The organism is Desulfuromonas sp. TF (genome assembly GCF_000472285.1).
Classification (GTDB): domain Bacteria; phylum Desulfobacterota; class Desulfuromonadia; order Desulfuromonadales; family ATBO01; genus ATBO01.
Genome location: NZ_KI421412.1, coordinates 324,048 through 381,718, shown reverse-complemented (window position 1 = coordinate 381,718; position 57,671 = coordinate 324,048). Strand labels below are relative to the sequence as shown.

The window sequence follows — 57,671 nt, the reverse complement described above, 5'->3', positions numbered from 1 at the left end:
TAGAATGGATCATCCCGCAGTTCGGTGCGCAGCAGTACCGGAATCAGACTGGTCTGCCAGTCGTTGAGATGCAGAACATCCGGACGGAAATCGATCCGCGGCAGAAATTCCAGAACGCTCCGACAGAAAAAGCCGAATCGCAGGGCATTGTCGGAGAAATCTCCATCGCCGTTGCCGTAAAGCCCCTCCCGGTCGAAGAAATGGGGGTTCTCGACATAATAGACCGGCACGTCATTCAGGACTCCCTGGTGCAGGAGTCCGCCCCGGGGTTCACCGCCGATATCGACTTCCACGCTGGCGATGCGCCGCTCCAGGGATTCGCCCCTTTCGTCCACACTCCGGTAAAAGGGCATGATGATCCGCACATCATGGCCGAGGTCCTTCAACGCCTGGGGGAGTGCCCCGGCGACATCGGCCAGCCCGCCGCTCTTGGCAAAAGGCGCAACTTCCGGAGAAACCAGGAGGATTTTCAGCGGTTCGGTCTTCCTCTCGCGGAGAGGATACAGAGTCCGCTGGTCGGCGAGAATCCGGTTCCGGAACCGCTCCATCCGGTAGCCGGCTTCTTCGGCATGCCGAAGAAGCTTCTCCTGTTCCCCGTGGATCTGTGCCAGGTGAGCGAGGAGTCCTTCCGTGTCCCGGCCGAAATGGGCCGCGGAGGCGATTGCCGCAACAAAGAAAAGACCGTAAGAGAGCTCTTCCAGGCATTCCTTGTTGAACCATTCGGTTCCATCCGCCCAGTTCGCACAGAGGCATTGCCGCACCGAAGTCTCTTTAAGCAGGGCGGCGAAATCATGCCGACGGACGGCGGGAACCCAGAACTCCTGGTGGCGGACCAGGGTCTTGGCCAGCAGCGCGGCGCGGATGCCCTTTCCGCCTCCCAGCACCTCCTCGAGGACATGCTCCAGCAGATATTCCTCCATCCAGCGGGCACTTCGCCGCCCGGCGGACACTCCCGCCGAGGGCTGGGCCAGGCGGTGCAGAGTCAGGAAAGGGAGCAGCACTCCTTCGAGCATCCGCCTGAGTTCCCCTGCCGACTTTTCCTCTGTGCTCCAGGGCGCGGCCATGGCCTTCAGGCTCCGGCGCTCCTTCACTCTGCGGCTTTTCATCTTCAGCAGCGAACGGATCTCACTCAGCTCCGCCATGATCGTCCGGTGCAGTTCCTGCGGCTGACCGGGAAGGCGCACGACCTCTTCCGCGGTCCGAAGAAACACTTCCAGGGTGCGGGAAAAGCTCTCCTGCGCCGGACTCTTCCGCCATTTTTCTTCAGACAGCCCAAGAGCCGCGGCCAACTCGTGCAGCATCTGCGGATCGATAGTGCGCCTGAAGGCCTGCAGCAGCGGCGCCAAACGAACCCGGCGCAGTTCCCAGTCGAGGCTGACCACCGGCCGGTCGCCGATCTCGCCGTACAGCTGTCCCCAGATCCCTTCGGCATCGTGGATCTGGCGGAAATCGACGAAGACGTAATACTCGTAGGCGTCCAGTCGCAGATGCAGCCCCTGCATCGCGTCGCAGGGACGCAGGTATTCGAGGCCGCTGCGGGTGTCGCGAAAGCGAAGGAAACGGTCGGGGCCCATGGCGAGTTTGAAAGCGTCGGCCAGGGTGGTGGTCACCAAGTTGCTTTCGCCGGGGTGGCGGGGGACGTTTTTGGCCACGGAACGGCCGATCCGCCCCTCGGTCTCACCGAAGCGGTTGTTGTAGACCACCAGCGTTTTGTCCTCTGCGCTGCCGTTGGAGTAGGCGAAGACGTTCTCGTCGACTCCTCCTTCCGTATCGAAGTCGTAGAGTTCGAACTGCTCGGCGCCGCTGAACTGCCGCCTCCGGCGCATCAGGGGGAAGATCTGCGCCTCATGGTGCCGGATGAAGGCTTCGTCGGGAGCCTCGTCACGATAAGCCCGCCGGTACTCCATCCCGTACTTCTCCGAGAGCCCCTCCACCTGCCCGTGGCCGAACATGGGGAGTCCCGGCATGGTCACCAGCATGACCGCCACGCCGAAGTACTTGTCCCCCCGGCCGAACTGCTCGACGGCTGTGGCTTCATCGGGGTTGTTCATGAAATTGACGAAACGCTGCAGAATGGCGGGGTTGAATTCGAGGATGTTTTTGATGACGCTGCGGTATTTGGCATTCTCCTCCATCTTCAGCATGTTCATGAAGGCGCTGTTGTAGACCCGGTGCATACCGAGAGTGCGGACGAAGTACCCTTCCATGAGCCAGAAGGCTTCGGCGATCAGGAGGGTATCGGGAACCTCGGCGGCGACCCGGTCGACGACCTCGCGCCAGAACTCCACCGGAAAGGCGTGGTCGAAGTCGTCCCGGCTCATGGCGTGCTCGGCCCTTGAAGGGACCCCGGAACCGCCTCCGGGCTGGGGGTACCACAGGCGCTGGAAATGCTTCTTGGCCAAAGTCATTGCGGCGTCGAAGCGGATTACCCGGAAGCGGCGCGCCACGGCGACGATGGTGCGGATCATCGCCTCCCGCACCTCCGGCAGCAGGTAGTTGAGCTGGGCCGTATCGTTCCAGGGCATGTGGGTGCCGTCGTTGCCGTGATAGATGTAGCGCTCTTTTCCGCTGCGTCTGTCCACATGCTTGAAGACGACGGCCGCATCGGAATGATTCCAGTAGCCGTCCTCGATGAAGAGGGCCACATCGTCGGACCAGGAAAGGTCCGGGCCGGTGAATCGGTAGCCGATATAGGGGGGCTGGTCGACCTGGATGTACCAGTCGGGGTGCTCCCGGGTCCACCGGGAGTAGATTCCGGTGTGATTGGGGACCACGTCGCTCGCCAGGCAGATTCCCCGGGCCAGGCACCGGGCCTCCAGGGCGGCCAGGGCGTCTTCTCCTCCGAGGTCGCCGGCCACCGTGTAATCGTATAGAGAATAGGCCGAGGAGACCGCCTCGGGGTTCCCCATGATCTGCTTGATCTTCTGGGAGGCCGGGGATCGCTCCCAGAGCCCGATCAGCCAAAGAGAAGTGAACCCCCATCGGGCCAGGAGGTCGAGCTCCTCGTCCGGAATCTGGTCGAGCCGGATAATGTTGCGGAGGTATTTTTTCGACAGCTGGTCGAGCCAGACATAGATCGTCTTGGCGATCAGCACCACGTTGGGCATCCAGTCGGTATCGGGAGAGAAGGCCTCGGGTTCTTCGTAATGGAGGCCGGCCCGAAAATCGGGGACCAGGGCCGGGCCGCCGCCGAAGCCGCGCATTGTCTCCTCCTCGGCCACGACATCGAGGGCGATCACCAGGCTGCGCAGCAGATCTTCCGGAATCAGGTCCCCCCAGTGATCGCGAATGAAGGCCACCTGCCCGGTCAGCGAATGGGGAGAAGCCTCGATGGGCGCATGCAGTAGCGACAGCAGGGAGCGGCCGAGCAACCCCGGAACAGCGACCTTCTGCAATTTCCGGTCGAGTTCGGCCAGAGCCTGACGATAAGGGATGGTGCGCTGCAGGTCGGCATCGTCGTAAAGGGGGCTGAATCGTTCGGCGGCGGGATTGGCGCACTGGGTGGCCAGGATAAAGAGCTCGACCAGGGTGTCGCGCCGATTGGCCTGAGCCTCTTCCCCTTTGAAAAAAAGTTCCCGGGGTTTCCCGCGCAGGACGGCGGCGGGCGGGTAAAGTCGAACGAAGCTTTCCAGGGCCGCATCCAGTTCGGCAATGACCGCCGGCTCACCGTCGATGCGGACGGTATGGTCTTCGAAGGTGCAGTTGTGAAGCTCCAGAAACCGGTCCGAGATCAGGCGGAAGATCCGGTTCAGAAGTGCCAGAAGGTTGAGCTGGGCGGCACTGGCGGGACGTTCGGGCTGCCTGCGGTTCAGGCTTAGGGCCACCTGCTGCAGCGGGCGCAAGAGGGACGGGGAGGGCTGATGCAGTAATTCGACGGGAAGATCGAAATGTGTCCGTGCGCGCTCGGAGACCTGGATGGCCAGGGGGAAATATTTCTGGTCTGATTGTCCCATATCTGTTTTGCTTTCCATCTCGTTTTTCAGAAGTATCGTCTCTTTACCCTGTGGAACAGGTTATCAAAGGCTCATGGAGAGGTCCACGGCCCTCATGAAGCGGGCCGCCTCCTCCGGAGGGGTGGAATTCATGAAGAATCCCGTGCCCCATTCGAATCCGGCATTATTGGTCAGACGGGGGACCAGGTCGATATGCCAGTGGAAATCATAGGGGATCGATCCCCAGTACCCCGGCTTTCCCAGTCTCAGATGCATGAGGGGGGAGGTGTGCAGGAGGAAGTTGTACGGCGGGTCCCGCAGAACGCTGCGCATCCGCAGCAGGGCATCCTTCAGAGCTTCCGCCAGCGCGGACAGCTCGTGGTCGGCCATCAGGGCAAAATCATGACTGTGGCGAGCGGGTGCAATCCGAACCTCAAAGGGAAAACGGGAGGCATAGGGGGCAAAAACCACAAAATTTCCGTCGTCGCGGATGATGCGCCGTCGGTCCTCCCGCTCCTGTGCCAGAAGATCGCAGAAGAGACAGCGTTCCTTCTTTTTATAGTATTCCTGGCAGACGGAAAGCTCGGTCGCCGTCAGGTTCGGAGTAATCGGAACGGCGATGATCTGGGTATGGGAGTGGGGAATGGCGGCTCCCGCTTCGACGCCGTGGTTCTTGAACAGAAGGATATAGCGAAACCGGGGGTCCTTGCGCAGATCGAGAAGTCGAGCCCGGTAGGCCTTGAGCACATCGGTTATTTCGGCCGGGGCGAGTTCGGCCAGGCTTCTGTCGTGATCGGGAGTTTCTATGACCACTTCATGGGCGCCGATGCCGTTCATGGCATCATAGATTCCCACTCCCCTCTTTTCGAGCTCCCCCTCAATACGCAGCACCGGATATTTGTTGGGGATGACCCGCACTTTCCAGCCGGGCGTATTGGGCCTGCTACCGTCCGTGCGGATGGCAAAGATCTCCCTTGGGGTCTTGTCTTCACGTCCGTAACAGAAAGGGCAGACGGTCATGTTGACCTGCTTGCGGTCATTCATGAAGTCTCTCGGGCGGCGCCCTCTCTCCAGAGTGATGATCACCCAGGTCTTTTTTAGAGGATCCCAGCGCAGTTCGGACAAAACGGAACCTTTCCCCCCGGCAAGGGCTCAAGTCATGCTTTCTTACAGGCCGAGCTTGTGTTCATCCGGAAACTCCGGATGGACACTAACGAGTTTCCGGTTCAGCTTGCCAGCAGTTCCTGTTTCCACCCTTCTACTTTGTCCCGATAGGTTTCGAGCAATTTGTCCACCCTGTTACTGTCCCCGGATTCTGCGACGATATGAGCGATGGGACGGTGCTGGTCGGGAAGAAGAAGCACCCAGTCGCCATCGATCTGAACCTTGACGCCGTCGATGAAGGAGGCCTCCAGGTCGACGGAATCTTCGCTCATCTTTCTCATGATTCCTCCCTTGAGCTCCCAGGAGCAGGGAATCTGCAGGTGCCGATAGGCCCGGCGGGGGATGGTCCGGCGGATGCTTCCCAGGGTCTCCCCGGTCCGGGCCAGCAGCTCCAGGGTTTTGGCCACGGTGAAGAGGGCGTCGAAATTGGATTGAAAGGATGGGAAGGCGAAGCGGCCGTCCATGGTGCCGGCAAGCTGCACCTGGCGGTTCTGTGCGGCCTCCACCAGAGAGCGTCCGTCCGTCTTGGTGCGCTGTACGGTCAATCCGAACTCCTGGGCCAGTTCCTCCACGGCCAGAGGGGCCGGAACCGGCAGGACCAGACTGCCGCGGCGTTCCCCCCGGCACACGAGGGCGGTCAGGACCACGAGAGCCTCGGTGTTGGAAAGGACCTCTCCGGTTTCGTCGATGAGTTTAATCCGTTCCCCCGAAGGCCCGAGCCAGAATCCCGCGGTGGCTCCCAGGGTTTCGACGATGCGCGAGAGCTGTTCCATCGAGCGGCTGTCCTGCTCGGGGGTGCTGCCGCCGCCGTTTTCATGTACATGGGAGTTGAGCTCGATCACCTCGCAGCCGAGTTCCGTCAGAAGATCAGGGAGGAGATGTCCCGCCGGTGAGTGGTTGAGGTCGATCACTACCTTCGGTTTTGCCGCCCGCAGGACTTCGCTGTTGACGGCCCGCAGGAACCCCTCCCGGTAGTAGTCGTAAATGCGGGGTATCTCGGAGATGCCGCCGGGCTCGGTGTAATGCACGCGGCGGAAGTTCTCTTTGTAATAAACCCGCTCGATCCCCTTGGCCATGGCGGAGGAGATCTCCACCCCGTCGGCATCGAAGAAAACGATTTCCGTGGACGCGGGATCCTCGGGGGACTGACGGAAATGTACACCGCCGACCTCGCCGAAGGTGGTGAGCTTGTAGCGCAGCACCGGCAGGGAAACCATCTTGATGTCCCGGACGTTGACTCCCGCCGAAAGGAGACCGCCCACAAAGGAGCGCTTGAGCATGCGCGAGGCGCGGACCGCATCCCGGCCGGCCAGCACGAAGGCGTCCTTCGGCAGGGTGGAGGCATAGGCGGCGCCCAGCTTGGCGGTAAATTCGGGGGTCAGCTCGACATTGGTCAGCCCGCGCACCTGCGCCCCCTCGAAAAGGCTCTTGCGCCACTTCTCTCCCCAGATCAGATTGGTGGTGACGATGGAACCTCCTTCGATCGCCTTGCGCGGCCACACCTTGATGTCTTTTTTTATGAAGGCATCATCGCCGATGGTCGTCTCATCGCCGATGATGGCTCCTTCCTCGATGGTCACCCCCTGGCCCGCCCGGACATTATTGCCCAGAACCGCACCCTTGATGCGGCAGCCTTTCCTGAGATAGACGTTGTCCCAGAGGACGGCGTCTTCGAGTTCGGCGCCGTCCTCGATGACGCAGTTGCGGCCCACGGTGCAGTTCTTCAGGCGGGCATCGCCGAGTACATGGGTGTTGTCGCCAAGGACCACCATCCCCTCCAACTGCGAATAATCGCCGCTGGCGATCAGCGTCTCTTCACCCATAAAAACCTCTCCACCTTCGGTTTTTATGGGCTTTTCCCTGGTCAGGATCTGTACTCGATTCTGCGTTATGTCATGGCAGGCTTCCAGGTAGGCGTCTGTGTTGCCGATGTCCGCCCAATAACCGCTGAGGCTGCAGCCGAACAGGGGGGCGTTCTCCTCCAGCATGGCCGGGAAAATGTCCTTGGACCAGTCCCGGTTTTCCCCTTCGGGGATCATATCCAACACCTCCGGCTCCAGAACATAGATGCCGGTGTTGATGGTGTCCGAGAAGACCTCTCCCCATCCCGGTTTTTCAAGGAACTTGGTGATCCGGCCTTCCTTGTCGGTGATGACCACGCCGAACTGGAGAGGGTCCTTCACCGAAGTCAGGGTGATGGTCGCCTTGGCCTTTTTTTCCTCGTGAAATTTGATGACCTCGGAAAGGTCGAAATCGGTAAGGAGATCGCCGCTGATGATGAGAAATCGCTCGTCCAGGTATTTGGCTGCCGCCTTGACCGCCCCGGCGGTGCCGAAGTCCTCGAGGGGGGTGACATAGGTGATGCGTACCCCGAATTCACTGCCGTCGCCGAAGAAGTTCTTGATGATTTCGGGCTGATGATAGAGAAGCAGAACCAGCTCGTCGATCCCGTGCTTCTTCAGCAGTTCGATGATGTGGAGCATAATGGGCTGGTTGACGAGCGGGATCATCGGCTTGGGCATGTTGATGGTCAGGGGCTGGATGCGGGTGCCGAACCCCCCCGCCATGAGAACCGCTTTCATAAATACATTCTCCTCCGATAATGCGTGATTGATCGATCGTTGGTTTGCTGTGTCGGCAGTTTGCCAACCGGGGTGAGGAGTGAGGAGTAGAGGCGCTGTTACCCCTCACCCCTCACGATTTTTTCAGGTCTTCTTCTTCAGGACCCGCCGGATCTCTTCTTTCAGCTCCGTGAGATCGGAGCTTTTGACCACATAGGCATCGGCTAGCCAGGAGGAAAAGTCATCCTTGTAGCAGCTGAATGCCGTGCAGAGGATGACCGGCAGGTCCGATCGCTCCTTGACGATGTTCTGCAGAAGCTGCAGTCCGCTTTCCCCCTTCATCTGTATATCCAGGACGATCAGATCGAATTCCTGGTTTTTAAGCAGCTCGGCGGCTTCGGCTCCGGTCCCGACGGACTCCACCTGGTACCCTTCGTCCTCCAGTTCAGCCGCATAGAGATGCCGGATATCTCTTTCATCGTCAACCACCAACAGACGGGCCATAGCTTTCCTCCTTTGCGATGTGCAGGCGTATGACAAAGGACGTTCCAGCTCCTTCACGTCCCCTGATTTCCAGATCCGAGCCATGATCCTCAAGGATACGGGCGCACAGGGCGAGACCGAGTCCGCCGCCCTGTCTCGCCTCCGAAAATGATTCCGAGGTGACTGCCCTGATCGTTTCCGGGTGCAAGGCCTTCCCGCCATGGGAGAGGATGATGCTCAGTTCGTTCTCCTTGCGTGCGGTGCAAATTTCCATCTCACCCCCGCGGGGAATATCCGTCAGCGCCAGACGGATGATGCTGCGCAGGCAATAGACGATCTTCTTGAAATCGACCATCACCAGAGGAAGGTCGGGGGCAAGCACGAGCCGGCAGTTGACGTCGTTTGTCTCCAGATCCTCCCGCAGACCGGAGTAAACTTCAGTAACCAGGTGGTTGATGTCCCATCGGTCGTAGGTGGGATGGAGCGATTCCGAGTAGCTCAGCACCTCCTCCAGAACACCATCCAGCCGTCTGGCCTCCCGCATGATCGATTCGACGTACGGCCGATTGGGGTCATCGACGGGGATGTTGCGATTCAGGGTTCGGGCGAAACCGCCGATGATGGTCATCGGATTGCGGATCGAGTGGGAAATGCTGGCGGTAAGTTTCCCCACCAGTGCCATCTTTTCCATGCGCAGGATCAGTTCCTGCTGTTCGCCGAGCCGGCGGTTGGCTTCCGTCAGGTTTTTCAGCTCGCTCTGCAGGCGTTCATAGAGAGAGGCCCGCTCGATGGCGAAGGAAACCGGCATGGCAAAGGTTTCCAGCGAATGAAGATCATCGGCGGCGATGGGCTGGCCGGTAACGATATTGTCCGCCAGAAGCAGTCCGACCCGCCGGTCCTTGCTTTTGAGGGGAACCAGGATAAGTTCTCTGACCCCGAGGGCCTCCGCCCGGGAAGAATCGAGGTGAGGCTCGCATCTGATATCAGGGATATGCCGCGACTGCTGATCGTTCAGGGCCTGCACGAAAAGGTGATCGTGATCATCGAGAGGGACCGAAAGTTTGTCGAGGAGATCCTGGAACTTTTCTCTTTCCGCCGCCAGTTTCTCACGGAAAAAGAGCTGCGCCATCTCTCTCAGGGGATAGTCGCGTTCGGCGATCTCTCTCCAGATGCGACCGGCATCTTCCCGGCTGCGCGGTCCGACGGCCAGGTATCCCCTGAGGAGCTTGCGTTTTGAGTCCACCAGCATCAGGATCGCCCGGTTCAGGCCGAAGCCCTTTCCGGCCGTGACGGCGGTCAGAGCCATGGCGATGACTTCGTCCATCTCCGTCGAGCTCTGCAGTACCAGTCCTACTTCGTAAAGGAACCTGGTCTCCCGGTTGCGGACCTCGATCTGCCTGTTGAGTTCGTGATTCTGCCGGCGCTGTGCCGCCAGTTCGTCCAAGGCTTCAGGAAGGAGATCGGCCAGGGTGCCCCGGTGGTCATCGCTCAGCGTCCGCAAGTCATTCCGGAAGCGGGGGCATTCTAGACAGCGCCGCAGAAATCTCTGGCGGCGATCCTGGAGGAGGTGCTCCTCTCCCATACCCAGAAAAGGGCACTCATCGGCAACAATGTTCTCTTTGTACCAGCAGCAATCAGGTTTCACAACAAATGCACCACATCTAAGGGGAGGCCGGAGCGATCAGAGCGGGAAAAACAGGGCAAGTATAACAGGCCTCAAGACTAATGCAATCGGGGGAAAGCACTCCTGGCGCAGACACCGCAGATGGCCTTTTCCCTTGCTCAAAAACCCTCCGGGGTGGCATAGTTGATGGCGTCGCAAAAAGTCCGCCCTACTGCGTTATGGCGACCGAAATTTTTGCTTAACCATCCTCTGAGTTTTTGCGAGTGAATCATAGTTCAGCTATGTCCGAGAAGCGTTACCAACTATTTTCCGAACATCTCAAATGCCACTTTGGCGGCCGGGTTCACAAGATCTCCGTGGACGCCGGTTTCTCCTGCCCCAACCGGGGCGGCACCCGTGACCTGCCCGGCTGTCTCTTCTGCGATCCCGGCGGTTCAGGGGCGGTGGGAATCGACCGGGGCTTTCCGGTAGCAGAGCAGATCGAGCGGGGCAAGGAAGTGATGACCCGCAAGTACCGAGCCGAAAGCTTTCTCGCCTATTTTCAGCCTTTTTCAAATACCTGGGCCGCGACGAAGCATCTGCGGGAACTCTATGACGAAGCCCTTGCGGTTTCCGGAGTGGTGGGGCTGGCCGTGGGGACCCGCCCCGACTGTCTTCCTTCAGACGTCCTGGACCTGCTCGCCGGCTATCACCGGCGCACCTATTTCTGGCTGGAACTGGGGCTGCAGAGCATCCACGATCCGACCCTGCGTTTCCTCCGCCGCGGCCACGATTACGCTGCCTTTCTGAAGGCGTACGCCGGCGCCCGGCAGCGGAACCTGAGGGTCTGCGTCCACATCATTCTGGGACTGCCGGGGGAAGGCCGGGCCGAGATGCTGGCCACCGCCGACGAAATGGCGCGCCTGGGAGTGGACGGCATCAAGATTCACCTCCTCCATGTACTCAAGGGGACCCCATTGGGGGACATGTATGAAAAAGGCGGGCTCAGGATTCTGGAGCAGGCCGAATACATCTCCCTGGCCTGCGATTTTCTCGAGCGCCTCCATCCGGACACTCTGATTCACCGGCTGACGGGAGACGGTCCCCGGGATCTGCTGATGGCGCCATTGTGGTCGCTCAACAAGTGGGAGGTGCTCAATGCCATCGATGACGAGCTGGCGCGCCGGGGGAGCCGGCAGGGATCTTTTCGGAGGACAGAGGACGGAGGACCGAGGACGGAAATCCGTAGGCCGGGATAAGGCGCCAGCCGTTCCCGACAAGCCCTTAAGGATACAGCAAGACGGGGCGCCGGAAACGCTTCGCTTATTCCGGCCTACAATTCAGGTGAGGATGGAAAAACGGCTAGCGAATGAGAGAGGCGGACGCCTCGACGGAGGCGGAAGCGGCTTCGACCTGTGCCGGCGAAGTTTCAGCCGTGCCCCAGGAGACGAGAAGCAGTGAGGCCCAGACGAGGCCTACGATGAGTACGATTATTCTTGACATGGCGCGTAAGATACTCAAAAGACCGTAAAAAATCAAGCAGTCATTTTTCCCTGCAGGGTGACAATTTTTTGCGCCTTGTCCCGATTCGCCCGCCTGTGGTAACAATGCCGTGACGCGTGACGCGTGACGCGCGAATTCCGTAACACAACGACGGCATGATCCGAACTTCTCACCCCTCACGTTTCTAGCCCTTGCGCCTCACTCCTCGGATTTTTTTAGAAGATGGACCTTACCACACTGAACAAAGAACAGCTCACCGCCGTGCGCCACGACGAAGGCCCCCTTCTCCTGCTGGCGGGGGCCGGCTCGGGCAAAACCCGGGTCATCACCTACCGCATCGCCTACCTGCTGCTCCAGCGGGGAGTTCCCGCCGGCAGCATTCTGGCTGTCACCTTCACCAACAAGGCGGCCCGGGAGATGAAGGAGCGGGTGCTGGAGCTGGTCGGGAAAAAACGGGCCTCCGGCATGGTTGTCGCCACCTTTCACGCCCTCTGCGTGCGCATCCTGAAGGAGGACATCGAGCGGCTCGGATACAAAAGGAACTTCTCCATCTATGCCGCCTCCGATCAGGCCCGTCTGGTCAAGGACATCATGCAGGGGCTCGACATCGACGGCAAGAAATTCGATGCCGACCGCATCCTGTGGATCATCTCCGACGCCAAGAACCGCCTTGTGGCCCCCGAGGACTTCGCGGTTCGCCACCAGGACGACTACGAAACTATGGCCGCCGAGGTCTATCCCCGCTACCAGAAGGCGCTCAAGGCCTTCAATGCCGTCGACTTCGACGACCTGCTCATGCTGACGGTCCGGCTGTTCCGGCAGTGCCCCGAGGCTCTCGCCAAATACCAGGAGAGGTTCCGCTATCTCCTGGTCGACGAATACCAGGATACCAACGCCGCCCAATACCTCCTCCTTAAATATCTGTCGGAAAAACACCGCAACCTCTGCGTGGTGGGCGACGACGATCAGTCGATCTACGGCTGGCGAGGCGCCGATCTCGGAAACATCCTCGATTTCGAGAAGGATTTCGCCGGGACCACGGTGATCAAGCTGGAGCAGAACTACCGCTCCACCGGCAACATCCTGGCCGCGGCCAACGCGGTGATCAGGAACAACGCCAAGCGCAAGGAAAAGGCCCTGTGGAGTGCGGACGGGCCGGGCGCCCGCATCGAAAGCATCCGCTGCATGGATGAGGAGGACGAGGCGCGCATGGTCATGGAGCGCATCCACGCCGAGCGCTTCAGGCACGTACTGCAGTACCGCGACTTCGCCATTCTCTACCGCACCAACGTGCAGTCCCGGGCCTTCGAGGAGCAGCTTCGCTACGAGAACATCCCCTATGTCCTCATCGGCGGGCAGCAGTTCTTCGACCGCAAGGAGGTCAAGGACGCCGTCGCCTATCTCAAGGTGCTGGTCAATTCCCGGGATGAGGTGAACCTCCTGCGCATTCTCAACTACCCCCGCCGGGGGATCGGCGAAACTACGGCGGACCGGATCATCCGCCACTCGGCCGAAAGGGAGAACCCCCTCTGGGATGTCCTTCGGGACCCGTCCGGGGTCGCCGAACTGAGCGACAAGGGAAAAGAGGCGATCGCCGCCTTCGTCGATCTCATGGAGCGCTACCGCCGGCGGTTCGCCCGCGGTCCCGGACTGGCCGAGACGGCCCGGAGCTTCTTCGAGGAGATCGGTCTGGAGGACGAGATCTACCGGGGGGCCGACGATCCGGCCAAGGCCCGGCGGCGAGCGGAAAATGTCCAGGAGGTGGTGAGCGCCATGGCATCCTACGAGGAGCGGGAGGCCGCCCCGACCCTCGCCGGATTTCTCGACAAGGTCTCCCTGTACGACGAGGACCGGCCGGGTAAGAACGACAAGGAGAAGAAGCTCAGCCAGGACGCCGTTACCCTGATGAGTCTTCATTCGAGCAAAGGGCTGGAGTTCCCCGTGGTCTTCATGGTTGGACTGGAGGAAGAGTATCTCCCCCACAAAAAATCGATCCATGAGACTTTCGACATCGACGAGGAGCGGCGCCTCTGCTATGTCGGAATCACCCGCGCCCGGCGACAGCTGGTGCTCCTCCACGCGCAGCAGCGCAAGAAGTACGGCAAGATGCTCCCCCGGGTGCCGAGCCGATTCCTGAAGGAAATCCCCGAGGCTCTCCTCGACCGGAGAGGCAGCGAGGCGAAGCTCCCCGCCAGCGAGGAGGAGCAGGAGGTGATGGCCGGCAGTTTCTTTGCCGGCATCAAGGCCCTGCTGGGAGACTGATCGTCGCCCCGAGTGCATTCCTTCCCTTCAGAAGTCGCACTGCACATCCCCTGTGGCAGGCTCCAGCAGCAACACGGCGGCCAAATTCACAGTAGCGGAGCCCACAATTTAACGATATACAAGGGGATCGTCTTTTCGAAAAATGCGCCCTTTTTACCCGTGAAGATTCGTGAAAGGAGTCATGAGAATGAAAAAAGACTTTGGGACCACCACCTTTATCGCCCTGACTCTGCTTGTATTTCTTGTCGCCGGTTGTCGGCGGGAGCAGGAAGGTTCTTCTCTGACGGATCGGGAAGGGAATAAAAAATATTCGGTCGGTCTTCATCTCGGTGGGGAGACGGATAAGCACGAGATGGTCAATCTGAAGAGCCTGGAAGAGAAAATGAGTTATGCCCTCGGCCTCGTGATCGGGCTGGACCTCGACCGGCAGAATCTGGACCTAAATCCCGAGTTGCTGGCCCGGGGCTTTCAGGACGCCTATTCCGGCAATACGCCGGCTCTGACCGATGAGGAGATCGAGCAGGTCAGAAAGGATTTTGTCAACCGGAAAAGGGCCGAACAGCAAAAGAAGGTTCAGTAGGGGCCTGGTGGAAGAAATCCCTATTTCTGAAAAAACAACGCTTGAAAATGGGGCGGGCGGTGATTCCACACATTGTTTTGCTAACCCCGCCTCCCCCATAGACCCCAGGGGGGCAGCATGCTCTCCAGGAAAATCCCTGCACATCCTTTCCAGCTAATCCCCTTCCTTCCCTCCTCACGCGAAAAAAGATCGAACTTTCAAAAGCTTTTCCGATTGATTGAAAATAAATAAAACTGCACTCCTGCCGCTTGCAACATCAAAAACGGCTGTTACATTGTCAAAACCTGTTTGCTCTGCGGGTGCCCCCACCTGTTCAGTGCTTTGGCGGAAACGGACGCTAAAGTGCCGAGGCGGTTTCGCCCCCTCTCAGCCAGCCAATAGTGAGATTCTATTCTCCCTCTCTTAGCGGCAAACCACCGGGGAGGCGGCCAATTTATAGACCAACTTTCTAGAAACTTCGGGCCGGTGCTTGACGTCGGCAAAATCTGTGATAAAGGAATAAAGTGCTTAAAAATTAAGTGTTTGTATTTCCTTTGAGCATAGATCGGGTTTTCCAGCGGCGGAATTGGCCCGAAGCCGTGAGTCAAACCCAGACTGCTTTTTGAACGGATCCTGTTTGCAACTGATACTTAACCGATGCGTCTATTTCCGATCGGTGAAGAAAGCAGGTCCAGGTCCATGGGGGACCGGGCCAACCTTACTTTCATTCTCTTGGAAAGGAGAAGGACAATGAGAAGGTTCAGGATGTTGCGCAGGATTCTTTTGGTAGCGCTGTTGATCACATCCGTCGCCCTGGTGGGATGCGAGGGGGACGACGGAGATGACGGCGCGCCCGGCAAGTCCGCTTTTGACATTGCGGTGGAGAACGGCTTCACCGGGACCGAGGAAGAGTTCGCGAACCAGCTCACGGGCCAAGGTGAGCCCGACCTCGAAACCTGCGGCGTCTGCCACAACAGCGTCGCGGAGATTCATGAGATAACGGACGTGGCCACCGCTGAAGTTGTCAGCCAGGAGGACGTCGGAGGCGATCTGGTGATCACCTTCGATGTCGAGCTGGATGGCGTGCCGAGCAATGATTTCACGCTGCGCCGTGCCTACGTGCACTACGACGATCCCACCCAGGAGTTCCCCCCCAACGCGACTCTGCTCGCTACGGCCTCTCTCCGGCGCGACTCTATCGCGGACGCCGTCACGGTTGTAAACGTTCCTGCCGTCCGCGGTCGCTACACCGCTACCGTGCCCGCGGCCAACGTCATCGCGGACTCGACCTATCTGATCCAGATGCAGTCGGATGTTTCCAACGAGCGGCCGATAGTTATCGTCGAGAACGGCACCCCGCCGACCCGCGACCTCGTCACCGACAGCGCCTGCCAAGCCTGCCACGAACCGTTCCCTGCCTGGAACAATAAGTTCTTCCACTATGCGGTCGGCGGCTCCAACTGCCAGATCTGCCACGTGCGGGGCGAGCGGACGACCGGCTACATCAGCCGTGACGAAGTCACGGGCAACCTGTTTACACAATTTGAGATTGACACCGATGGAGACGGCGTGCCCGATGAAGATCCCATCTTCGGCAGCAACCTCGCCGAGTACATCCACGGCATTCACAATTCGCACAACATGCCGGAAGAGACCTTTTTCCGGACCACCGCCGCCGATGATACCGCGAATATCGAGGACCGCTGGTCCATCGGCTTCCCGTCCAGCATGCGCAACTGCTCTGTCTGTCACCGCGACGAAGGCGGCATCGACCGTAACGAGATCGTGGCCTCCATGCCGCCCTCCTACTACCTGTGCTTCAGCTGTCACAACAGCTGGGAGAATTTCTCCGAGGCAGTTGCCACGGGCGGTGGCTTGGCCGGTCTTCACCAGAGCCTTACCCCCAACTCAAGCTGTACGACCAGCTGTCATGAGCCTGGCGGGATAGCAGCTTCCAAGGATGAAGCCGCAGACTTCCATGATGAATTCATACTCGACTCTCACGAGGATTCCTTCTTCCGCGGCGAAGACATCTCCTTCACTAATCCCGACAACGTCACCTTCGCCATTGAATCGGTGACGGCCGACGGCTCCAACGTGAGCTTCACCTGGACGGCCTCCAAGAACGGCGCTCCGGTCGACCCCTGCAACACCGACCTCTCGGCCGGTCCGACCTTCCAGGAACTCGGCGCCTACCTGGCCTATGCCAAAGGCGATGACTGGGTCAACGAGTTTGTCGGCGCCAATCCTGGCCAGCCCGACGGTGCCCAGGGTCTTTTCGACGACCTGACCACCACCTGCGCGGCGAATGTCGCAAGCACCACCGGACTGGTCATGGATCCGGAGGCGCTCGAATATGCATCAAAGGTGCTGCTGGCCGTCGGCGGCAAGCCGGCCGATCGCTTCGGCGGAGTCGTCGGGCAGGAATATTTCGTTCGCGAACCCTCCCCGACCTTCGCCTTCAATCCCGCGGACGGGTCGGCTGCGACCCCGCGGCGCATGGCTGTCGACAACGACAAGTGTCTCGGCTGTCATCAGGGCACCCTGTATCAGCACGGCGGCGACCGCGTCGACAACGAGCAGCTCTGCGTGATCTGCCACAACCCGTCTTCGGGGGACAAGCACAACCGTAAAGAGCGGTTTGCGATCGTCAACGCCGACGGCACCGTCAACACCGATGCCACCTATGACGGCAAAGTGAACGAGACCTTCGACATGCGGCACATGATCCACAGTATTCACGGTGTCAGCAAGCGGATATTGAATAGCCCCACCAGCGCCGCGTTCCCCTGGACCATCTACCGTAGCCGCGGTATCTTCGTCTTCGCTCCGCCCCTCTTCGAGCAGATCCAGGTCCCTGACGATGAGGGCGGATTCGAAACCCACACGATCGAGGTCGACTACCCGTTCCCGGAAGGCTGGCCTGAAGACGGGGAGACGATCTTCGGTTCCACCAACGGTTCCACGATCGGCCACAACTGGACTGTCGTCCATTACCCGCAGCCGCCGAACCGCTGCATGGCCTGCCACAACGAGGAGGCCTATGAGGCGCCCGACCAGAGCATCGCGGTTCCCCTGACGGTCGACCCCGTCGGCCCGGACTACGCAGACCAGAGTGATGACATCGTCATCGGTCCGGCGGCAGCGGCTTGTACCGCCTGCCATGCCGAGTCCGACACCCGGGTCCATGCAACCCAGGATTTCGGTTATCGGGCCAACGTTGAGAAGGAAGTCATGCTTGAGAAGGGACAGCTGTAATAACTGAGCTGTAAGAAGAACCCAGGGGCCCCTACAGGACCCTGGGGGAAACCAAAGCCCCGCCTTAATTCAAGGCGGGGCTTTATTATGAATCAAAAAAGCCCCCACTATCGTGGGGGCTTTTTTGCGAAGCTCTTCCTTTAGAGAAGGCTTTCTCGAGAGACACTACTTTCATTTGCATATCCTCTCAGTCCGTTTAATGAGACATAAGTCCTTAAGAAATAAAAGAAATCCATTTGACAAAGCATTTTCCGGTGATCAAATGGATTAACCTTGCTTCATTCGGAGTTGATCATGTTCGCTGGGGAGAAGATGGTCCGGTGTCGGGGGCGCCCATGGTTATTCTTTCGGGTGGGTGCACAAGATCGATCCATCAGGCAAAGGAGGCAAACAGATGAAAAATTCACAGAAGTGGATCCGTCTTTTACTGATTGTCTTTACGGGTGTCGCCCTCGCTCTCGCCGGATGCGAAGGTGACGATGGGGATCGCGGCCCGCAAGGCCCAGAAGGCCCGCAAGGCCCGCCCGGCACCGGTATGCCAGGAACTGGGACAGACGTGACTCCGAATCCCGAAGCGGCCGAACAGGTGGTTTTTTACGTCGACAGCAAGGGAACCCCAGCCACGAATGATGACGTCTGGCGCACCCATTTCGAACTGGGGCTGGGCGGCACGGAGATTGCCGGGCTTCCTGAAACGCAGGACGCCTTTGCGAAAAAATATTCGGCTCAGATCATCAAGGAGAACGACCGATTCGCCCTTCAGGTGAAAAATCTGACAAGCGACGAGACGGCCACCTACCCCGTCTTCATCACCTACGGCGGGGAGCGGAACTATAAGCAGCGCTATATCGTGGAACTGCCCAACAGCGCCAGCAAGCACATCTCGCCGCTCCAGTTCAATGACCGATACCAGGAGCATCCTGATGGACTGACGCTCAAATGGGTGCCCTATCACGCGGAGCGCTGGTTCAATCCGAGCAATGACAGTCTGACGACCCCCGGCGCCTCGGCCGCCTTCGACGGGGATTGTGCCGGCTGCCATCAGACCGGCTATACCCTGGTCAAGAATAACCTGGGGCAGGAAGTGGCGCTGCCGGGAGAAGCCATCCACATCATCGACGGCGAAGAGCGGACGTTCGTCGGCTCCAGCCGCTGTCTCTCCTGCCATGGGGACAAGGAGAACTGGGGGCTGACCCTGCACAAGCTCGTGCACCGCAAGCCCCTGGAGTTTTCACCGCACCAGGCCAAGGGAGCGGCGTTCTACAGCGAGACCATCAACCGCGGCATCATGCTCTCCCTCGGGATCATCGATGACGAGGACACCCCGCTGAACCCCGGGGCTGACACAACCTTCGTCACTCCTCTCCAGGTTCAGCCGGCCCAAGTCGACACGGCAGATCCGAACGGCGCCATCGATTTCGATCTGGACGGCGATCTGGACGAGATCAACATCGGCTGCGAGCGCTGCCACGGGCCGGGGAGCGCGCATGTGGTCAGCCAGGACCCGACAGACATTTTCAATCCCCGGACCGATCTCGACGTCGATCTGGGCAACCAGGTCTGCGGCCAGTGCCACATCCGCGGTCTTTCCCGCGAAACCTTCACGGATTTCTTCGCCGAGGCGAGCGAGGAAACTCCGGGGCGGTCCCCCTTCCCGGCGATTTTCGAGCCGGCGACCGGCCAGCTGCAGCATTACAAGATCGGCGATGACCTAAACGCCTACTACGTATGGGATGCCGGTTCCGCGGCGGGTGCCGGTTCGGGACTGGATCCCGGCCGCTTCAACAGCCAGTACTGGGGCGGCGAGCCTTCCGGCGGCAATTTCGTGGCCTCCCGTCAGCATCATCAGCAGTACATCGACATGCTGAACGGTCCCCATGCCGTGATCCGCTGCTTCGATTGCCACGAGCTGCACGATAACAACGCCCCTACCGGTTTTCAGATCGTCACCGAGCGGGAAGTCCCCGGCGGCATCAACGGCGGCGAGATCCGCATCAAGACCAAAGCTGATGACAATACCCTCTGTCTCTCCTGCCATGCGGGACAGGCGCCCTTCGCTGACATTACGCTCGAAGCGGTGGCGGACGTCTGGCTGAACGGGCCGTCGGCCAACCTGAAGGCTTCCGTCATCAGCCACACCCAGCACGTCTACAACCCCCAAGGGGACAACACCGACCCGGTGCTGGGGATTCCCGGGGATGACCTGGGAGACCTGAAGACAAGCAACTGCGTCGAATGTCATATGCCGTTCGTGGCCAAAACGGCCGTGAACTTCGACATCCGTGCGCACACCTTCAACGTCATCCGTCCCGAGCAGTCCCTCTCGACGGCGCCTTCGGCCGGAGTCCCCAACTCCTGCAACCAGTGCCACGACGCCCTCACCGATGAGGAGCTGCAGGCGCTGGAGGCGGATTATGTCGCGAAATTCCCCCTCGATGCGGCCGGCAACATCGATCCAGCCGCCCGCACCAACCTCTATGTCGACCAATGGTTGCAGAGCGGCCACGCCGATTTCGCCGGCGAGCCGTTCAACCATTGGAATGCGGACGGCGAAATCCCGACCACCTGCGCAAAGTGTCACAGCGCGGACGGTTTCCGTGACTTTGCCCTGGATGGCTCTGTAGAGGAACCGGTACCTTCGAATCCCGTCAATGATCCGCAGCAGGTGGTGTCCTGCGGCGCCTGTCACACCGACGGGAACAACCCAGCTTTCTGGGCCAACGCCAACACCCTGTGGGACGATCGGGCCACTTTCACCGCAGTTGAACCGGTGACCTTCCCCTCCGGCGCCACAGCGACCCTGAACGGCCCCAGCAACATGTGCATGGCCTGCCACCAGGGGCGCGCTTCCGGTGTCGATGTCCAGCAGGCGATCGATGAGGCCGACCAGCACGGGCGATTCATCAACCGGCACTATTTCGCCGCCGCCGCCATTCTTTTCGGCTCCGATGTCACCGCTCATTTCGAATACGCCGGTCGAACCTACCTCGGACAGAACACCTTCCCGGGGCACGGAGAGGGACTGAGTGTCTGCGTTGACTGTCACATGCGCTCGGGGGCCGCCGACCATACCTTCGAGCCGCAAATCACCGATTGCAACCTCTGCCATCAGAGCATCGTGGACAGTTTCGAACAGCTCGGACTGCCCTTCGGCGCGGCGAATGTCGATTATGACGGCGACGGTACCGGCGAAAGCTTCCAAGGCGAGATCGACGGTTTTGCCGGGGACGGCGTAAACGTTCCGGCCGGCGCTCTGCTGACGGCGATCCAGAATTACGCCGCCACCATCATCGGTACCCCGATCGAGTACAGGCCCGGCAGCTACCCCTACTTCTTCATCGCCGGGACGGATAACAGTTACAACCTATTCGATGACCGGCTGCTGGCGGCGGCCTTCAACTTCCACTCCGCCCAGGATCCGTGCAGCGATATTCACAACTACAAATATGTTATCCAGGCACTCTACGATTCCCTCGACGACCTGGACGACAATCAACTGAACAACTCCGTTGCGGGCACCCGGCCGGGCGACGGCGTTCAGCCTCCGCCGGGCGGCAATCAGGCCCCGACGGCCTCTGCAGGTGTGGACCAGAGCGATGTGGCCGTGGGGAGCCCGGTCCAATTGGATGGCAGCGCCAGCTCTGATCCGGAAGGAGCGCTGTTGACGTTCAGCTGGACCATCACCCAGGCGCCGGCGGGGAGTGCCGCCGCCCTGGTGAACCCGACCACGTCCACCCCGACCTTCACGCCCGACGTGGCGGGATCCTATACCATCCTGCTCGAAGTGAGCGATGGGGAGGCGACCGCTTCGGACGCAGTGGTGATTACAACCGCAGGTGCAGAGCCGCCAACTCCTCCGACCACCGTGATCTTTGAAAACGCTTTCGGCAATATCACCTTCAGCCACACGAATCACGTCGCCCGCGAAGAGGGGAATTGCGCCACCTGCCATGACACGGATCCCCCCCAGGCCATCGGTATCGATGGACAAGCATCCGGTCATGGTTTCTGCGGAGAATGCCACAATGCTCAAATAACGGGCGGCCAGTGCAACTTCTGCCACGGAAATTAACTCCTGGCATCAAACTGTTTTAGCTTATGAAAATCATGGGGCGGCTTGAAAAGCCGCCCCCATTGCTTTCTCTGATGAACCCGCCAAAAAGGATGTCCATCCTGTATTCAATAAACGTTCGATATAATTAACGATCGCGCTTGCGCAGCTAAAAGGAAAAATGTAAGATTCTTTCTTTCGAGTGCGGCAGGTTCAACGTCAAGAAATAGTTGAAAAAAACCCGTCGGACCGGGGAACCGAGATAAATATTTATTACAGAACGTATTGACAAGGTTGTTCGGTCTGGTTAACTACTGAACAATTGACTGTTTTTTTTGTTGTTCTTCAGAGGGTATCATGAACGTCAGCTTTTCTTTTTCTTATCTTGAAGACTTGAGCCGCTGCCTGTGACAGGTGGCTCTTTTTTAGCCATTATATGAAGGAGGCGACATGAAAGTTCGGCGGCGGTTTTTGCTCTGCATGGCCGCTGTACTGCTGGCCTTGGTGCCGGTGGGCAGCGCGCTGGGCGCTTCGGTCTCAGGCCGGTCGAGCACGGTTCTGGAGTGGTTCGACGACGCCGGGGAGGATACGGCGGTACCCGTTTATCAATATCTTCTGCTCAATGTGAAGGACATCGACGGCAAGGGACTCAACTTCCGGGGTTACGGGCGGCTCGCCGACGATCTTGCCGACGAGGTGGATGTCGACAGCCAGCTTTATTACGCTTACCTTGAGAAGCGGGACATCATCGACAACCTCGACTTCAAGCTTGGCCGGCAGTTCATCTCCACTACTGCCGGCGCTTCTCTGATGGACGGCCTCAAGCTCGATTACGGATTTCTCGACAACTACAGGCTGAGTCTCTTCGGCGGGGGAGACGTCACCTATTACGAAGGATACAACGCCGACGACCTGATCGTCGGGACCGAGATCGCCGGCCGGTTTCTCGACACCCTCAATCTCGGCCTCTCCTACCTGCAGAAATGGGAGGGTGGCGATCTCTCCCACGAGCTCATCGGACTGGACGTCGACTACGATTTTCTGAATCTGCTCAACGTCTATAGCGAGACGCAGTACAGCTGGCTCACCGAAGAAGTGACCTACTTCCTTGTCGGTGCGAACTATCACCAGAATCCCGACTGGACACTCCGCGCGGAATACCTTTATTCCCTTCCGGTTTTTTCGGCAACTTCCATTTATTCGGTCTTTGCCGTGAATGAATACGAGGAGTTGATGGCGGAACTGAGTTATCGGATCGACGTGGGTTTGCGCGCATTCGGACGATACTCTCGCGAATTGTACGAAGAAACCGATGATGCCAATGTATTCGAAGTGGGGATCGAAAAGATCCGCACTCAACGCTTCTCGGGTTACCTGGTCGGAACGGTTCGCGACGACAGCGACGGACAGGATCTATACGGAGTCAAGGTGCACGCGGCCTGGCTGCTCAGCAAGTATTTCGAGGCCGGTGTCGGTGCCCACGTGGATGTGATCGAGCGGCGCCTGGAAGAGGACGACGACGAAACTACGAGTTCGCGCGTGTGGGTCGACGGGACCGCCTACGTCACCAGAACGGTCAATGTCCAGGCCAAGGTGGAGAGAATCGAAAGCGATCTTTGGGACGAATATTACCGGGGCCGCGTTCGCCTGAACATTCTCTTTTGATAAAGGAGCAACAATATGATTCGCAGTTTACTTATTGTTCTTGCCATCCTGAGTATGGCCGCTCCGGCCTTGGCGGTGACCTTCGATCATGCAGAGCATCTGGCCATCCTGGAGGGCGAGCCCTGTGCTACCTGCCATATGGATCCGGAGAAAGACACGGTTGTTTTCAACGGGCCGGGAACGATCGTTCCCGACCAGGCTGTCTGCTTGAACTGCCATGAAGAGGATTTCATTCAGGAGGTCGAGTTCCCGGCACTGAAGACCCACGGCCCTGTGTGGGCGCTCAATCATCGCCCCTTCGCCAAGGGAAACACCTATGACTGCGCCGCCTGCCACCAGCAGGTCGACTGCCTGGAGTGCCACAAGTCGGGCTTTGCCGACGAGATGGGGGCTTTCGGCAACAACATGATCAACGTGCATCGCAGCGACTTTCACGTCACCCATCCCATCGCCGCCCGCACCGACCCGCAGCTGTGCTCCAGTTGTCACGAATCGAAATTCTGCAGGGACTGCCACGACAACTTCGCTCCGGAGGATCTGGCGGTCCTCTCTCATCGCAGGGGCTGGAGCGATATCACCGTTGGACCGACCGGTCCGGCCCATGCCCAGTTCAACGAGAGCCAGTGCCAGACCTGCCATCCCGATTCGGTTCTGCCGGTCCACGAGTGGTCCCCCCAGCATGCCCGCGAGGCGCGCAAGAATCTGGCCACCTGCCAGGCCTGCCACCCCGAGGGGGACGTCTGTCTTAAGTGTCACAGCGCCAGAACGGGCCTGAGAGTCAATCCTCACCCCAGCGACTGGGATGACATCAAGGGACGGCTCGACCGGGCCAGCGGCGGTAGAACCTGTCGGAAATGTCATTAGAATAACGAACTATCTCATTTAACTCGAAAAAGGAGGTTGGCATGCGACAGACGAAGTTGACCCTGTTGGTTTTGGCAGCATTCCTGGCACTGGTGCTGGGAGGCTGTGGCAGCAACCGCGATTCCGGCGGTGATCAGACGAGGGGGCCGGACCTTGGAACGGATCCCGATACGGGCATCGCCTTTGTCGGCGCCGCCACCTGCATCGGCTGTCACGAAGATATTTCATTCAGCCAGGAGGCGGTTCAGGGCTTCCTGGAAAGCAAGCACGTCAATCACTCGACCGCTATCAACGCCGCTTCCCCGGAATCGTGCCTTGCATGTCATGATCCGCTCGGCGACGGCCCGGGCCTCGAAGCACATATCGATCCGGCAAACGTTCCCGCGGAGGGGCTGGCGGCGGTCGGATGCGAGAATTGCCACGGTCCCGGCGGCGAGCATTTCGGTGTCGGCCCGATTCCCACTTTCAGCCCCGACTTCGAGGTCTGCGGCAAGTGCCACAGGGACCTGCCGGATGTCACCGGTTTCCATCCCGAGGGTCTCAACATCATCGAGAACTACCGACAGAGCGCCCATGCCGATCCGGCCAGAACGACGGCGCCCTGCTTCCGCTGCCACTCCGACGAAGGCTTCCGGATGTTTGTCGCCGGGACACGCGGCCTCGATGACGAAAATCTCGAAGAGGCTCTTGCAATCGAGCCGCCGGTCGGTGATGCCCCTATTCAGTGCCGCACCTGCCATGATCCGCACGAGACGGGCACCCTGCGAGTCGCTGAGACCAATGTTACCAGCGACAGTGAGGGGACCCAATTCGGCAGGGATGCGGAAAACAACCGAATCAGCAAAAAGAACTTCTCCAGCCAGGTCAACCTCTGCACCGCCTGCCACCAGGTATTTCTCAACTACATCATTGACGAGGATGCGGATCTTTTCACCTATAACCTGATTTTCGACCCGGTCCAACCTTCCGAGATAAACGACCTGCCCCATCATGGCGCCACCGCCGGGCCCACAGCCGACCCGACCCCTGCTGACAACCGGCTCATCTGGGACACCCATTTCCGCTTCCTCGATCCAACCGATGGGACGACGGTCCTTATCCCCGGCTACAACATCAACGCCGCCGACGACAACGCCTGCCTGAACTGCCACGAAGTCCACGGCGCCACCAAGTTCGCCCAGGCGAACGCCGTGGAAATCGCTAATCAATGGGCCTCCTCGGGACACGCCGACTACCTCGGCGAGCCGTTCAACCATGATTTTTCCTCCGGCGTATGCATGAAGTGCCACTCGGGCACCGAGTACGCCCGTTTCGTCCAGGGAGTGCCCCAGGACGAGCTCGACCTGGCTGGCGGCCCGCGGGTCGTTGCCTGCGTCGCCTGCCACGATCTGATGGCCAAGAACGCCGAGGGCGATTTCGAGCTCGGCGCCACCCGCACGGTCGATGAGGTCGTCTTCCCCTCGGGCGCGGTCCAGAGCCTCGGCGACGCAAGCAACCTCTGCGCCGAATGCCACCAGGGGCGCGAGTCGGGCCTGACGGTTGCCAATGCGATCGCCGCCAATCCCGGCGGTCCCCATCGTTTCCTCAACCGCCACTATTTCGCCGCCGCCGCCATCCGCTTCGGCACAGAGGTGACGGCTGGTTTCGAATACCCAGGACGGACCTATGTGGGGGAAAACAACTACCAGGGAACCCTTGGAGGTCATTTTGACTCTCTTAGAAGATGCATCGGGTGCCATCTGAGGGAAGACGCCGCGAACCATACCTTTGAACCGGATATTACCCGGTGCCAGACCTGCCATGTCGACAGCGGCACGGCCTATCCTGGTGTCCTCAGCAGTTTCGAGAATCTGGGACTCCCCTTCGGGAACTTAGGGAACCCCGACGTCGATTATGACGGCGACGGGGCCGGAGAGAGCTTCCAGGGCGAAATCGCCGGGATGGAGGAGCTGCTGCTGACGCAGATCCGGGCCTATGCGGAGGGTGTCGTGGGCACTCCGATCGCCTATGCAGCGGGACGTTATCCTTACTGGTTTGCCGACGCCAACAACAACGGCATCGCCGATGAAGGCGAGGGGAGCTATTCCGCGTTCGACGACAAGCTGCTGGCCGCAGCGTACAACTACCACTCCAACCAGGATCCCTGCGGCGACATGCACAACTACAAGTACGTCCTCCAGACTGCCTACGATTCCATAGACGATCTGGATGACGGCATTCTCAACAACGCGGTGCAGGGAACGTCCGTCGCGGCGGTCAGGCCCTGACGATCTTTCTCAACTGCCATGGAACGCACCATAAAAAAGCCCCCGCATTTGCGGGGGCTTTTTTATGGTGCGCCAGTCATGGCGCGTAGTAGCCTGGACTGGCGCTGTTCCGGTAGTTGTGGTGACGACTGGATGACTTGGGGGTGAAAGTCCCCTGCGGACCCCGAATGGCGGGAACCGCTAGCCGAACGGCAAGGGTGTCCACCGCGAGGTGGAATCCGAAGGAAGCCGAAGGCAAACTCCCGGCCCGACGTACAGAAAAGAGCACATTCTCTAATTGTGCAAGAGCACAGTGCATTTATCCTGCGGGTGTGATACGTTTAGCCGATGCGCCTTACCCTTAAACATCAGATCCTTATGGCTCCCGCTGCGGTCCTGCTCATGTTGGCTCTTCTGTTGGGCTTCATGCAGTACACCTATTGGGACCTCACGGTGAAACGACAGAAAGCCAGAAAACTTGGAGACATGATCGTCGCCATCGTCGAGGCGGACATGGCCGTCCAGCGATTGAATAACCTGACCGAGGTGTTGAAGGGGCATGGTCTGATAGCCGTCGACCGCCTGGAAGAGGTGGTTAAGCTTTATCTCCTCCTGAATGCATCTCTTGAGCGAATTCTCTCTCATATGGAAGTGCCGGAGGACACCAGGGCGATCATAGGGGAAGCTCTGGTCGGGCTCGATCCCGAACACGGCATCGAAGTTGAACGATATGAGTCAGCCATCTCCAAGCTGCGATCTCAGCTGAACGTTCTTGCGGAAATTGCAAAGAAAAATCGAGAACGGCTGGGAAGTGTACACGCGCAGGACATGGACGAGCTGGTGGCCCGGACGACATTCATCTCCATCCTCGTTCTCGGCGCCGCCATTCTTCTGGGAAGCTTCCTTTCCCTTACCTTCGCCCGCCGACTTCTCCGGCGCATCCAGGTACTTTCCGACAGTGCCGCCCGGATCGCCGGCGGAAACCTCTCTCCCCCCGATCCTCCGCAAAAGGTTGTGGATGAACTGGATGATCTCACCCTCTCCATCAACCGCATGACGGAGAGACTTATCAGGGTGGTCGGGGCCGAAAAACTCCTGGAAGGAGCCGAGGAGGAGCGCCGGCGAATCGCCATGGATATTCACGACCAGACCCTCTCCGACCTCTCTGCTATTTTGCGGGGTATTCAGGAATTGAAAACCGAAGATATATGTCGAACCAATGCCGCCGTTCTTGAGGAAGATCTGCAGAAGGCGATGACCAATCTCCGGGAGGTCATGGACAACCTGCATCCCCAGACCCTGGACATCCTCGGTCTGGGAGCGGCCCTGGAATCCCATCTGGAACGCCACCTTGCCAAGGAAAACCTCCCTGAGTATCACTTTTACGTTTCGCCCGAATCCGAGAATGCAGAGCTTGCCAGGCTCGTTCGCCTGACTATCTACCGGATCGCTGTGGAAGCTGTTCACAATGTCATCAAACACGCCAACGCAACCCGTTACGAAGTCAATCTGGATATCAGAAGAGGTGAACTGGTGCTTTCGGTGGAGGATAACGGAATCGGATTCAATCCCCTTACGGCCTCCGCGAGAGGCGGACGAGGTCTCCACAACATGCGGGAGCGGGCCCATGCCATTGGAGCCCGCGCCACCTGGTGTCGCTCGCGATTTTCGACGGGAACACGTTTCGAACTGGCGCTGCCGCTCAACGGAGTCGGCAAAGAGGTATGATGGCGCGGCAAAAACTCACCAACTGCTGCGTTGCTGCAATTGCTCTCGCTGCTTCAACGTACGTAAGTACGCCTCATTGCTCGACAATCGCGCGCCTTGCATTTGGCGCTTTTTGCTTAGCCATCTGCTATTTTGCTTTCTCGCGAAAGCATAAGGTATGAACGTATGGAAAAAATAGAAATACTTATTGCCGAAGACAATCCCAAGGATTTCGAATTTCTCGAGAGGCTCATCTCTCAATGGGATGAAGAATGCCAGATTGAGCGGGCCCATAACGGGCAGCTTGCGCTTGAAATGGCGATGGAGAGGGAAACGCCGCTGGTGATCAGCGACATCCAGATGCCGGAGCTCAACGGCGTCGAGTTCGCCAGGGCACTCTGGGAGCGCAAGCCCGACGCCAGGATTATCTTCTGGAGTCAGTACAAGGACGAGATGTATGTCCGATCCCTCGCCCGAATTGTGCCGGCGGAAACGGTCTACGGCTATATCCTCAAGTCGAGCCCCGGCGACCGCATCGCCTCGGCGATTCGAACCGTTCTGCTCGAAGAGCAATGCTGGATTGATCCCGAGGTGCGCAAGGTCCAAGGGCGGGCGCGGGCCAGCCAGACGGCTCTCTCCGACATCGAATTCGAAGCGCTCGTGGACATCTCTTTGGGGCTGACCGACAACTTGATCGCCCAGCGACGTTACCTGTCGCGCCGGGGGGTACAGAGCCGGTTGAATTCCCTCTACTGTAAACTGGGTCTCGATCAGGAGCAGTTTCACAGTGAAAAATTCGGTGACGCCTTCAATCTGCGCAACCGGGCGGTAGCCGTGGCCCTTCGGCGGGGCCTGATCAACGCTTTCGAACTGGAGCCGGAAGAGACGGAGTTTCAGGCCTGGTTGAAACGATTCAGGAATATCCGGAGCCAATGATATGATCACTGCTGCCTTTCGACGAGAGCCCGCGTTTATTTCTCTTGGATGAACGGTTATCCTGATAACCATTGAAAGGCTGTTGTGGCAGGCTGCCTGGAGCGCCAAAGATCTGTGCGGCCGCAGGTCCAATGCAACCTTCTTCAGAACCTCCAAAAAAGAATTTGCCCCACGGCTCACCCCCTCCAGAGCTGTGGGGTTTTTCTATCATCGCGGCACCCTGATCCTGCACGGCAACAACCGCACCAACGAGATCGGCATCTGCGTGATCTGCCATAACCCCAACGCCACCGACATCGAAGTGCGACCGACGGCGGACAGCGACGCAACGGGACGGTCGACGACGTCTCGGCCGTCGGGGGAACATCATTATGTAAATTAAAACACTTTACTCGCTCCTTCATTTGGTGTTTAAATGTCGTTTATTTATAACCGCCGGTTGCCGTATGCATGCCGGTTCCCTAACTGTAATAAGGATCAGGAGGAGAGTTAATGAAAAAGCAACTGTTTTTGACGACTGTATTTTTGCTTTTTGCCGGTTCCATGTCGACGGTTTGGAGCGGGCAAGCGACCCTCGCCATCGACGACTGCGTAAAGTGCCACGAAAGCCAGCCTAGCGAAATTGCCGCCAAGGGAATGGCGCACAAAACGGAAGTCGACTGCCAGTCCTGCCATGAAAGCCATCGCCCGAAGATTCAGAACAATATCCCCCAATGCAGCAATTGCCATGCAGGTGCTCCGCACTTCGAGATCGCAAACTGTCAGGGCTGCCATAATCCTCATGCCCCCCTCGATATCAGCTTTGAAGGGGAGCTGAAAGAGGTCTGTCTGACCTGCCATCAGCAGCAGGGCCAGGAACTGACCGCCAATCCCAGCAAACACGAACAGGTGGCATGCAACTTCTGCCATGCCGAAAAGCATGGGGTGATCCCCGAGTGCGTCCAGTGTCATGAGCCGCATTCGCAGAACATGACCCAGGCTGACTGCAATACCTGCCACCAGGCCCACAAACCCCTGGAGCTGGCCTTTGGGCCTGAAACGTCATCCATCCAGTGTGCTGCCTGTCACGACACTGCATTCAACCTGCTGACGGCCAGTGAGACCAAACACCGCAATGTTGCCTGCGTCGACTGCCACGCAGGCAAGCACAAGACGGTGCCCCAGTGCTCCGACTGCCACGGTATGCCTCACGCCGCTGCCATGCACCAGAAATTCCCCAAGTGCGGTGAATGCCACAGCATCGCTCACGATCTCAACAGATGGAAAGGGCAGCAGAAGGAGCAGGGAGGCAAAAAGTGAGTCGCCGCTTCCGAACCATGCCCATACAGGATCACTTCACAGGGCATGTTATGCGGATCCAGGTGACAGCCGAGACATAGCTGTAAATCGCTGCAGCATCTGCCTTGACAGATGAAAACCCCCGCCCGGATGCTCGGACGGGGGTTTTTCGTGGTGCGGGGCATGTCTCAGGCCGGATCCTGCCTTTGTGCCTGATTGAGAGCGAAGAGTATTTTTCTCTCCGGTTGCAAGTTCGAGTTGAGATGTTAAATTCGGGATAGCTCTGAAGACGGAGGAACCCGATGCGTCTCCTGCCCGTATTCTGTCTCATCGCTTTGTTGCTCATGTCCCTCGCCACGGCTGGTGGAAACGCGGGGGTAGACCCGATCTCATCAGCCTGTCTGGCCTGCCACAACGGCTCTGAAGCCATAGGTGTCCGATATTGTCTCATCGGGCAAAATAGCGAAAGGTGCGGTGGCCATTTAATCAGCGCCTCTTATGCCGAACTGGCAGACGGAAACAAAGGCTTGGTTCCTGAGAGCAGCCTCCCCCCCGAGATCGTACTCCACGAGGGGAAAATCACCTGCGTCACCTGCCATGGCAACAATCCTCATCTTGGACAATTCTACGCCATGGAAAACCGCGACAGCGCCCTATGCCGGGGTTGCCATCTGAAATGATGAGCGCCGCCCGCCCTTTCTGCTCCAGAACCCCGAACGGCACCCGTCGCGTCCTCGCGGTCCTCCAAAAAACTTTCTCTCAAACAGCAGCAGAGCCGCTGCTTCGGTAAGCCCTTTCTCCCTGCGGTTTGCTCCCTCTGCAGTGCCTTATAGATCTGAATCAGGCGCTTCATCTTTTCACGCGCGGCCTCCTACCGATTTTTGTGCCTCTTTTCCGGCTCTATGCTCCCTGGTCCGTGATGTTCTTGCGGCGCTGATTCAAAAAAAACCACGAAGAATATCCACTGTATTCAGCGGCCGAACAGTCCCGACACCGAGCCGCGCCTCTGCTGCGGAAACACGGGGATTATTGACCGTTTTCCGGCACTGTGCATTTGCGCAGAAAGCATCTGGCGATATCGCCGGTGGCCGGTTGGTGAATTAACCGAGTCGTATTCGGCAGACATCGCTGAACAGTCATGCGCTGGTGCCGGCAAAGGGAATGCTCTCCCACACAAAGCCCGTATTTGCTGGCTTTTCCATTAATTTGAACTTATTTTTTTATTTTGGTCCGCTCGTTGCAAGCTATCTGTGAAAATTCAAATTCTGTATGTTTTTACCTTGTATGTTTTAACCCCAATGGAATGTTGATTCGTTGGGTTTGGTCGAGGCGGCCTTAAGGGCCTGCATGGTGCAGGTTCAGAGGCCATGGGTTCTACTTTATTTCCAGGCAAGAAAAAGGAGGAAGAAAATGAAGAAGGGTTTTGTATTTGGAGCAATCATGCTCTTGTCCTTTGCGATGGCGACATCTGCAATGGCGTTGGAAGGTGACTGTTCCGCATGCCATACCATGCACAACAGTTATGAAGGTCAGGCTGTGGCGAAGAAGAGCGATTATGCCGGCGGTGTCTACACCGGCACGAGCTCCACGGTCACTCCTCTGGCGAACCTGCTGAAGTACGACTGCATCGGCTGCCACGCCACCAACCCCGCCGGCACCATGAAGAAGATCGTCGACTACGGCGGAAACGAAGTTCCCCAGGTCATGCACGCCGACCCCACCGGCGACCTGGCCGGCGGTAACTTCCGGTACATCAACACCGGCGGCGCCGGCAACCACAGCGGCCACAACGTCAAGGAACTGTTCGCCGGCGACCCCAACTATGCTCAGGGCAACGCTCCCGGCCAGTACCGTGGCGACAGCACCCACTCTGTCGTCTACACCGACGTCACCAACTTCGACACCTTCTCCTGCGCCGGCGCCGGCGGCTGCCACGGCACCCGCTCCCAGCTCCTCTCCGGCTCAACCAATGACAACGGCACCGCTGGCGACACCACTGACGACACCTTCGAGAACGCCGTCAAGCGTACCGGCATGGCCGCCATCGCCGGTTCTCACCACAAGATCACCGACGGCGTCAAAGACGCCACCAACGTCGCCGTTCCGACCCAGCACGATGCTGATTATGTCGCCGCGGGCTATCGCCTGATCCCGGGCCTCAAAGGTTTCGGCAACGACGTCGACGGCGACCGTTGGGAAAACGTTGACGAAAACAGCCACAACGAGTACTACGGCAAGCCCGGCGCCAAAGTCGGCCAGAGCTGCGGCGACTGCCATGTTGAAGGCAACGACGGCGCCAACGGCGGCCTCGGCTCCCGCATGACCTGGGACTCCATCCTGGTGGTTCCGAATAACTCGCAGAGCGGTTTCTGTACGACCTGCCACGGCCTCTTCCACACCGTTGGTGACGGATCCGACGGCAACGGCACCTCCGGCGCCTTCCTGCGCCATCCTTCGGACTACGTCCTGCCCACCGGCGGCGAGTTTGAAGACATGACCACCTACAACGTCAACACCAAGGTTGCCCGCCAGGACATCACCGGTGGCCAGTCCGCTTCCGTCACCGCCGGCAGCGACATGGTTATGTGTCTGTCCTGCCACGGCTCCCATGCAACCCCGTACCGCCACATGCTGACCTTCGACTACGATGCTCAGGTCGCCGGCAATGGCGATCCGGGCGATGGCTGCCTCGCCTGCCACACCTCGAAGCAGTAATTTCGCCTGATTATTTAAGTCAGGTGATGGTTTAGGCTTTATAATGTAATTGTCAAAAATATCCAGGTGCGCTCCGGCGCACCTGGATATATTTTTTTTTGGCTTGTATCATTCTTGATTGATCTGATAGCATTACGTGCTTTTTACCATCTAAATTCACCCCTCGTTGATCTGCCTCATGGATTTCGCCCTTAAATTGTGCGCTCTATCAGTCGTAATGGCAGATTGATTGCATATGAACTGTCATACAAAAGGGCGGATGAGCACGGAATGTCATTTTACCGAGCGGTAACTCTGTAGCCCAGGAAGTACCCCCCCCCATTTTTTTGAGTCGTTGCGCTGCTCTTGCAAGGAACGGCGCGATTGAAGTGGCAGGACAGGATTGTTGATATGGTTGGCAACCGGATTCCCCAGGGGCATCGCGCCCGTGCCGTCAACTTTCTGAAGGTGTTGGTTCCTCACTTGAGAAATGTGAGATTCCCTCCTTGTCTGCCGATTCTTTCCCTGCTCCTTTTCATTCTGGCGGCCGGCGCCCTGTCGCCCGCATTCGCTATCGATTTCAATGCTTATTGGCTGTATCGACAGTTCGGGGGGTCAGCCGCGGAGACCCAGGATGAATTCCTGCAGCGATACAGCCTGGGGGTAGAACCAACCCTGAACTACAGGTTGACCGACGCGATCAGCTTCGCTGGAGGCGTGACGTATTCCCAGAATACCGTGGATCGAACACAGAGCACTGTGGAACGGCAGATGAAACCGCTGACCACCGAAGTGCTGACTCCTTCAGGAAGGGTGGTCCTGAGAAACGACATATTCACCGCCCGCCTCTCCGGCCAGAAAATGTTCCGTGAGAACAATCGGGGCTTTGAAAGTTCGACCCAGGTCTGGGGAGCCGGACTGAGCAACAACTGGCGTATTCCATACTGGCCCATCATTCGGCTCAATTACGAAGAGCGGACGGACTCGGTCATGGATGAGGTTACCTCCATCGAAGAAAACTCCGACCTGGCCCTCGAATTCGATCTGAACCTGGCCAAGCTTTATTACCGATTTTCCAACAATCAGACGGAAGAACCGCTCAGCAACGTCATGGTCGACAGCATTACGCACTTTGGACGCGTTGAAACAGATGCCCGACTCTGGAAAGATCGAATCTATTTAAAGTTTTCCCAGCAATACAGCACGACTGAAACCGAAACGACGTCCGGCCAGTCCTCCTTCGATCAGCAGTTGGAAGGGCTGACCACATCGTCCGCCGTCTCTGACCCCGTTATCGATCCGGACCCTGCGGAGATCGAACCGACAGTAAATGCCGTCCTCAGCGACAGGCCCAACGATTTTCCCGAATTCGACGATCCCGAGTTTGTCGTCGACGGCCAGTTGCGCGCGCATCTCGGGATCGATTTCGACCTTCCCGAGATCATGGACTCCGTGCATCTTTATCTCGGTTCTTCGACCCAGTTGTCCCCTGCCGAGATTTCGGCCCTGGAATGGTCCCTCTATGTCAGAAACCCCTTCGATGAATGGGAACTTGTCAACACCCAGGTCCCCTTCGTGTTTGACTCCGACGCAAGAAGGATCGAGTTGGCGGTAGGAGACCTGCTCGGGGGCAGCCCCGAAAGCGAAATCATGCTTGTGGCCTTCAACCAGACCGTCGTTCCACTGTCGTTTGTCGAGATCAAGGTGTTCCAGCGACTCACGGGGACGGTCAACAACAGGACCACGGAAAGCTACCTCACGAACGTCGGCACGACCGTGAACCTCTCCAGGACCTTGAAATTCAATGGCAACTTCTCCCTGGACCGGGTTGACCGGGAGCTCTCGACGACGACCACGACAAACGAGCGGCAGTTTGTGAGCGGTTCGCTCCAGTGGCGCCCCCACCGCCGTTTCTCGCCGACCCTGAACTTCAATCAGGTGACTTATCTCCAGACCGGAGAACCTGATTCGGTCAGCCGAACCTACGCCCTGGGCGTGGGGACCAGGCTGTTGAGAACGGTGAGGACCTCCTTAGGCGTCACCCGCCGGGAAAGATACACCGGCGGAGAACTGATGGGGGAAAGCAACAAATACACCTTGAACAACAATTTGCAGCTTTATCCCGACCTGGGCGCCAACTGGACGACCTCCTACGAAACCCTGGATGAATTGGGAATCGAGGGGGATTCGCAGGTGACCGACATATTAACGAGCAACTTGAAACTTAACGCCCGTCTCAGGCGGAGCCTGGACGGCTTTGCGATCTTCAGGTATCGCGACGTGCAGTCCACCGTCGAAAGCAGGACCCTTCAGGAAACCGGAACGACTCTCGGCCTGCGTTATCAGCCCTCCGACTTTGTCAACATGAGCGGCACCTATTTCAATGATGCCAGGCGGGGTCAGGAAAGCAGGGACAGGGTCGCCTTGAACCTGAGTCTTCTTCTCGTCTCTTCCGACACCATCAACCTGAGAATGAACCTGGACCATCTGATTGTCGAGGACAGAACGGTCGACAACGTGTCGATGCTGGGGGTCTGGTCCATAAGCAAAAACCTGAGGTTCAGCACGCGAGGCACTTACGTCTATTCCGAGGGGAACAACTCCTATAACTTTCAGACCGTTTTGCAGCTGACCCTGTAAGACGAAAAAAAACTGAGCCCCTGCTCTATTCGATGGAGGTTCCAGGTATGGCACCCTCCTGTGAGCCAATGACAAAAACCAACGATACCTGAGCAAGGTCAGCTTTAAATGGTCCTCACAGTCGGCCAAATGGCTTATCCAGCTGGTCAAAAGGAGGAATAGAGGTTGCTAATCAGCTTGGACTTGCAAAAAAGGTCTATTTTACGTTATCTTAGCCTTTTAATTTTATGAATGAGGTTAAATTATGAGCAGATTTTTAGTCAGGACGATTCTTTCCTCAATGCTTATTTGTCTGGTGGGTTGCAGTTCCGGCGAGATGATAAAGTCGTATACACGGGAAAATACCAGCCTGGGCTATGTCAAGACGGTTGCCGTGCTCCCTTTCGAAGGTGGAAACACGCAGCGTATTCGCGAATTCGCCATGACCCAGATGCTGACCAGCGGTGTGTTCGATGTGGTTGACAAGGGGCGGGTGGACATCGCTCTTCAGCGGGAAGTGATTTCTCCCGGGGCGCCCATCGATACGGGGACGTTAAAAAGACTTGGCCGGGTTCTCAAGGTCGAGGCTTTTATCTTCGGTTCGGTTGAACAGAAGATTCAAAGCCGGGGCAACGCCAGGTACCCTGAAGTTGTCATGACCCTGCGCCTTATCGACAGCGAAACAGGAACCCTGCTCTGGCAGGCAACCGGCCGGGGCAGTGGGTACTCTCTGTCGGATCGACTGTTCGGCCTGGCGCCAAAAGACGAGTTCCTGGTCACCATGGATCTGCTGCGCGAGCTTATCGATACGATTGAGTAAAATCAATGGATAACCTCAATTCCTGCCAGCCATCAACACTGTGTTGTTGCACATATCTCTACTGTGGAACGACTACGCATTTTTTTCGCATGATGACCTTTAGCCGTTTGCCGAATCGTTGTAGTCTATAACGTGTTGAAATGCCCGGACCTGCAGTGATGCTGAACGCTTTTCACGAGGGGTTTTGTGTCACCTGGCCTGCCAAAGGTCATGTGAATTGATTCGGGAGAACGTTGAGTGCGAGCGTATGAAAATGTTGTTGCGAACGTTCACATTGATAATGCTCGTTCTGACGTTCTCCTCTGTCTGTCTGGCAGCAGGCGCTCCCGCCCCGCCAAGAATGGCAATCGCCGTCTTTCCTCTTCAGGACCTGAGTGACGGGCGGAACGGCGTCAACCTTCACATGACCGAACTTCTGGCGGAAAGCCTGGAGGGAGCCGGTCAGACGGTGGTCAGTCCCGATGAGGTCATCGAGTTCATGGCTGCAAGCCGGATACGAACGGTCGGCCATCTGGAAAGCTATTACATCTCCAGAACCCGGACGGAACTGGACGCGGGCTTCGTTCTGCTCGGCACCGTCACTCATCGCGGAGACGCCCCTGAATCGTCCGTCGGCCTGGTCCTGAGCCTGGTCCGTACCAGCGACATTCGTACCGTATGGACCTATGCAGGCAGCATGGGCATCAGCGATGAGCTCAAGCCCCTTGCCATCACCCAACCGAAGTCCCTTGCCGACCTGGAGCCGAGACTGATATATGAGGCCGTGGCGAACTGGCCGCGGGAATTCGCCGGCGAGGTCCAGCGAACGAAGATCGTTGGAATCGACACGTCGTTGCTTGAACCGAGAAATGTCCGACCGGGCGATGAAGTGCGCTGCCAGGTGCGTTTGCGCGAAACCGACGGTCCCCCCCCGGAGGTTTATTTCAAGGCCGGAGACGATCTTCATCCGGCAACGGCCAACACTCGCGGCAATACATTCAGCGCAACCTGGCTGGCGGGGGAGAAAAGCGGCCGCTACACCGTGACCTTGATTCTCGATTGGCCTCTCTTAGACAGAAGAGAGGAAACGATTCTCAGCTTCTATGTCGTCGACAGTAAGCCGCCGGAGTTCGATATCCAGTTGGTAGGGGCCATGCCCATCAATGGCGTTTACGGTTTCAAGGGGAGCCTCGTGCTCATTCCGAGATTCACGCAGCGTGAGCCCCTGTCCCGCTGGCGTTTCGCACTGTATTCGGATGGAGATACCCTGATCGGTGAAATGAGCGAAACCGGCGAGATGCCCCCGAGTTTCGAGTGGTCGGCACGCGACCAGCTGGGCCTTCTTAAGGACGGAAGATACAAAACCGTGGTCGAGATCTGGGACCTGGCCGGGAATATGGCAACGGCTTCGCGGCAGGTGGAAATTTTCAGAAAACCTCCCAAGGCCGATTTGACCCTTTCGAGAGCCAAAGAAAAAATAGTCGTCGACTTGAAGCATTCCGGAAGAGTGCCGATCGAATCCTGGAGGCTGGAGATTTTGACTGTTGACGGGACGATCCTCCTGCAGGAGGAAGGGGTGAAGCTTCCGGCCAAAAAGGAGATCACTCTCCCCGCCGGGACTGACGTCAATAAACTTCAAGGCTATGTCGCGATAAGGGATGCCTTGGGGAACACGTCCCAAGAGAAGATCGAGGAGTTGGTTTCCTTTTTGCAAGCACAGCGCCAGGAGAAAAAACCGGCGGGAACATCCCATGGCTGGGTCGACCAGTTTTAACTAGTTAATGTTTTTCGGTTTGAGGAAGTATCGGGTGAAAAGCTGCTATCGTGCCTTTTTCTTGCTGCTGGGGCTGCTTTGCTGTGGTTGCGGACCCCGACTGACGAGCTTGCCGCTTCTGCCCGAGACCGGCCGGGTGCCGATTCACAGGGAGTTTTCACCCCTTCCATCGAGTCCGGTTTGCCGGGTAGCGGTTTTGCCGTTTGTGAATGACTCCGGCTTTCCGCAGGGTGGGACGATCTTTGCCGATACTTTCGCGGCGCAGCTCCATGCTTCGGGAGACTATCTGCTCCTCCAGCAGGGAGATATACTGAAAATCTTCCAGCAATTGAAGCTCCTGCCCGGCGTGCCCCCATCCATTGAAGAAATGCAGATTGTAGCCGATCGTGTCGATGCCGAGATCCTGATTACAGGAGTCATTCTTGAAATGGTGGAAAACTCCCGCGGGGACGTTAAGGTCGTCGTTGAAGTTGAGGTCAGGAACGGTTTAACCGCTGAAACCCTGTGGACGACATTTCATCGGCGTCTGGGAACCGACTACACCTTGACCATGCACCTTGGGACGATTTACTCGGTGACCGGGCTTAGCCGGCAGATGTCAAAAGAAATCATTAACCTCTGGCTTAAAAAGGGATTTACGCAATGCAACGCTACGTCATAAGCTCCCTCCTTCTGCTCTGTTTCGTATTCCTCTCCGTTGTCCCTGTTTCGGCAGGCCGGGGTGACAAGGAAACTCTTTTGTCCATCAACGGCAACAGCTACAGCGTCGGTGATTTCAAGACGTGGTGGAATTACTGGAAGGAAGACGACATCTCCTTCCCGCAGACCCCGGCCCCCTATATCGATTGGCTGCTGCTCAGCAAGGAGGCGGAACTCATGGATCTCACCGGGGCAGCCGATTTCAAGCACAAAACCCGGGTGTTTCTGCAAGCGCGATCACTGCTCAAGCTGCAGTTCGAGGAGGTGACCCGCAAAGCCAAGCCTTCCGAGGCCGATATCAAGAAGCGGTACGAGGAGCGTTACCTGCCACGCTGGCTGGTGCAGCGCCTCAAATTCCAGGATAAAGAAGCCGCCGAGGCTGCCCGGCTGGAGTTTGCGAAGGGTGCGGAAGCCATCGAAAAACTCCTTGAACTGAACCCGGAACAGGGGGGACCGCTGTCCAAAGAGGACTTCTGGGTGCGCTCCAATACGGTCGATCGGAACTGGCTTGAAAAGTTTGAGAAGATGAGCCTCGGCGAGATGATCGACCTCACCGGCATGGGGATGGGAACCGTCATCGACTACCTGAAAGAGAAAAAAGGCGGTGACGAAGAAGACTTTGCCAAGTGGCGTACCGAGATCGAGAAAGATCTCCAGAAAGAGCGGGAAGTCGCTCTGACCTCAAAGTTGCTTTCCAGGCTACGTGACAAGTACGATGTCGAAATCAATGAAGCGCGACTTGCCGCCATCGACCTGAAAGCCGATCCGGAGAGCTTTAGCGACGACCTGGTCATCACCACCAGCGTGCAGAATGTCACCGAGAAGCAATTCATGTCGATCATGCGCCGGGTACTTGACACCCGCCCGAAGATGACTCACCAGACCATGGACAAGGAAGAGGCTGACAAGCTCAAGCTCGAGACGGCAAACAACATCATCGCGCAGAGTGTGACCAACTGGGAATCCCTGGACCGGCACTATGAGGAAAAAGAACCCTTCAAGTCGGAATACGAATTCAACTTCCGTCATCGTTTAAGCGTGGCACTCGAGGAGCGTCTCTTTGTACCCGAAGCCAAGGTTTCGGATGAAGAGGTGCGGCGCTATTATGAGGAGAATCAGGAACGATACATGCAGCCGCCCAACGCTATCGCGTTTATCTTTGATGAAACCCAGGCGCCGGTGGACCAGATCTGGGCCGAAGCCGTATCGGGCAAGGACTTTCGCGATATCGTGGAAGAGCATCTTGGGGAGGGCGTATCCCCTTCCCTGGTACCCCTCAACCACCTCGATCCGGAAGTCAGGGGGGAAATCGAAAAGCTGAGCGAGGGTGAGACAAGCTCCGTCTTCAGCTATAACGGGCGTCGGACGATCGCGCACCTGATCAAGAGGAATCCTTCAAAACGCATTCCTCTACAGAGTATCGGACCGACCATCCGCAAAAGGCTGGTCGAAGAGAAAATCCAGCAGCTGCGCAGCGACTACCTCGAAAAACTCAAGTCGGTTTCGAAGATCGTCGTTAACGACAAGCAGTGGAAGTCAATTCAGAAGGAGCTTGGAGGAGCATGATGAATCCTGTGTTAATTCGATCTCTTTTTAAATGGGCGCTCATTTGCCTGGGGGTCTTGTCTTTCGCGGCTGCATGCGGACCGGCCACCGAGCGCGGCAAGCCGCGCAAGCGGATGACTTGCGCCGAATGTCACCCCGAGTTGGTGAAAAAATACGAAACCGGCGTCGTTCACGAACCGGTCAAGGATAAGAGCTGCGAGAGCTGCCATCTTCACCACGGGCTTGTCCCTTCGGTGGTAATGCGCCAGCCGGTGCCGACCGTCTGCCTCTCCTGCCACCCCTCATTCCGGGATGCGGACAAGAAGAAGTCGGTGCACTCCCCGGCCCGCAAGGGTGAATGCCTCTCTTGTCACCAGGCGCACAACTCGGATTCCGCCGGACTTCTTAAGAGCGCACCCGAAAAATTGTGCTTCGATTGCCATGCGAAGGATAATTTTGCCAAGACTCATCTCCATGGCGCGCTGGAAGACGGCTGCGGGACGTGCCATACCCCGCACATGGCGGACCAGCCGAAGTTGCTGACCATGGCAAGCGATGAATTATGTGCTTCCTGCCATGACACGGACGATTCCGGATTCGCTGCGGCCCACCAGGACTACCCGGTCAAATCGCGCTGCATAGACTGCCACGCCCAGCATAGTTCGAACGACCCCAAAATGCTCAAGGAGGTCGTACATCCGCCGGTGCGAAGCGGCGACTGCAACGACTGTCACCAGGTCGAGGGTGACGCCGTCAAACTGCAGTCCTCGGAAGGGAGCATCTGCCTGAACTGTCATGACGACGTTCCCGAAGCCGCGCAGCACGCGCCGGTCAGCGCAGGGGAATGCCGGGAATGCCATGCCCCTCATGCCAGCGAACATGAAGGGATGCTGGCCGAAGCGCCGACCAGGGTCTGTCTGAAATGCCACGATTTTGGAGAAAAGCTGAAGAACCCTCGCAGCGAGCACAAGCCGGTCAAAAACGGGGAGTGCATGGCGTGCCATGGCGGTCATGCCGGGGCCGGCGGGGCGCTTCTCAAGCAGGCTGCGGAGGAGCTCTGTTTCTCGTGTCATGACCGGAAAGCCTATGCGGACACGCTGAACTCGCACGCTCCGGCCAAGGAAGGGCTCTGTCTTGACTGCCACGACCCGCATCGCTCCGGTGAGTCCAGTTTGCTGGTAAAAAAACAGTCGGACCTCTGCTTCTCCTGTCATAAAATGACCGTGCTTGAAAGGGGGAAATTCAGTCTGCACCAGCCGTTCTCGCAGGGGAACTGCTCCGATTGCCATGCCCCGCACGGCGGCGATACGCCGGGACTTCTCAAGGGTTCGCTGAACCAGGGAGAGCTCTGTCTTGGATGCCACGAGAATCTGGCCGCAAAGACGAAGGCGGAAACCGCCCATTACCCCTTCGCCGAGCGCGACTGTGAGGCCTGTCATGCACCGCACAGCAGCGATCAGGCTTCACTGATCAAGGACGAACCCGGTCAGGTCTGTCTCAATTGCCATGGGGATGTCGAGGAGGTGCGTCAGTTCAAGGTCCAGCATGAACCGGTGGCAAAGAAGCAATGTGTCGTCTGCCACAGCGGCCATGGCACAGCCAATCCAAGTTTTCTGATCAAAAGTCAACCGGCGCTCTGCCTCGACTGCCACAGCGAGATCGCCAAGGATTGGAAGGTCGGCGCGCGGCATGCGCCCGCCGCCGAGGATTGCACAACCTGTCATTCCGCTCACGGATCGAACAATAAAGGGATGACCAGGGTGGCGAGCGGTCAGCTCTGCGTTGAATGCCACGATATTGACGATGCCGGATTCAACTCGGCCCACCAGGGGATCAAACCGGGCCTGCAATCGTGTGTGACTTGCCACGATCCCCATGGCGCACCGGAAAAGAACCTTCTCTATCCGGTGAAGCACGAACCATTTTCTCCCGATAACTGTATCGTCTGTCATGAAGGGAGTGCACAATAATGCTTCTGAATCTTTCTTTCCGAACTATGATGGTTTCCATCGCCGCATTGGTCGTGCTCCTGGCTGCCCCGGGAGGCAGCGAAGCGGCCGTGAACTGTTTCGATTGCCATGATCGCGGCAACTTCCAGAAGCGGGTGCCGCATGAACCGGCCTCTTCCGGGGATTGTCTCTCCTGCCATAACGCCCATGTCGCGCGGTTCGAGGGCTTGCTCCAGACGAAGGTCAAGGACCTGTGTTTCAGCTGTCACGGCGAACTGGAAGAAAAATTCAGTCAAGGCAGGGTCCATCTGCCGGTAAGGCAGGGAGAATGTCTGGGCTGCCACAACCCCCATTCGTCGAATCAGGACGGCCTTCTCAAGAAGAGCAGATCGGAAATCTGCTTCGACTGCCATACTGAGTTGCCGAAGAAGTTTAAAAATACGCATTCCCCCTATGCCAAGGGGCAGTGCGACTCCTGCCATCTGCCGCACCAGTCGGCGAACGACAACCTCTTGATCAAGGATCCGGAGTCACTATGCGGGGTCTGTCATACGCCAAAGGCCGTGCAGCAGGCCCATCCGGGCTTTCCGGAAAAACCGAACAACTGCGTCTCCTGCCACAACCCCCACGGCAGCGATCGCCCGGGGATGATCAAGAACGTTCTGCATCCGCCCTATGAAGAAGGGTGCAATGACTGTCATACCGGAAAAGGGACTCCCGTCCTGATCGACGCCTGCCTCGAATGTCATCCGGATGTCAGCGAGCAGATGGCTTCATCTCATAATCACCTGGTTCGTTATGGGGAGAATGGCTGTACCGCATGTCATTCACCGCATGCAGGCGATGATGAACGCCTGCTCAAGGCGGGGAAGGAACGTCATATCTGCGGAGCGTGCCATGAGGCGACATTCGAGCGACGGGAATCGTCGCAATACAAGCATCCGGCGACGGACGCCTGCAATGACTGCCATGCCCCTCACGGCTCGAATTATCCGTCGATGATGAAAAATTACCCCGTCGACGTTTGCCGGGACTGCCATGCGCAGCACGTTGCCTTTACGCATCCGGTCGGCCTTTATACCTTCGATCCGCGAACCGGGCAGCAGGTAACCTGCGCAGCCTGCCACGCCACCAAGGGAACGGAATTCCCGTTCCATACCCGTGGCGACAGCAACAAGGAGTTATGTCTCCCATGCCATCCGGAGCACTGATAAAAGATTGTTCCGGTGACTGCGCCCCAGGGGCACAAGGGCAAATGACAAACTCAAAACCTATATCATCCGGGGATTACGGCATGAAACATACAAACGTGTTATTGTACCTGACGAGAGGATTTCTGATCGCGGCGGTGATTCTCCTTCCGACTTCGGTCATGGCCGGGTCTCCCTGGCAGTGGCAGACGAGCTTGCGTATCATGGAGGAAGAAAACTACATGTATATGCCCGCCTCTGTTGAATTCGACACTAAAAATGAACGCTATTACGTGGTCGATACGGGGCGCAACCGCCTGGTTTCTTTTGACAGAAAGGGAAAAGTCCTCAGCGCCTTCACGGCCGACTTCCAGTTGAAGTCGCCTTTCGACATGGCGCGGCTGGACAACGGCACGCTCTGGGTGGTGGAAAAGGGGCGGAACAGCCTTACCTTCATCGATGTTCCCAACAGGAAGAGAATCCCCCGGGTCGTGAAAGACGGCGGCAGACTGGTGTTCCCTGACCGGATTGCGGCCAGCGAAGGGAAGCTCTACGTCCTGGACAGATCCAGCGGGCAAGTCCTTCGTCTCAATGACAAGCTCGCGGTTGAGCAGCGCTATGGCTGTTCGGACTGTACGTTTGGCCTGGTCGATTTCGTCATCGTCAATGGCTCGGTCTGGGCGCTCGAACCACGCGACAGGAAGGTCTTCCGTTTTAACGACGACGGCTCCGTCGCGGAGGAGATCCCTCTTGGCGGCAAGCTCGAATTCCCCGTATCCCTGGCGGTTGAGCCATCAGGCATCATGTATATTCTCGATCGCCACCAGAACAAGGTGCTGGTCTACGATAAGTACGGCAATTTCAGCTACAGCTTTCTCGGGCCCGGCCAGGCCAACGATGAACTCTATTTTCCCCGTCAGATTCGGATAGATCCGTGGGGTCAGCTTTGCATTGTCGATGAAGGCAACGGTCGGGTGGCAATCTACCGACAATAGGATCGGGGATGACTTTTCGCAAGGCATCTGTTGTATGGGGCCTCCTGGCGCTCATTGTGGGCCTGCCTGCTCCCGTCATGGCGGCGGTTGCAGGGGACTGCTCCAATTGCCACACCATGCATAACAGTGAGAAGGGGCGTCCCGTCGCATACGTTCTCGACAGCGCGGGGCAGAAGGTCCTCAAGGAGGAGCCTTTCCAGAACCTGCTTAAAACCGATTGTCTCGGTTGTCACAGCAATCCCGGCGCCACGACCATCACCACTCTGGGCGGATCGAATGTCCCGATCGTCTTCAATATCCTCGAACCAACCTATCCGCCGGATGGTTCGGACACATCGGCTCTGGCGGGCGGCAACTTCCACTGGCTCATGAGCAGCGGCGATGCATACGGACATAATGTTTTTGGAATAGCCAGCGAAGACCTCAGATTCGACACCGCCCTGGCTCCCGGCGGCGAGCCCCGAACGGGGGACTGCGGCAGCTGTCACGGCACCCTGGCTACCGTTCAAAGCGGTTGCGAGGCCTGTCATGTGACACGGCACCATGCCAAGGGCGAAGAAAATATCGTCGTTGGAGAGGGAGAGGGGTGGTATCGTTTTCTGGGATCGGTTATGCAGCGCAATGATGGCGTGGCAGTCACCGAGGGAGTCGTGGGGATCGAAGCCCCGGACTGGGAGCAGGACCCGACCCCGGACACGCACAATACCTACCAGGGAGCCTCCGGTGAGTTTATCGGTTATCTTGAAAGCGGTTCGATCAGTCAGAAATGTGCCGGCTGCCATGGCATATTCCACAACGATACGCAACAATCGCCGACCTCGGTCTGGATTCGCCATCCTGTCGATGTGGCGATTCCCGACTCCGGTGAATTCACGGGATTGGTCAACTACGACCCGATGGTCCCGGTAGCCCGCTCGGGAACCCTCCAGCCTACGGACGCCGACTTCAACCTGGTTGAACGTGACTCCGACATGGTTTCATGCATTTCCTGCCACCGTCCCCATGGCTCGCCCTATCCGGCCATGTTGCGTTGGGGTTACCGAGATTGGCCGGGAAATGATTCGCATACCCTGCAACCCGCGCTGAACGGTTGTGCGGTCTGCCATACGAGTAAGAGCTGATGAATTGCTGCGCTGCCATATCGGAAATCTTTCGAGTCCGTGCCCTGTGGGTCCTCTCCTTTCTCCTTTTGCCCCTTTTCTGGGGCTGCTCCGCTCCGAAGGAGAACTTCACCGCGGAGCTGTTCGAGCTTGAAGGATACTCTCAAGATATTCCCAGAATCAGTTGTTTCCTGACACTCAAGGAACCTCATGGCCCGGATCTCAGGCTGGAAGTCGCCAGTATTGAAGTCCTTGGAGACGGTCTCTGGCTGCCTCTCACCCGGGGACCGCTGACTCTTGATTCGGCGACAATCAGTTCCGGCCAAATCTACCTGGGGGCCACCTCGGCTCCGCCCGGCAATTACAGTCGTATGCGCTTTATGATAACCAAGGGAGAGTTAGGGGCAGCCGATGGAAATTATGCCGTTGTCACCAATGATCCCTTTGCCGTGGAAGTGCCCATTTCTGAAAACATGGACCTGAATGGCACGGACAGACGTTCCCTGCTCATATCCTGGGACGTGGAGAGTTCCATCCGGAATGATAACACCCTGACCCCGGCGCTGGTTGTCAATCCGCCGACAGCTCAATTGCTCGTCGGTCTCGTTTACGTATCTTGTCCAAACATCGACACGATTTTTGTCGTTCGGGCCGACAAGAATTGGGTGGTCGATTCCTTCGGCCTCGGGGGGGGGCCGACCTACCTGGCGATCGACCCGAATCGTTCCCGGCAACTTCTTTACGTGCTGGCTTCCCGCGAAAGAAGCATCAAGGTCGTGGATCTGGCCAATCAGAAGGTTGTTGATTCCTTCAGGGCATCCCCCAGCGATTCCCCGACGTTCATGACCATCAGCCCGGATGGCCACAGAGCGTATCTGCTCGATGAGGAAGGGGGCTTCCTCGATGCCCTTGACCTGACGACGGGACAAAGCGTCGCCCGTGTTCATCTCGACTACCGGCCGAGCTATGCGGGTTATCTTGAAGAGCAGGATCTCCTGGCGGTTTCGTTGTCCCTTTCCCAGGATGTCCTGCTGCTCGATCCCGTCACCCTTTCGGTGAAGATGACAATTCCGACCGGCAGCAATCCTCAAGGACTCGCTGCCTCGGAGAACTTCCTGCTGGTCGCTGAAGAGAGGGATAGCACGGTCTCGATGACCGATCTCGAAAACCGGGAAGATCAAAGCCAGCTGACGGTGGGTTTTGCCCCCATGCGCATTCTGGCGACCGACGACCAGGTTTATGTCAGTAATTACCGGAGCGGATCCCTATCGGTTCTGGTTCCCGGCCAACTGAGCGTCTTTCAGGAGATTCCCGATCTGGGTCGCCCGAAAGAGATGGTCTTCAACGAATTTTATCGCCGGGTCTATATCACGGACGAGGGAAGGGGGGCTTTCTCCATCGTAGATGCCAACGCCAATCAGTTTCTCGGCAGAGTGTCCCTCGGAGCCAGACCTTTCGGATTGGCTGCAATCGAATAAACAAGACGATGTCTCGATTTTGTCGCTGCGGAGCCTGGAAAATAGCGAGTCCTATCTTCATGACCAATGCTCGATCCATAAAAAGAAAACGTTCGTTTCTGGCGAAGGCACTCTGGTGCGCTCTTCTGCTCGTCTCACTTACGGTAGAAAATGGTCTTGCCGGCGAAAGATTCAATGTGCCGATCACACCCATCGCCCAGATCACGATTGATGATGAAGGAGACTCTCTGGAATATCCATACACGGTCTTTTACGACCCGGTGGTTGAAGAGACATACATCGTCAATGTCGGCTCCTCCAGAGTCGTGGTTTATGGCCCGGATTATTTCCCGCGCGTCTCCATCGGTCGGGGTCGGGGGGTGGCCGCGCCCATCTCGGGAGCAGTACTGAGCAACGGCGACGTGTATGTCGGCCAGGTAAAAAATAAAGTGAGCAAATCGAATCGCATCACGATTCTGAATGGAGCTTTTTTTCCAAAAAAGGAAATCAACCTCGATGACATTCCGGAGGTGGCCGGTTTTTATCCCAGCCAATTCGCGGTGAATCGTGACGGAAAGATTTACCTGACGGGCGATGCCGGCCTCGGAGTATTGGTGCTGGATAATGACGGCCGTTTTTTGCACCGGCTTCAGCCGATTGACAAGATTGATTATCTCGAGATGCTGCAGGAATGGGATAGTCTGGAGGAAGAAATTGCCTTGAATGAGGAACAGGAGGAGGGGTTCCCGTTCAAAGCGGAAGAGACGTCACCGGTAAAAAAAACCGATCCGGCGAAAACTCCCGAAAAGCACCGCCGCCCCGATCCATTTAAGGAGCTGAGGAGCAGACCGAAGGATTCCGAAGGGAATTACCCGGTCAGGATCAACCATGTTTCCATCGACAGCGAAGGAAGACTTTACCTCCTCAGCCCTGAAACGAGTAAGGTCTACGTTTACGATTTCGACGAGAACTTCATTTTTTCTTTTGGCGAAAGGGGGGGGACCCCCGGCAAATTGAGTCAACCGAAGTCGATGGCCATAGATGAAAAGCGGCAGCTGATTTACATCGCGGACTACATGCGCCATTCCATTCTGGTGTACAGGATGTTTACCGGCGAGTATCTCTTCGAGTTCGGGGGGCGTGGCGCCGCGCCGGGATGGTTCAATTTCCCGAACGGTCTTGCCATCAACAGCCAGGACCAGCTTCTTGTCGCCGATTATTTCAATCAGCGTATTCAGGTTCTCGATGTCGGATTCGATGAGGTTCCCCCCCTGGCAAAGGGTGGCTCGTCGAGGACCTCTGTACCGGAACCGTCCGCCCGTGTAGATGCGACGGAGAAAGAAGTTGGCGTTCCCGACCAACAGGAGGACGCAGTCGAAGAGCCGGGTCGAGGTCTCGATGGAGACGTCGTCGAGGAGGTCATCGAGGAAGAGATTATTCCGGGCGTCGCCGAGTCCCCGGCGCTCTCCTACACCAGGGGTGATCAAAAGAGTGCCTGGTAATCCCGGTCCGAAGATGCTTCCTTCGAACAGAGACTCGTTGGCCCGAATGGGTCGGGAAATCATGGGTGTTGTGCCGAATGAAAAGAGGTCGACGGATGCTCAAATCTTCTGATTCAGCAAAATACCTTGGCCTTGTGGTCTCCATGCTCGGGGGGATAGTCCTGGCTGCATCCACGGTGTGGGGAGGTCCATACCTCGATTCCGCCCACGGCAACTATGGAGACGGCATCTCCGGCTACGGCGTCAGTCGTTCCAGCACGGGCAATTATGCTACCGGCAACTGTGCCCACTGTCATGAGCAGCACGCCAGCATTCAGGGGGTGGAGCCCGATCCTGCCGACGGAGCAGCTCCTCATGCTCTTTTTGCCGAAAACTTCAACACGGGACGCACCCAGAACATTTACCTCGAGTCCGACAATTTCTGCTTTTACTGCCACTCCGGCAGTTCCGGTCAACAAGTGGATAACAGGGATTACAGTGAAGTTTTCGGCGGAGCCGATGCCTTGAGCGGCCCTCAATCGATCCTGGACGCTTTCAACCAGGCCTCTTACCACAACCTGTATGACATCTGGAATTTCCTGAGCAACGACCCGTCCTATTCATCGTGGTTCGCCAAACGTGGCAATCCGTGCAGTGCCTGCCATGATCCGCACCTTGCCAAGCGCAACTGGGACAGCTCCCAAACCGGATTTCCTCTTCTGAGCGCCATCACCAAACCGGCAGCTGCCGCGTTATGGGGGGAAACCGAAGTGATGTCGAACTATCTCGCCGGCTATGAGGCCCCTTATTCTTTGGGCACCGATCGGGAGCCGGCGGGCGAGGGAGCCCCCAACGGAAGCAATACGCCTGATTATGCGGGCTTCTGCACAACCTGCCACGACTATGACAACATCATTGCAAGCACAAGCCTCGGCCGTGACATCAGGCCGATCAATTGGGATGATGCCAGCTACGACTCCGTGACCCTCCACGACAAGCATGGCACGGCCCCGAGGGACGGCGCCGATAACCTTCGCGATCCTTACTCCCTGGCGGGCAATACCAATTTCGTCCTCTCCTGCCTTGATTGCCATGAATCCCACGGATCTGAAAACACCATGATGCTGCGGCGGCGGATCAATGGTGAGGATTTGGAGGGAGTCGTCACGGAAGTCTCTACCGAAACCAAGAGCTATGTCTGCAAGCGTTGTCATCCCGATGACCTGGCTGCGGGAGAAGGAAGCAATCCCGACACATGGGAATACGTCCATCACCTTGTTGCCGATGCCCCCTATGCCCAAAATGGGTGCAACGACTGCCATTCTCCTGGAACCAAGCACATCGACTGCGGCAACTGCCACAGCCATGGCATGGATGACAGTTGGATATCGGATCCGACCCTGCGATCAGGACGAAAGACCTTCTAACCTTTTCTCGGGAACCGCCGGGGCATTTAAACACGGAATATCATGTCAAAAACGAAAAACAAGGTCTGGCGCTTCTTCGCCTCAATCAGGCTCGCCCTGATCTCCCTGATAGTCCTGGCAACCACTTCGATCATCGGGACAGTGATAAAACAAGGAAAGTCGCCTTCCTTCTATGCCGAGGAATTCGGGCCGGACGTTGCCACGCTCCTGGACCTGTTCGACCTTACGAACATGTATACTTCCACGTGGTTTACCCTTCTGCTGTGCCTGTTTGCCGTCAATCTTATCGTATGCAGCATCGAGCGCTTGCCCGTCGTCTGGCGCATGGCATTCCTGGACAACCTGGAGGAGCTGCCGCAGTTGGAAAAGATGGGCCTGACCCATCGAACCGGTTCCATGTTGCCGGCGGAGCACGCCGTGGAGCGAGTGCAGGGATGCATGGCCCAAGCCGGTTGGAATAATCCGCGGAGGGTGGGCCGGGAAGACGGGTCCGTGCTGCTTTTTTTTCAGAAGGGCGCTTGGACAAGACTTGGCGTATATGTTGTCCATCTTAGCGTCCTGGTTATTATGATCGGGGCCTTACTCGGCACCCAGTTCGGCCTGAAGGCTTTCGTTTTCCTGCCGGAGGGGAGAGTCACGAGCGATGTTTTTCTGCAGGAGAACAGGCGCCCGGTTCCACTGGGGTTCAATCTGCAAAACGACCGGTTCGAAAGGACCCATTATCAGGACGGATCGATCCGGCAGTACCAGGCGGACCTGACCATTTTCGATCCCGAACTCGAAACCCCTTATCGGAAATCGGTCATCGTGAATGATCCGCTCGCGCATAAGGGCTTTACCTTCTATCTTGCCGACTCCGCCCCACTCGAGGAATTCTACATCCTGGTCCGCAACCGCTCGGCAGAGATAGAACAGGCTTTCCGTGTCCCTGCCGAACGGGATATTCCTTGGCGGGAAGGCCATGCCCTCCTGCGTATTGAGGAACTGCAGCGCGACCTGGAAGGGGCCGTGCTCAGGGCAAAAATCCGATTCAGCACAAATGGTGGGGATGAGCCATCCGAGTTCTGGATCGACAACAAGGGCACGGCATCTATAAGGCAGTCAGGGATGGACTATGCTCTCACGTTTCGACAGTACTACGAAACTATGCTCATCGTCACCAAAGATCCAGGCGTCCCGCTCGTCTTCAGCGGCTGCATTCTGCTGGTCGCCGGCCTGGCCGTCAGCTTCTTCCTCTCGCACCGCAGGCTCTGGGTCAGGATTACCCCGAAAGGGCCACGGGAGTCGGCAATCCTGCTCTGCGGCACCAGCAACAAGAACAAACTCGCTTTCGAGGGTCGGTTTGAAGAGCTGGGCGCCAGCATCGACAGGGATCCGACCCTGGTCTCCGGCTCCGGTCTCGCTCCCGATGATCCGGTCTATCGCGACATCCAAAGTGCCAAAGCAGGCAGAGTGCAAGAACGGACCTGCTGGAAATGAAGATAATTCGGGCACTTTTCTGGTTGAGTTGAAGTCCAGGTTATTGTTCGGAAGGTGTTTTAGCTCGTTGACGTGCATACATCCTACCCTAAATGCAGTACGGAGCCACGGAATTTGAACATCAAGCATCATTTCAATCACTCTCTTACAGCAGTTCTGCTGATCCTGATTGCCGGCATCGCCGTCTATTCGAACACCTTTCATGTACCTTTTGTTCTCGATGACTTCAGAGAGATTACAAACAATATATTTATTACAAATCTCGACAATTTTTACACTAATCCTCTCCAGTATAAAATAGACAACCCTAACCGTTTTGTAGCGATTTTTACTTTCGCCCTCAACTACCATTTTCAGGGTCTGGATGTCACCGGTTATCACCTGGTCAACCTGAGCATTCATCTTATCACGGCCCTTCTGGTCTATGCTCTTTTGCGCCAGACCTTTCGTACCCCCTATTTCAGGGCCAATGGGTCAGGGTCCCAGGTTCTGGAAGAAACGCCTCCTTCGTTCTTCTCCAGTCTCGCTTCCCGTGAGCGTTTTATCCCCCTGTTTGCCGCACTTCTGTTCACTGTGCACCCGATCCAGACGCAGGCAGTGACCTATATCGTCCAGCGCGAGACGTCCCTTGCTGTTCTGTTTTACCTGTTGTCGATGGTGCTGTATGTGCAGATGCGCCTGGGCGTCGAGGCCTCACGCAGCCCCTCTTTGCCTAAGAAGAGTGCCCCCTCAGATACCAGCAAGAGAAACGTCTCCGCGCTTGCCAGGGTGAAAACGAAGGGGATCCATGCGCTGCTCCTCGCCGGCGCGGTCGTGTGCGCAGTACTGGCCATGAAAACCAAGGAAATTGCTTTTACCCTGCCCCTGTTGGCGCTGCTGTACGAGGTCTCTTTTTTCCGGGGCCCGTGGAGATGGCGCTTGTGCTTCCTCCTGCCGGTCCTGCTGACCCTTCCTGTCGTGCCGATCTCCCTGCTCGGGATCAGCGGCCTTCCCGACTTCAGCCTGCCGGAGATCAGCCTAACCGCCAGGAAGGTCGACCCCCCGGAAGAGGCCAAGGGCGCGGCAAGGATCAAGCCGGCAGGCGAAGTCGCTCCCAGAAGCGGCTTCAGTCCCGGCAACCCTGTCAGTCCTGATGGAGATTTCTTCTCGGCCACCGGGGACCGGCTGCGGTCCCACACGGTCATGCCCAGGAAAGTTTATCTCTTTACGCAGTTCAGGGTGCTGATCACCTATATTCGGCTGCTGGTTCTGCCCGTCAACCAGAACATCGATCACCAGTACCCTTTCTACGATAAATTTTTCACCACGCCGGTCTTTCTGTCGTTTCTGTTCCTGACGGCCCTCTTCGGGTTGGCCGCCTACCTGTTCCGGGCAACGCGAGCAGGTGACGCATCTCAGTCTCTTGCCGGGCGTGATCACGGCGTGCCGTCCTCATCACGGGGGGCTGCCAACGTTGACCCGGCTCTGCGCCTCGTCGCTTTCGGCATCCTGTGGTTTTTTATCACGCTGGCAGTGGAATCAAGCTTTGTTCCGCTCCCGGACGTGATCATGGAGCATCGCCTGTATCTGCCCGGCTTCGGCGCCTCTGCTGTTTTTGCCACCCTGTTGTATCTGCTGGTCGAGAAATTCTCCGGTCCGTCCATCGGCAGAATACTCTTTCCGGTCGCGATCGTCCTGGTGCTGAGCCTTGGTTTTGCGGCGTATCAACGGAATCACGTCTGGAGGGATCGCGTCAGCTTGTGGGAGGATGCCGTCGCGAAATCACCGGACAGAGGCAGAACGAACAACAATCTTGGTGTGGCCCTGGCCAAGGAGGGCAGGACGATGGAAGCCACCAAAGCCTTCTCCACGGCCATCGAGGTTGATCCTTATTATTTCAGGGCTTATTATAATCTCGCTGACCTGTACCTGGCCGAAGGGCGTCCGGAGCTGTCTTTACCCCTGCTGCAGGTCTACCAGCAGCTCAATCCCGAGGAAAAGAAAGGTTATGTCCTGTACGGGGCGTCCCTGATGCGGTCGGGGAGGTTCCCTGAAGTCATCTCCTTCTTTGAGCAGAACATCGATCGTGTAGGCGGGAATGCCGAAGCTCATTTCTACCTCGGCTCGGCTTACGCCTTCCTGGGTAACCGGGAGGCGGCCCTGCGGGAACTGAACATCGTCTCCTCGCTCGATGCCAAACTGGCCGCAACCCTGGCCGGCCTGCTCGGCAGGAATTCGCCTCATGGATTTTCCAATGGAACTCACTAACCCCCGCCTGCGGCGATCGATTGTCACTCTGCTGATTCTGTCGGCCGGCATTATCGTTTATGCCAACACCTTCCAGGCGCCCTTTGTTCTCGATGATACGCCATCGATCGTCAACAATAAGGCGATCAGGAGTCTCGCCAACTTTTATCCGTACGGATCGGGATACTTTCTGCCGGGTCGGAGCGTCGCCTACCTGAGTTTTGCTCTTAATTACCACTTCGGCGGTCTTGACGTAACCGGCTATCACGCGGTTAATCTGATAATTCATTTGATTTCCGGTCTGCTGGTTTACGCCCTGCTGCGACTGACCTTTTGCACCCCATTTTTCGAGGACCACCACAGGCAGCCGACGGCGGGACCGGAAACGCAGCCGGGAATTCTTTCGTTTTTCGCCTCCAGACGATCTTTCATCCCCCTGTTCGCCGCATTGCTGTTCGTCGTTCATCCGGTCCAGACTCAGTCCGTGACCTACATCGTGCAGAGGATGACCTCGCTGGCAACCATGTTTTACCTGTTGTCCATCGTCCTGTACGTGATGGCCAGACTATCCGGCGAGAGGGGAGGCTCCGGTGAACGGGAACCGGCAGAGAAGGAACCTGCCACAGCCGCGAAGGTAAGAATCAAGCCCGTTTTGCTGATTTTCGGGGCGGTTCTTTCCGCGGTCCTGGCGATGCTGACCAAGCCGATAGCCTTCACCCTGCCTCTGGCTGTTTTCCTCTACGAGCTCTGTTTCTTCCATGGTGCGCTGCGAAAGCGCATGGTTTACCTGGCGCCGCTTCTGGCGACCCTGCCCGTCATTCCGCTGACCATCCTCGGTGTCGGCGGGACCTCCGACCATATCCTGCTGGACGCCGGCGACCAGCTGCGGGTCGGCAGCGACATCTCCCGGCTCGATTACCTGTTCACCCAGTTCCGCGTGCTTGTTACCTACCTGCGGCTGCTGGTTTTTCCGGTCAACCAGAATCTCGACTACGACCACCCGGTGTACGCGACCTTTTTTACCCCTCCGGTCATTTTCTCCTTCCTGCTCCTGGCGGCCTTCTTCGGCGCGGCCATGTTCCTGTTCCTTGCCACCCGGAGGGCCGGCGCTTCCTCGACGCTCAGGGCGCGGCTCCCGTCGTGCCTCGTCGATCCTGCGGCACGACTGGTCGCCTTCGGCTTCTGCTGGTTCTTCCTGGCCCTCGCCGTCGAATCAAGTTTTGTTCCGATCGTCGACGTGCTGGTTGAACATCGCCTCTACCTGCCAAGCGTCGGCATCGCAGCAGCCTTTGCCACGGCCCTTTACCTGCTGGCCCGGAACCTTAGCCGGCCGACCGGCGCGAAATGCCTGGCCCTGGTTTCGCTGGCGCTGGTGATGACCCTTGGGTTTGCCACCTGGCAGCGCAACCACGTCTGGGGGAATGCCGTCCGCCTGTGGACGGATGTGGTCGAAAAATCCCCAAACAAAGGCAGAGCCTCCAACAATCTCGGCGTCGCTCTGGAGCAGGCCGGCAGGAGGACGGACGCCTTCAGGATGATGTCCCGGGCCATCGAGGTCGAACCCGGGTATTACAAGGCCTACTACAACCTGGCCGACCTCTACCTGGTCAGCGATCGGCCCGATGACGCGCTGCCGCTGCTGCAGGCCGCCATCAGGCTCCAGCCGCAATTCACGGAGGCCTATGTGAAATTGGGCGCGGCTCTGATGCGGGGGGGCAGGTTTCGCGATGTGATCGCGTTTCTGGAACAGAACCTCGATCGGGTCAAAGAAGAGCCCGAGGCTCGATTCTATCTGGGCGCCGCTTACGCTTTCCTCGGAAACCGTCAGGCCGCAATGCGAGAACTGGACATACTGACCCGATTCGATTCCGCTTTCGCCGCTACCCTGTCGGGCCTGCTGGGATCGAAGTCGAACCACGGTTTCATCCATGGAAGCAATTAGCCACTACCGGCAGGTTCTGCCGGCAATCCTCCTGATCCTGCTGGCCGGCGGCATCGCCTACGCCAACACCTTCCAGGTTCCTTTTGTGATGGATGACACCTATGTCATTGCCTCCAATCCCGTCATTCAGGATCTGCAAAACTTCTTCTCCGATCATACGGAAGGGGATCTATATCCGCCCAGGATCCTCGGATATCTCTCCTTTGCCCTCAACCACTATTTTGGCGGGCTCAATGTCGTCGGATATCACCTCGTCAACCTCTCTATCCACCTGTTCACGGCTGTATTGGCCTTTTACCTGACCCGGCTTACCTTCAGGACCCCGCGATTGCGCATGAGCCGGCTCGCGCCGCACGCGAACCTGGTGGCGCTGCTGGCCGGCTTGCTGTTCGTCGTGCACCCGGTCCAAACCCAGGCGGTGACCTATATCGTCCAGCGCATGGCGTCCATGACGACAATGTTTTACCTGCTGTCGATGGCGCTGTACGTCAAGAGCAGGCTGGCTCTTGACGGAGAAAAAGAGAAGATCTTCTCCCGAAAAGGCCTCATCCTCACGGCGGGGTCTGTCGGATGTGCAATCCTGGCCATGAAAACCAAGGAGATCGCCTTCACCCTGCCTCTTGCAGCCGTGCTGTACGAAGCATGCTTTTTCACGGGAGATTGGAAAAGACGATTGCTGAATCTGTCGCCGCTCCTGGCCACCCTGCCCGTGGTGCCGATAAGCGTTCTGACGAGCACTCCATCGAAGGGGCAGCTGCTGGCAGACCTCAGCGAGAAGACACTAGCGGCCGGAACCCTGTCGAGAATGGACTATCTGCTGACCCAATTCCGGGTGATGGTCACGTACCTGCGCCTGCTCGTTCTGCCGGTCAACCAGAATCTCGACTACGACTATCCCCATTATTCACGGTTTTTCACCCCGCCGGTTCTGCTGTCGTTCCTGTTGCTGATTGCGATGTTTTCCCTGGCCATGTACATTCTCTGGCGAACCCGCTCCGCCAGCCCCTCAACCGGTGGCGATGCGCCCTGCTCCAGAACCGTCCCCGGCTCCTCCGTCACCGTCGACCCGTCGCTCCGCCTGGTTTCCTTCGGCCTCTGCTGGTTTTTTCTCACCCTGGCCGTGGAGTCGAGCCTTGTCCCGCTTGTGGACGTCATCGCCGAGCATCGTCTCTACCTCCCCTCCTTCGGTCTGTTCGCGGCCTTTTCCGTGGCCTTATCTCTTGTAATTGTCAAATTCAGCGGTTCGGCCGGAGTTCCCCGTCTCATCCTCGGGATGACCCTGCTGTTGTCCTTCGCTTTTGGTTTCGCGACCTATCAGCGCAACGATGTTTGGGGGGACGGCGTCAGCCTCTGGCAGGATGTGGTGGCAAAATCTCCCGAAAAAGCCCGAGGATACAATAACCTGGGCGAGATTCTGAACAGAAAGGGTCGGTTTCCCGAGGCGATAGCTTCACTGAGACGGGCCCTGGAGCTGGATCCCTTTTTTAAGCCCGAAGCCTACCACAATCTCGGATACGCTTACATCATGACCGATCGGAGCTCCGAAGCCGTGCCTTTGCTGAAGACCGCGATCCGGATTGATCCCGACTCTACCACGGCCCTGGTCATACTGGGGATGGCGTACAACCAGCTGAGGCTCTTCCCCCAGACGGTAGCCCTGCTGGAAGAGAATCTCGATCGGCTCGGCAAAATCGTCGAGGTTCATTATCATCTCGGCGTCGCCTATGCCTTTCTCGGCGATGTCGACGCCGCCAGGAGAGAGCTCGAGATCGTCTCGCAATTTGACCGTCCCGAGATGAAAGCCGATTTGATCCGCCTGCTGAATATGAAGGCTTCCTGGCGGCCGTCGAGAGAGCGCAATTGATTCATCTACAGAGGTGCTATGAACAGTCTGGGAACCATGGGTTGGAATAAAAGACATCTTCTCGTGTTATTGGCCGGAGTACTTGTCGTTTATGGAATATCCTTTCATAAAAGGTATTCGACCTATTCTCACTGGATGGAAAAGAGCAGTTATTATGTAGTAGACGACGTCATAACCATGACGGAATACGATGCCTACTATTGGTTGGAGATGGCCAAAGAGCTGGACAAGGGCACTTTGGGAACGGGGCAGCCGGACCCCACCAAAAACTATCCCGACCTGGCGCCGTTCGCCATCAATGATCAGCCCGCCCTGCTGGCTGAGCTCATCAGCCTCGGCAGGAACCTGACCGGCGGCAG

General features: G+C 57.7%; 37 protein-coding genes (1 of these 37 only partly in view). 31 read left to right on the top strand and 6 right to left on the bottom strand.

All coding sequences use genetic code 11. The features are described 5' to 3' along the window. The 5 genes from glgA to DTF_RS0101670 form a co-directional block, all read right to left on the bottom strand. Positions 1 to 3,971 carry the 5' portion of a glycogen synthase GlgA gene (gene glgA / locus DTF_RS27640; protein WP_051360694.1) on the bottom strand. The gene continues 982 nt to the left of window position 1, outside the view, so the window shows 3,971 of its 4,953 coding nt (coding positions 1-3,971); the start codon lies at positions 3,969 to 3,971; its stop codon lies beyond the left edge, outside the window. A gap of 45 nt (positions 3,972 to 4,016) precedes the next feature. Continuing rightward, positions 4,017 to 5,057, bottom strand: a complete 1,041-nt coding sequence (locus DTF_RS0101685; protein WP_027713917.1) for a DUF4931 domain-containing protein — start codon at positions 5,055 to 5,057, stop codon at positions 4,017 to 4,019. Between the two features lie 101 nt (positions 5,058 to 5,158). After that, complete coding sequence (locus DTF_RS0101680) at positions 5,159 to 7,678, bottom strand: mannose-1-phosphate guanyltransferase (RefSeq protein WP_027713916.1); 2,520 nt, start codon at positions 7,676 to 7,678, stop codon at positions 5,159 to 5,161. A 123-nt stretch (positions 7,679 to 7,801) separates the two neighbouring features. Next, positions 7,802 to 8,161, bottom strand: a complete 360-nt coding sequence (locus tag DTF_RS0101675; protein ID WP_027713915.1) for a response regulator — start codon at positions 8,159 to 8,161, stop codon at positions 7,802 to 7,804. Further along, entirely contained in the window at positions 8,139 to 9,785 is a 1,647-nt protein-coding gene (locus DTF_RS0101670; RefSeq protein ID WP_027713914.1) for a histidine kinase dimerization/phospho-acceptor domain-containing protein, read from the bottom strand. The genes DTF_RS0101675 and DTF_RS0101670 overlap by 23 nt, the downstream gene beginning before the upstream one ends. 260 nt (positions 9,786 to 10,045) lie before the next feature. On the opposite strand from DTF_RS0101670, the gene DTF_RS21360 reads away from it, so the two are divergent. After that, complete coding sequence (locus DTF_RS21360) at positions 10,046 to 11,002, top strand: TIGR01212 family radical SAM protein (RefSeq protein ID WP_051360691.1); 957 nt, start codon at positions 10,046 to 10,048, stop codon at positions 11,000 to 11,002. 103 nt (positions 11,003 to 11,105) lie between these two features. Here the strand turns inward: DTF_RS21360 and DTF_RS26370 are convergent, their stop codons facing one another. After that, positions 11,106 to 11,246, bottom strand: coding sequence for a hypothetical protein (locus DTF_RS26370; protein WP_155890659.1), 141 nt, complete (start codon positions 11,244 to 11,246; stop codon positions 11,106 to 11,108). A 222-nt stretch (positions 11,247 to 11,468) separates the two neighbouring features. Between DTF_RS26370 and DTF_RS0101655 the strand changes: the two genes are divergently transcribed. The 30 genes from DTF_RS0101655 to DTF_RS26795 form a co-directional block, all read left to right on the top strand. Further along, positions 11,469 to 13,508: an ATP-dependent helicase gene (locus DTF_RS0101655; RefSeq protein WP_027713913.1), complete on the top strand. Its 2,040-nt coding sequence runs from the start codon at positions 11,469 to 11,471 to the stop codon at positions 13,506 to 13,508. 187 nt (positions 13,509 to 13,695) lie between these two features. After that, positions 13,696 to 14,088 (top strand): FKBP-type peptidyl-prolyl cis-trans isomerase N-terminal domain-containing protein, encoded by a 393-nt coding sequence (locus tag DTF_RS0101650; RefSeq protein ID WP_027713912.1) that lies wholly within the window; start codon positions 13,696 to 13,698, stop codon positions 14,086 to 14,088. Positions 14,089 to 14,817: 729 nt separating this feature from the next. Further along, positions 14,818 to 17,325, top strand: coding sequence for a hypothetical protein (locus tag DTF_RS0101645; RefSeq protein ID WP_027713911.1), 2,508 nt, complete (start codon positions 14,818 to 14,820; stop codon positions 17,323 to 17,325). Between the two features lie 556 nt (positions 17,326 to 17,881). Next, a complete protein-coding gene (locus DTF_RS0101635; protein WP_027713910.1) occupies positions 17,882 to 21,397 on the top strand; it encodes a PKD domain-containing protein in 3,516 nt (1,171 codons plus the stop codon). A 429-nt stretch (positions 21,398 to 21,826) separates the two neighbouring features. Next, positions 21,827 to 23,041, top strand: a complete 1,215-nt coding sequence (locus tag DTF_RS0101630; RefSeq protein WP_027713909.1) for a hypothetical protein — start codon at positions 21,827 to 21,829, stop codon at positions 23,039 to 23,041. A 15-nt stretch (positions 23,042 to 23,056) separates the two neighbouring features. Next, on the top strand, positions 23,057 to 23,905 hold the full coding sequence (locus DTF_RS0101625) for a cytochrome c (protein ID WP_027713908.1): 849 nt from the start codon (positions 23,057 to 23,059) through the stop codon (positions 23,903 to 23,905). Positions 23,906 to 23,946: 41 nt separating this feature from the next. Next, complete coding sequence (locus DTF_RS0101620; RefSeq protein ID WP_027713907.1) at positions 23,947 to 26,172, top strand: hypothetical protein; 2,226 nt, start codon at positions 23,947 to 23,949, stop codon at positions 26,170 to 26,172. A 357-nt stretch (positions 26,173 to 26,529) separates the two neighbouring features. Continuing rightward, the gene (locus DTF_RS0101615) at positions 26,530 to 27,879 is read left to right on the top strand and encodes a HAMP domain-containing protein (RefSeq protein WP_162148580.1); all 1,350 of its coding nucleotides are present in this window, start codon (positions 26,530 to 26,532) and stop codon (positions 27,877 to 27,879) included. Positions 27,880 to 28,044: 165 nt separating this feature from the next. Then, positions 28,045 to 28,794, top strand: a complete 750-nt coding sequence (locus DTF_RS0101610; RefSeq protein ID WP_027713905.1) for a response regulator transcription factor — start codon at positions 28,045 to 28,047, stop codon at positions 28,792 to 28,794. A gap of 82 nt (positions 28,795 to 28,876) precedes the next feature. Continuing rightward, entirely contained in the window at positions 28,877 to 29,176 is a 300-nt protein-coding gene (locus DTF_RS0101605) for a hypothetical protein (protein WP_027713904.1), read from the top strand. 110 nt (positions 29,177 to 29,286) lie between these two features. Next, on the top strand, positions 29,287 to 30,093 hold the full coding sequence (locus DTF_RS21355; RefSeq protein ID WP_051360689.1) for a cytochrome c: 807 nt from the start codon (positions 29,287 to 29,289) through the stop codon (positions 30,091 to 30,093). A gap of 506 nt (positions 30,094 to 30,599) precedes the next feature. After that, on the top strand, positions 30,600 to 30,752 hold the full coding sequence (locus DTF_RS26800) for a cytochrome c3 family protein (RefSeq protein WP_162148579.1): 153 nt from the start codon (positions 30,600 to 30,602) through the stop codon (positions 30,750 to 30,752). Positions 30,753 to 31,545: 793 nt separating this feature from the next. Then, complete coding sequence (locus tag DTF_RS0101590; RefSeq protein ID WP_162148578.1) at positions 31,546 to 32,787, top strand: cytochrome c3 family protein; 1,242 nt, start codon at positions 31,546 to 31,548, stop codon at positions 32,785 to 32,787. A 390-nt stretch (positions 32,788 to 33,177) separates the two neighbouring features. Beyond that, positions 33,178 to 35,406: a hypothetical protein gene (locus tag DTF_RS0101585; protein WP_155890653.1), complete on the top strand. Its 2,229-nt coding sequence runs from the start codon at positions 33,178 to 33,180 to the stop codon at positions 35,404 to 35,406. Between the two features lie 244 nt (positions 35,407 to 35,650). Next, positions 35,651 to 36,205, top strand: coding sequence for a hypothetical protein (locus tag DTF_RS0101580; RefSeq protein WP_027713900.1), 555 nt, complete (start codon positions 35,651 to 35,653; stop codon positions 36,203 to 36,205). Positions 36,206 to 36,485: 280 nt separating this feature from the next. Then, complete coding sequence (locus DTF_RS0101575) at positions 36,486 to 37,958, top strand: hypothetical protein (RefSeq protein ID WP_155890651.1); 1,473 nt, start codon at positions 36,486 to 36,488, stop codon at positions 37,956 to 37,958. Positions 37,959 to 37,992: 34 nt separating this feature from the next. Beyond that, the gene (locus tag DTF_RS26365) at positions 37,993 to 38,619 is read left to right on the top strand and encodes a hypothetical protein (RefSeq protein WP_155890649.1); all 627 of its coding nucleotides are present in this window, start codon (positions 37,993 to 37,995) and stop codon (positions 38,617 to 38,619) included. After that, on the top strand, positions 38,601 to 40,223 hold the full coding sequence (locus DTF_RS0101560) for a peptidyl-prolyl cis-trans isomerase (protein WP_027713897.1): 1,623 nt from the start codon (positions 38,601 to 38,603) through the stop codon (positions 40,221 to 40,223). The genes DTF_RS26365 and DTF_RS0101560 overlap by 19 nt, the downstream gene beginning before the upstream one ends. A 56-nt stretch (positions 40,224 to 40,279) precedes the next feature. After that, positions 40,280 to 42,172: a cytochrome c3 family protein gene (locus DTF_RS0101555; protein WP_162148577.1), complete on the top strand. Its 1,893-nt coding sequence runs from the start codon at positions 40,280 to 40,282 to the stop codon at positions 42,170 to 42,172. Further along, the gene (locus DTF_RS0101550; RefSeq protein ID WP_027713895.1) at positions 42,172 to 43,362 is read left to right on the top strand and encodes a cytochrome c3 family protein; all 1,191 of its coding nucleotides are present in this window, start codon (positions 42,172 to 42,174) and stop codon (positions 43,360 to 43,362) included. Before DTF_RS0101555 ends, DTF_RS0101550 begins: the two co-directional genes overlap by 1 nt. 83 nt (positions 43,363 to 43,445) lie before the next feature. Next, positions 43,446 to 44,336 carry a hypothetical protein gene (locus DTF_RS0101545; RefSeq protein WP_155890647.1) on the top strand — a complete coding sequence of 297 codons (891 nt, stop codon included), beginning with the start codon at positions 43,446 to 43,448 and terminating at the stop codon, positions 44,334 to 44,336. A gap of 8 nt (positions 44,337 to 44,344) precedes the next feature. Beyond that, positions 44,345 to 45,457 carry a cytochrome c3 family protein gene (locus DTF_RS0101540; RefSeq protein ID WP_027713893.1) on the top strand — a complete coding sequence of 371 codons (1,113 nt, stop codon included), beginning with the start codon at positions 44,345 to 44,347 and terminating at the stop codon, positions 45,455 to 45,457. Continuing rightward, a complete protein-coding gene (locus tag DTF_RS0101535; protein WP_027713892.1) occupies positions 45,457 to 46,914 on the top strand; it encodes a YncE family protein in 1,458 nt (485 codons plus the stop codon). The genes DTF_RS0101540 and DTF_RS0101535 overlap by 1 nt, the downstream gene beginning before the upstream one ends. A gap of 59 nt (positions 46,915 to 46,973) precedes the next feature. Next, positions 46,974 to 48,395: a 6-bladed beta-propeller gene (locus DTF_RS0101530; protein ID WP_027713891.1), complete on the top strand. Its 1,422-nt coding sequence runs from the start codon at positions 46,974 to 46,976 to the stop codon at positions 48,393 to 48,395. A 95-nt stretch (positions 48,396 to 48,490) separates the two neighbouring features. Beyond that, positions 48,491 to 49,801 (top strand): cytochrome c3 family protein, encoded by a 1,311-nt coding sequence (locus DTF_RS0101525; RefSeq protein ID WP_027713890.1) that lies wholly within the window; start codon positions 48,491 to 48,493, stop codon positions 49,799 to 49,801. A 42-nt stretch (positions 49,802 to 49,843) separates the two neighbouring features. Beyond that, positions 49,844 to 51,280, top strand: coding sequence for a cytochrome c biogenesis protein ResB (locus DTF_RS0101520; protein WP_027713889.1), 1,437 nt, complete (start codon positions 49,844 to 49,846; stop codon positions 51,278 to 51,280). Positions 51,281 to 51,394: 114 nt separating this feature from the next. After that, positions 51,395 to 53,527, top strand: a complete 2,133-nt coding sequence (locus DTF_RS0101515; protein WP_027713888.1) for a tetratricopeptide repeat protein — start codon at positions 51,395 to 51,397, stop codon at positions 53,525 to 53,527. Beyond that, entirely contained in the window at positions 53,502 to 55,448 is a 1,947-nt protein-coding gene (locus tag DTF_RS21350; RefSeq protein ID WP_162148576.1) for a tetratricopeptide repeat protein, read from the top strand. Before DTF_RS0101515 ends, DTF_RS21350 begins: the two co-directional genes overlap by 26 nt. After that, on the top strand, positions 55,435 to 57,312 hold the full coding sequence (locus DTF_RS21345; RefSeq protein WP_051360685.1) for a tetratricopeptide repeat protein: 1,878 nt from the start codon (positions 55,435 to 55,437) through the stop codon (positions 57,310 to 57,312). Before DTF_RS21350 ends, DTF_RS21345 begins: the two co-directional genes overlap by 14 nt. A gap of 18 nt (positions 57,313 to 57,330) precedes the next feature. Further along, positions 57,331 to 57,671 (top strand): hypothetical protein (locus DTF_RS26795; RefSeq protein WP_162148575.1); only part of this gene is annotated, 341 nt, incomplete at its 3' end.

Excerpts from the sequence above, each read along its gene's own strand:
- DTF_RS0101680 (WP_027713916.1), bottom strand. The coding sequence starts at position 7,678 with ATGAAAGCGGTTCTCATGGCGGGGGGGTTCGGCACCCGCATCCAGCCC.
- DTF_RS0101675 (WP_027713915.1), bottom strand. The coding sequence starts at position 8,161 with ATGGCCCGTCTGTTGGTGGTTGACGATGAAAGAGATATCCGGCATCTC.
- DTF_RS21360 (WP_051360691.1), top strand. The coding sequence starts at position 10,046 with ATGTCCGAGAAGCGTTACCAACTATTTTCCGAACATCTCAAATGCCAC.
- DTF_RS26370 (WP_155890659.1), bottom strand. The coding sequence starts at position 11,246 with ATGTCAAGAATAATCGTACTCATCGTAGGCCTCGTCTGGGCCTCACTG.
- DTF_RS0101655 (WP_027713913.1), top strand. The coding sequence starts at position 11,469 with ATGGACCTTACCACACTGAACAAAGAACAGCTCACCGCCGTGCGCCAC.
- DTF_RS0101650 (WP_027713912.1), top strand. The coding sequence starts at position 13,696 with ATGAAAAAAGACTTTGGGACCACCACCTTTATCGCCCTGACTCTGCTT.
- DTF_RS0101645 (WP_027713911.1), top strand. The coding sequence starts at position 14,818 with ATGAGAAGGTTCAGGATGTTGCGCAGGATTCTTTTGGTAGCGCTGTTG.
- DTF_RS0101630 (WP_027713909.1), top strand. The coding sequence starts at position 21,827 with ATGAAAGTTCGGCGGCGGTTTTTGCTCTGCATGGCCGCTGTACTGCTG.
- DTF_RS0101625 (WP_027713908.1), top strand. The coding sequence starts at position 23,057 with ATGATTCGCAGTTTACTTATTGTTCTTGCCATCCTGAGTATGGCCGCT.
- DTF_RS0101620 (WP_027713907.1), top strand. The coding sequence starts at position 23,947 with ATGCGACAGACGAAGTTGACCCTGTTGGTTTTGGCAGCATTCCTGGCA.
- DTF_RS0101615 (WP_162148580.1), top strand. The coding sequence starts at position 26,530 with ATGGCTCCCGCTGCGGTCCTGCTCATGTTGGCTCTTCTGTTGGGCTTC.
- DTF_RS0101610 (WP_027713905.1), top strand. The coding sequence starts at position 28,045 with ATGGAAAAAATAGAAATACTTATTGCCGAAGACAATCCCAAGGATTTC.
- DTF_RS21355 (WP_051360689.1), top strand. The coding sequence starts at position 29,287 with ATGAAAAAGCAACTGTTTTTGACGACTGTATTTTTGCTTTTTGCCGGT.
- DTF_RS0101590 (WP_162148578.1), top strand. The coding sequence starts at position 31,546 with ATGGCGTTGGAAGGTGACTGTTCCGCATGCCATACCATGCACAACAGT.
- DTF_RS0101585 (WP_155890653.1), top strand. The coding sequence starts at position 33,178 with ATGGTTGGCAACCGGATTCCCCAGGGGCATCGCGCCCGTGCCGTCAAC.
- DTF_RS0101580 (WP_027713900.1), top strand. The coding sequence starts at position 35,651 with ATGAGCAGATTTTTAGTCAGGACGATTCTTTCCTCAATGCTTATTTGT.
- DTF_RS0101575 (WP_155890651.1), top strand. The coding sequence starts at position 36,486 with ATGCTCGTTCTGACGTTCTCCTCTGTCTGTCTGGCAGCAGGCGCTCCC.
- DTF_RS0101560 (WP_027713897.1), top strand. The coding sequence starts at position 38,601 with ATGCAACGCTACGTCATAAGCTCCCTCCTTCTGCTCTGTTTCGTATTC.
- DTF_RS0101550 (WP_027713895.1), top strand. The coding sequence starts at position 42,172 with ATGCTTCTGAATCTTTCTTTCCGAACTATGATGGTTTCCATCGCCGCA.
- DTF_RS0101545 (WP_155890647.1), top strand. The coding sequence starts at position 43,446 with ATGAAACATACAAACGTGTTATTGTACCTGACGAGAGGATTTCTGATC.
- DTF_RS0101540 (WP_027713893.1), top strand. The coding sequence starts at position 44,345 with ATGACTTTTCGCAAGGCATCTGTTGTATGGGGCCTCCTGGCGCTCATT.
- DTF_RS0101535 (WP_027713892.1), top strand. The coding sequence starts at position 45,457 with ATGAATTGCTGCGCTGCCATATCGGAAATCTTTCGAGTCCGTGCCCTG.
- DTF_RS0101530 (WP_027713891.1), top strand. The coding sequence starts at position 46,974 with ATGACCAATGCTCGATCCATAAAAAGAAAACGTTCGTTTCTGGCGAAG.
- DTF_RS0101525 (WP_027713890.1), top strand. The coding sequence starts at position 48,491 with ATGCTCAAATCTTCTGATTCAGCAAAATACCTTGGCCTTGTGGTCTCC.
- DTF_RS0101520 (WP_027713889.1), top strand. The coding sequence starts at position 49,844 with ATGTCAAAAACGAAAAACAAGGTCTGGCGCTTCTTCGCCTCAATCAGG.
- DTF_RS21350 (WP_162148576.1), top strand. The coding sequence starts at position 53,502 with ATGGATTTTCCAATGGAACTCACTAACCCCCGCCTGCGGCGATCGATT.
- DTF_RS21345 (WP_051360685.1), top strand. The coding sequence starts at position 55,435 with ATGGAAGCAATTAGCCACTACCGGCAGGTTCTGCCGGCAATCCTCCTG.